The 56,727-nt window shown below is 73.2% G+C and carries 53 protein-coding genes, 1 tRNA gene and 2 pseudogenes (1 of these 56 only partly in view); 40 read left to right on the top strand and 16 right to left on the bottom strand.

Annotated features, from left to right (window positions below):
• The 5 genes in view from ABD976_RS11900 to ABD976_RS11880 are tightly spaced (each overlapping or abutting the next) and all read left to right on the top strand, a layout consistent with a single transcriptional unit that may run on beyond the window.
• A protein-coding gene (locus tag ABD976_RS11900) for an NAD(P)/FAD-dependent oxidoreductase (protein ID WP_345361887.1) crosses the window boundary here: on the top strand, positions 1-867 show its 3' portion. The gene continues 516 nt to the left of window position 1, outside the view; 867 of the gene's 1,383 nt are visible here — the last part of the coding sequence; its start codon lies beyond the left edge, outside the window; it ends in the stop codon at positions 865-867.
• Positions 864-1,667, top strand: a complete 804-nt coding sequence (locus tag ABD976_RS11895) for an SAM-dependent methyltransferase (protein WP_345361884.1) — start codon at positions 864-866, stop codon at positions 1,665-1,667. Before ABD976_RS11900 ends, ABD976_RS11895 begins: the two co-directional genes overlap by 4 nt.
• Positions 1,660-2,481, top strand: a complete 822-nt coding sequence (locus ABD976_RS11890; protein ID WP_345361881.1) for an SAM-dependent methyltransferase — start codon at positions 1,660-1,662, stop codon at positions 2,479-2,481. The genes ABD976_RS11895 and ABD976_RS11890 overlap by 8 nt, the downstream gene beginning before the upstream one ends.
• Positions 2,478-3,650, top strand: coding sequence for a cytochrome P450 (locus tag ABD976_RS11885; RefSeq protein WP_345361878.1), 1,173 nt, complete (start codon positions 2,478-2,480; stop codon positions 3,648-3,650). Before ABD976_RS11890 ends, ABD976_RS11885 begins: the two co-directional genes overlap by 4 nt.
• Positions 3,650-4,846: a cytochrome P450 gene (locus ABD976_RS11880; protein WP_345361875.1), complete on the top strand. Its 1,197-nt coding sequence runs from the start codon at positions 3,650-3,652 to the stop codon at positions 4,844-4,846. Before ABD976_RS11885 ends, ABD976_RS11880 begins: the two co-directional genes overlap by 1 nt.
• On the opposite strand, the gene ABD976_RS11875 is transcribed toward ABD976_RS11880, so the two are convergent.
• Positions 4,833-5,816 (bottom strand): ArsR/SmtB family transcription factor, encoded by a 984-nt coding sequence (locus ABD976_RS11875; protein ID WP_345361872.1) that lies wholly within the window; start codon positions 5,814-5,816, stop codon positions 4,833-4,835. The two genes, ABD976_RS11880 and ABD976_RS11875, sit on opposite strands and share 14 nt — an antisense overlap.
• Before the next feature lie 489 nt (positions 5,817-6,305).
• Between ABD976_RS11875 and ABD976_RS11870 the strand changes: the two genes are divergently transcribed.
• From ABD976_RS11870 to ABD976_RS11850, 5 genes are all read left to right on the top strand, one after another.
• Positions 6,306-6,989: an HAD family hydrolase gene (locus ABD976_RS11870; RefSeq protein WP_345361870.1), complete on the top strand. Its 684-nt coding sequence runs from the start codon at positions 6,306-6,308 to the stop codon at positions 6,987-6,989.
• The gene (locus ABD976_RS11865) at positions 6,986-7,948 is read left to right on the top strand and encodes a homoserine dehydrogenase (protein WP_345361868.1); all 963 of its coding nucleotides are present in this window, start codon (positions 6,986-6,988) and stop codon (positions 7,946-7,948) included. Before ABD976_RS11870 ends, ABD976_RS11865 begins: the two co-directional genes overlap by 4 nt.
• Before the next feature lie 67 nt (positions 7,949-8,015).
• Positions 8,016-8,279 carry a phosphoribosyl-ATP diphosphatase gene (locus ABD976_RS11860; RefSeq protein WP_345361866.1) on the top strand — a complete coding sequence of 88 codons (264 nt, stop codon included), beginning with the start codon at positions 8,016-8,018 and terminating at the stop codon, positions 8,277-8,279.
• 31 nt (positions 8,280-8,310) lie between these two features.
• Entirely contained in the window at positions 8,311-9,159 is an 849-nt protein-coding gene (hisG, locus tag ABD976_RS11855; protein WP_345361863.1) for an ATP phosphoribosyltransferase, read from the top strand.
• 273 nt (positions 9,160-9,432) lie between these two features.
• Complete coding sequence (locus ABD976_RS11850; protein WP_345362530.1) at positions 9,433-10,278, top strand: VOC family protein; 846 nt, start codon at positions 9,433-9,435, stop codon at positions 10,276-10,278.
• 23 nt (positions 10,279-10,301) lie between these two features.
• On the opposite strand, the gene ABD976_RS11845 is transcribed toward ABD976_RS11850, so the two are convergent.
• Positions 10,302-11,192 carry a RecB family exonuclease gene (locus ABD976_RS11845; RefSeq protein ID WP_345361860.1) on the bottom strand — a complete coding sequence of 297 codons (891 nt, stop codon included), beginning with the start codon at positions 11,190-11,192 and terminating at the stop codon, positions 10,302-10,304.
• A gap of 89 nt (positions 11,193-11,281) precedes the next feature.
• Here ABD976_RS11845 and ABD976_RS11840 point away from each other — a divergent pair, with 89 nt between their 5' ends.
• Positions 11,282-12,424, top strand: a complete 1,143-nt coding sequence (locus tag ABD976_RS11840) for a site-2 protease family protein (protein ID WP_345361857.1) — start codon at positions 11,282-11,284, stop codon at positions 12,422-12,424.
• Between the two features lie 106 nt (positions 12,425-12,530).
• Entirely contained in the window at positions 12,531-13,361 is an 831-nt protein-coding gene (locus ABD976_RS11835) for a tRNA (adenine-N1)-methyltransferase (RefSeq protein WP_345361854.1), read from the top strand.
• Between the two features lie 70 nt (positions 13,362-13,431).
• Here ABD976_RS11835 and ABD976_RS11830 read toward each other — a convergent pair whose 3' ends face one another.
• Positions 13,432-14,151: an Rv0361 family membrane protein gene (locus tag ABD976_RS11830; RefSeq protein WP_345361851.1), complete on the bottom strand. Its 720-nt coding sequence runs from the start codon at positions 14,149-14,151 to the stop codon at positions 13,432-13,434.
• A gap of 42 nt (positions 14,152-14,193) precedes the next feature.
• Positions 14,194-14,829 (bottom strand): Rv0361 family membrane protein, encoded by a 636-nt coding sequence (locus ABD976_RS11825; protein WP_345361848.1) that lies wholly within the window; start codon positions 14,827-14,829, stop codon positions 14,194-14,196.
• A gap of 486 nt (positions 14,830-15,315) precedes the next feature.
• Here ABD976_RS11825 and arc point away from each other — a divergent pair, with 486 nt between their 5' ends.
• Both arc and ABD976_RS11815 read left to right on the top strand, forming a co-directional pair.
• The gene (gene arc / locus ABD976_RS11820) at positions 15,316-17,097 is read left to right on the top strand and encodes a proteasome ATPase (protein ID WP_345361845.1); all 1,782 of its coding nucleotides are present in this window, start codon (positions 15,316-15,318) and stop codon (positions 17,095-17,097) included.
• Between the two features lie 98 nt (positions 17,098-17,195).
• Complete coding sequence (locus ABD976_RS11815) at positions 17,196-18,143, top strand: aldo/keto reductase (protein ID WP_345361842.1); 948 nt, start codon at positions 17,196-17,198, stop codon at positions 18,141-18,143.
• A gap of 1 nt (position 18,144) precedes the next feature.
• Here the strand turns inward: ABD976_RS11815 and ABD976_RS11810 are convergent, their stop codons facing one another.
• On the bottom strand, positions 18,145-18,582 hold the full coding sequence (locus ABD976_RS11810) for an NUDIX domain-containing protein (protein ID WP_345362528.1): 438 nt from the start codon (positions 18,580-18,582) through the stop codon (positions 18,145-18,147).
• Between the two features lie 180 nt (positions 18,583-18,762).
• On the opposite strand from ABD976_RS11810, the gene dop reads away from it, so the two are divergent.
• From dop to prcA, 4 genes are all read left to right on the top strand, one after another.
• Complete coding sequence (dop, locus tag ABD976_RS11805) at positions 18,763-20,262, top strand: depupylase/deamidase Dop (protein WP_345361839.1); 1,500 nt, start codon at positions 18,763-18,765, stop codon at positions 20,260-20,262.
• A 148-nt stretch (positions 20,263-20,410) separates the two neighbouring features.
• Entirely contained in the window at positions 20,411-20,602 is a 192-nt protein-coding gene (locus ABD976_RS11800) for a ubiquitin-like protein Pup (protein ID WP_345361836.1), read from the top strand.
• Between the two features lie 146 nt (positions 20,603-20,748).
• Entirely contained in the window at positions 20,749-21,609 is an 861-nt protein-coding gene (prcB, locus tag ABD976_RS11795) for a proteasome subunit beta (RefSeq protein WP_345361833.1), read from the top strand.
• A 71-nt stretch (positions 21,610-21,680) separates the two neighbouring features.
• Positions 21,681-22,418 (top strand): proteasome subunit alpha, encoded by a 738-nt coding sequence (gene prcA / locus ABD976_RS11790; protein ID WP_345361830.1) that lies wholly within the window; start codon positions 21,681-21,683, stop codon positions 22,416-22,418.
• 326 nt (positions 22,419-22,744) lie between these two features.
• Here prcA and ABD976_RS11785 read toward each other — a convergent pair whose 3' ends face one another.
• Positions 22,745-24,244 (bottom strand): bifunctional phosphatase PAP2/diacylglycerol kinase family protein, encoded by a 1,500-nt coding sequence (locus tag ABD976_RS11785; RefSeq protein ID WP_345361827.1) that lies wholly within the window; start codon positions 24,242-24,244, stop codon positions 22,745-22,747.
• Positions 24,245-24,311: 67 nt separating this feature from the next.
• On the opposite strand from ABD976_RS11785, the gene pafA reads away from it, so the two are divergent.
• Positions 24,312-25,670: a Pup--protein ligase gene (pafA, locus tag ABD976_RS11780; RefSeq protein WP_345361824.1), complete on the top strand. Its 1,359-nt coding sequence runs from the start codon at positions 24,312-24,314 to the stop codon at positions 25,668-25,670.
• Position 25,671: 1 nt separating this feature from the next.
• On the opposite strand, the gene ABD976_RS11775 is transcribed toward pafA, so the two are convergent.
• Positions 25,672-26,370: an SDR family oxidoreductase gene (locus ABD976_RS11775; protein WP_345361821.1), complete on the bottom strand. Its 699-nt coding sequence runs from the start codon at positions 26,368-26,370 to the stop codon at positions 25,672-25,674.
• 262 nt (positions 26,371-26,632) lie between these two features.
• Here ABD976_RS11775 and ABD976_RS11770 point away from each other — a divergent pair, with 262 nt between their 5' ends.
• The 9 genes from ABD976_RS11770 (at position 26,633) to ABD976_RS11730 (ending at position 35,869) form a co-directional block, all read left to right on the top strand.
• Positions 26,633-27,613 carry a helix-turn-helix transcriptional regulator gene (locus ABD976_RS11770; RefSeq protein ID WP_345361818.1) on the top strand — a complete coding sequence of 327 codons (981 nt, stop codon included), beginning with the start codon at positions 26,633-26,635 and terminating at the stop codon, positions 27,611-27,613.
• The gene (locus tag ABD976_RS11765) at positions 27,610-28,581 is read left to right on the top strand and encodes a helix-turn-helix transcriptional regulator (RefSeq protein WP_345361815.1); all 972 of its coding nucleotides are present in this window, start codon (positions 27,610-27,612) and stop codon (positions 28,579-28,581) included. Before ABD976_RS11770 ends, ABD976_RS11765 begins: the two co-directional genes overlap by 4 nt.
• A gap of 18 nt (positions 28,582-28,599) precedes the next feature.
• Positions 28,600-28,800 (top strand): bacteriophage holin, encoded by a 201-nt coding sequence (locus ABD976_RS11760; RefSeq protein WP_345361812.1) that lies wholly within the window; start codon positions 28,600-28,602, stop codon positions 28,798-28,800.
• 80 nt (positions 28,801-28,880) lie between these two features.
• Positions 28,881-29,159, top strand: a complete 279-nt coding sequence (gene tatA / locus ABD976_RS11755) for a Sec-independent protein translocase subunit TatA (RefSeq protein WP_345361809.1) — start codon at positions 28,881-28,883, stop codon at positions 29,157-29,159.
• 18 nt (positions 29,160-29,177) lie between these two features.
• On the top strand, positions 29,178-30,164 hold the full coding sequence (gene tatC, locus ABD976_RS11750; protein WP_369774593.1) for a twin-arginine translocase subunit TatC: 987 nt from the start codon (positions 29,178-29,180) through the stop codon (positions 30,162-30,164).
• A 45-nt stretch (positions 30,165-30,209) separates the two neighbouring features.
• Positions 30,210-31,088 (top strand): diacylglycerol/lipid kinase family protein, encoded by an 879-nt coding sequence (locus ABD976_RS11745; protein WP_345361806.1) that lies wholly within the window; start codon positions 30,210-30,212, stop codon positions 31,086-31,088.
• Between the two features lie 91 nt (positions 31,089-31,179).
• On the top strand, positions 31,180-33,954 hold the full coding sequence (locus tag ABD976_RS11740; protein WP_345361803.1) for a DEAD/DEAH box helicase: 2,775 nt from the start codon (positions 31,180-31,182) through the stop codon (positions 33,952-33,954).
• Between the two features lie 127 nt (positions 33,955-34,081).
• Complete coding sequence (locus ABD976_RS11735) at positions 34,082-34,597, top strand: DUF4333 domain-containing protein (RefSeq protein ID WP_345361800.1); 516 nt, start codon at positions 34,082-34,084, stop codon at positions 34,595-34,597.
• Between the two features lie 63 nt (positions 34,598-34,660).
• Positions 34,661-35,869, top strand: a complete 1,209-nt coding sequence (locus tag ABD976_RS11730; protein ID WP_345361797.1) for a GNAT family N-acetyltransferase — start codon at positions 34,661-34,663, stop codon at positions 35,867-35,869.
• Positions 35,870-36,846: 977 nt separating this feature from the next.
• Here ABD976_RS11730 and ABD976_RS11725 read toward each other — a convergent pair.
• Positions 36,847-37,767 (bottom strand): 5'-3' exonuclease, encoded by a 921-nt coding sequence (locus ABD976_RS11725; RefSeq protein WP_345362524.1) that lies wholly within the window; start codon positions 37,765-37,767, stop codon positions 36,847-36,849.
• Positions 37,768-38,071: 304 nt separating this feature from the next.
• Between ABD976_RS11725 and ABD976_RS11720 the strand changes: the two genes are divergently transcribed.
• The 4 genes from ABD976_RS11720 to ABD976_RS11705 all read left to right on the top strand — a co-directional run bounded on the left by ABD976_RS11720 (position 38,072) and on the right by ABD976_RS11705 (position 41,043).
• Positions 38,072-39,223, top strand: a complete 1,152-nt coding sequence (locus ABD976_RS11720; protein ID WP_345361794.1) for a M24 family metallopeptidase — start codon at positions 38,072-38,074, stop codon at positions 39,221-39,223.
• Between the two features lie 26 nt (positions 39,224-39,249).
• Positions 39,250-39,690 carry an Lrp/AsnC family transcriptional regulator gene (locus tag ABD976_RS11715; protein ID WP_345362522.1) on the top strand — a complete coding sequence of 147 codons (441 nt, stop codon included), beginning with the start codon at positions 39,250-39,252 and terminating at the stop codon, positions 39,688-39,690.
• A gap of 49 nt (positions 39,691-39,739) precedes the next feature.
• On the top strand, positions 39,740-40,069 hold the full coding sequence (locus ABD976_RS11710; protein ID WP_345361791.1) for a putative quinol monooxygenase: 330 nt from the start codon (positions 39,740-39,742) through the stop codon (positions 40,067-40,069).
• A 269-nt stretch (positions 40,070-40,338) separates the two neighbouring features.
• Positions 40,339-41,043, top strand: coding sequence for a class I SAM-dependent DNA methyltransferase (locus tag ABD976_RS11705; protein WP_345361788.1), 705 nt, complete (start codon positions 40,339-40,341; stop codon positions 41,041-41,043).
• Between the two features lie 182 nt (positions 41,044-41,225).
• On the opposite strand, the gene ABD976_RS11700 is transcribed toward ABD976_RS11705, so the two are convergent.
• Positions 41,226-42,305, bottom strand: a complete 1,080-nt coding sequence (locus ABD976_RS11700) for a GDSL-type esterase/lipase family protein (RefSeq protein WP_345361785.1) — start codon at positions 42,303-42,305, stop codon at positions 41,226-41,228.
• Between the two features lie 121 nt (positions 42,306-42,426).
• Here ABD976_RS11700 and ABD976_RS11695 point away from each other — a divergent pair, with 121 nt between their 5' ends.
• From ABD976_RS11695 to ABD976_RS11680, 4 genes are all read left to right on the top strand, one after another.
• On the top strand, positions 42,427-43,113 hold the full coding sequence (locus ABD976_RS11695) for an FxsA family protein (RefSeq protein WP_345361782.1): 687 nt from the start codon (positions 42,427-42,429) through the stop codon (positions 43,111-43,113).
• 132 nt (positions 43,114-43,245) lie between these two features.
• Positions 43,246-44,865, top strand: a complete 1,620-nt coding sequence (locus tag ABD976_RS11690; protein ID WP_345361779.1) for an amidohydrolase — start codon at positions 43,246-43,248, stop codon at positions 44,863-44,865.
• A 451-nt stretch (positions 44,866-45,316) separates the two neighbouring features.
• Positions 45,317-46,807 (top strand): apolipoprotein N-acyltransferase, encoded by a 1,491-nt coding sequence (lnt, locus tag ABD976_RS11685; protein ID WP_345361776.1) that lies wholly within the window; start codon positions 45,317-45,319, stop codon positions 46,805-46,807.
• A gap of 55 nt (positions 46,808-46,862) precedes the next feature.
• A complete protein-coding gene (locus tag ABD976_RS11680) occupies positions 46,863-47,657 on the top strand; it encodes a polyprenol monophosphomannose synthase (protein ID WP_345361773.1) in 795 nt (264 codons plus the stop codon).
• 60 nt (positions 47,658-47,717) lie between these two features.
• Here ABD976_RS11680 and ABD976_RS11675 read toward each other — a convergent pair whose 3' ends face one another.
• The 3 genes from ABD976_RS11675 to ABD976_RS11665 all read right to left on the bottom strand — a co-directional run bounded on the left by ABD976_RS11675 (position 47,718) and on the right by ABD976_RS11665 (position 50,865).
• Entirely contained in the window at positions 47,718-48,056 is a 339-nt protein-coding gene (locus ABD976_RS11675; protein ID WP_345361770.1) for an RNA polymerase-binding protein RbpA, read from the bottom strand.
• A gap of 484 nt (positions 48,057-48,540) precedes the next feature.
• Positions 48,541-49,947, bottom strand: a complete 1,407-nt coding sequence (locus ABD976_RS11670; protein ID WP_345361767.1) for an MFS transporter — start codon at positions 49,945-49,947, stop codon at positions 48,541-48,543.
• Between the two features lie 123 nt (positions 49,948-50,070).
• A complete protein-coding gene (locus tag ABD976_RS11665) occupies positions 50,071-50,865 on the bottom strand; it encodes a glycerophosphodiester phosphodiesterase family protein (protein WP_345361764.1) in 795 nt (264 codons plus the stop codon).
• Between the two features lie 62 nt (positions 50,866-50,927).
• Between ABD976_RS11665 and ABD976_RS11660 the strand changes: the two genes are divergently transcribed.
• Together ABD976_RS11660 and ABD976_RS11655 are read left to right on the top strand one after the other, a co-directional pair.
• Positions 50,928-51,284 (top strand): hypothetical protein, encoded by a 357-nt coding sequence (locus ABD976_RS11660; protein ID WP_345361761.1) that lies wholly within the window; start codon positions 50,928-50,930, stop codon positions 51,282-51,284.
• An 80-nt stretch (positions 51,285-51,364) separates the two neighbouring features.
• Positions 51,365-52,069, top strand: coding sequence for a VOC family protein (locus tag ABD976_RS11655; protein ID WP_345361758.1), 705 nt, complete (start codon positions 51,365-51,367; stop codon positions 52,067-52,069).
• On the opposite strand, the gene ABD976_RS11650 is transcribed toward ABD976_RS11655, so the two are convergent.
• Together ABD976_RS11650 and ABD976_RS11645 are read right to left on the bottom strand one after the other, a co-directional pair.
• Entirely contained in the window at positions 52,055-53,023 is a 969-nt protein-coding gene (locus ABD976_RS11650; protein WP_345361755.1) for a tyrosine-type recombinase/integrase, read from the bottom strand. The genes ABD976_RS11655 and ABD976_RS11650 overlap by 15 nt on opposite strands.
• A 30-nt stretch (positions 53,024-53,053) precedes the next feature.
• Positions 53,054-54,409, bottom strand: a complete 1,356-nt coding sequence (locus tag ABD976_RS11645; RefSeq protein WP_345361752.1) for a M20/M25/M40 family metallo-hydrolase — start codon at positions 54,407-54,409, stop codon at positions 53,054-53,056.
• A 120-nt stretch (positions 54,410-54,529) separates the two neighbouring features.
• Here ABD976_RS11645 and ABD976_RS11640 point away from each other — a divergent pair.
• Positions 54,530-54,615: transfer RNA gene (locus ABD976_RS11640), tRNA-Leu, on the top strand.
• 124 nt (positions 54,616-54,739) lie between these two features.
• Positions 54,740-54,928 carry a hypothetical protein gene (locus tag ABD976_RS11635; RefSeq protein WP_345361749.1) on the top strand — a complete coding sequence of 63 codons (189 nt, stop codon included), beginning with the start codon at positions 54,740-54,742 and terminating at the stop codon, positions 54,926-54,928.
• Between the two features lie 177 nt (positions 54,929-55,105).
• Here ABD976_RS11635 and ABD976_RS29615 read toward each other — a convergent pair.
• Both ABD976_RS29615 and ABD976_RS11625 read right to left on the bottom strand, forming a co-directional pair.
• Positions 55,106-56,257 (bottom strand): annotated as a pseudogene (locus tag ABD976_RS29615) (recombinase family protein); the annotation flags it as partial.
• A 247-nt stretch (positions 56,258-56,504) separates the two neighbouring features.
• Positions 56,505-56,727, bottom strand: a pseudogene (locus tag ABD976_RS11625) (TRM11 family SAM-dependent methyltransferase); the annotation flags it as partial.

Here is a 56,727-nt window from a genome sequence, read left to right as displayed (position 1 = left end):
GGTTCGCGCACCCCGCGCTGGCTGACCGCGCTCGGGGTGCCGCCGGTGCCGGAGGAGCGGGTCGATCCCGGGCTCGCCTACGCCACCCGGCTGTTCCGGGCACCCGAGGACGCGCCCGAGCACTTCCCGAACGTCTCGGTGCAGGCGAGCCCGGGAACCGGGCGACCGGGTCGCGCCGGGGTGCTGTTCCCGATCGAGGACCGCCGCTGGCTGATCACCCTCTCCGGCACCCGGGGCGGCGAGCCGCCCGCCGACGCCGACGGGTTCGCCGCGTTCGCCCGGGCGCTGCCGCACCCGGTGCTCGGCGAGCTGATCGCCCGCGCCGACCCGCTCGGCCCGGTGCGCGGCTACCGCAACACCGCCAACCACCGCCGCCGCTACGAGCGGACCCGGCTGCCGTCCGGCTTCCTCGTCGTCGGGGACGCGGTGGGCAGCACCAACCCGACCTACGGGCAGGGCATGTCGGTCACCGCCGCGCAGGTGGTGGCGCTGCGGGACGCGCTGCGCGAGCACGGCGGCGACACCCGCCGGGTGCAGCGGGCCATCACTGCGCAGGGCCGCACGTCGTGGTCGGCCGCCGCCGGGCAGGACGTGCTCTACCCGGAGGTGCTGGGCAGGCGGCCCGGCCGCGCCGACGTGCTGCGGCACCGGTTCGGCAGGCGGCTGGAGCGGGCCGGGGCGCGGGACCCCGAGGTGTTCGCCCGGTTGCTGCGCGGGCACACGCTCACCGGATCGCCCGCCGCGGTGCTGCACCCGAGGGTGCTGCGCGCGCTGCTGCGCGACGCCCCCGCCCGCAGCAGCGCCGAACCACCGTTCACCGAGGCGGAACGCGCCGTCCTCGGCAACCTGGAGGAGGACCGCACGTGACCGGACAGGCGTTCACCGCCGACGAGGTCGCCGAGTTCTACGACGAGCTGGAGAAGGTGCTCTCGGCCTGGCTGGGCGAGAGCATCCACTACGGCTACTGGCCCGACGGGCCGGACGAGGACTTCACCGCCGCGCAGGACCGGTTGACCCACCTGGTCGCCGCCGAGCTCGCCCCGGCACCGGGCAGCGCGGTGCTCGACGTCGGTTGCGGCACCGGGCGGCCCGCCGAGCTCATCGCCCGCGCCCGCGGCTGCGCGATCACCGGCATCTCGCTGAGCGCCCAGCAGATCGAGGTCGCCGCCGCGCGGGACCTGCCGCTGCTGCGGTTCGAGCGGGCCGACGCGGTCGACCTGCCCTTCGCCGACGAGTCCTTCGACGGCGCGGTCGCGGTGGAATCGCTGCTGCACATGCCCGACCTGCCCGCGGCGCTGGCCGAGGTCCACCGGGTGCTGCGCCCCGGCGCCCGCTTCGCGGTGGCCGACTTCGTCGAGCGGCTGCCCGCCGACCGGGCGCCCGACGGCCTCCCGCTGACCCCGCCGCCCCCGCTGGACGACCTGGTGGGGCTGCTGCGCGCGGCCGGGTTCGGCGTCGAGCGCGTCCAGGACATCAGCGACGCGACCCGCCCGACCTACGACGTGATGCTGGCCGCGATCGACGCTCGGCGCGCCACCCTCGACGCCATCCCGAACCGGCGCATCGCCGACCAGGTCCAGCACGCCATCCCGGCGCTGGCCGCGCACGCCCGCGAGCACACCGGCTACGCCGTGCTCACCACCACGCGAGGAGATCGAGTTGCCTGAGACCGCGTTCACCGCCGACGAGGTCGCGCTGTTCTACGACCGGTTGGAGGAGTTCTTCTCCGCCGTGCTGGGCGAGAGCATCCACTACGGCTACTGGCCCGCCGACGACCCGGGCGCCGACCTCAGCCGCGCCCAGGACCACCTGACCCGGCTGCTCGCCGGCAAGCTCGGCACCGGCGCGGGCGAGCACCTGCTCGACGTCGGCTGCGGCACCGGGCGCCCCGCCGCGCTGATCGCCGGGGACACCGGCTGCACCATCACCGGCATCACGATCAGCGGCAACCAGCTCGCCCCCGCCGCCCGGCGGGCCCGCGACCTCGGCGTCGACGACCAGGTGTCGTTCCAGTGGGCCGACGCGATGGCGATGCCCTTCGCCGACGGCTCCTTCGACGCCGCGCTGGCGCTGGAATCGCTGCTGCACATGCCGGACAAGGAGCAGGCCCTCGCCGAGATCCGCCGGGTGCTGCGGCCCGGCGCTCGGCTGGTCGTCGCCGACTTCTTCGAGACCTCCCCGATCCCGCCGGGCACGGTGCCCGAGACCGCGATCGGCGTGCTGCCCAACCACGTGCCGCCGCCGCTGGACGAGCTGACCGGGGTGGTGGCCGCGGCCGGGTTCACCGTCACCGAGGTGCACGACCTCACCGCCGACGCGCACCGCTCCGGCGAGGCGATCCTGGCCGCGATCCACGACTACCGGCCGCGCGGCGGTGACGGCCGCATCGCCGAGCAGGTGCAGCAGGCGATCCCGGCGATCGTCGAGCACGCCCACGAGCACACCGGCTACGTCGCGATCACCGCGGAGGTGGCCCGGTGACCACCGCGCAGGGCTTCTGCCCGTTCGACGTGGGCGAGGAGTTCCGGGCGCTGCGCGAGCACGACCCGGTGTCCCGGCTCGAACTGCCCAGCGGCACCCCGGTCCGGTTCCTGACCCGGCACGCCGACGCCCGCCGGGTGCTCGCCGACGAGCGGTTCGGCAGCGTCGACGCCGCGCCGCTGCTGCGCCCCGGCGGCTCCGCGCAGGACATCGCCCCGCCCGCGCCCGGCGTGCTGCTGTTCCTCGACCCGCCGGAGCACACCCGCTACCGCCGGATGCTGGCCGGCGAGTTCACCGGCCGCCGGATGGCCGCGCTGCGGCCCCGGATCACCGCCCTGGTCGACGAGCGGCTGGACGCGATGGCCGCCGGGACCTCCGCCGAGCTCATGCGCGACTTCGCGCTGCCGGTGCCGTCGCTGGTGATCTGCGAACTGCTCGGCGTGCCCTACGCCGACCGCGCCGACTTCCAGCGCCGCACGGCCGCGCAGGTGGACATGGCGCTGCCCGAGGACGAGGCCGCGCGGCTGTGGGCCGAATCCACCGAGTACATGTCCGGGCTCGCCGCCGCCAAGCGCGCCCACCCCACCGACGACCTGCTGGGCAGGCTCGTCGCGGCGCACGGCAGCGAGCTCACCGACGCCGAGGTCGCCGGGCTCGGCACCTTCCTGCTCGGCGCCGGCTACGAGACCACCGCCAACATGCTCGGGCTGGGCACGCTGCAACTGCTGCGCCACCCCGAGCAGCTCGCCGCGCTGCGCGACGGCGACGAGCAGGCGGTGGACCGGGCCGTGGAGGAGCTGCTGCGCACCCTGGCGGTGGTGAACAACGCCGCGGTCCGGCAGGCCCGCGCCGACGTCGAGCTGTCCGGCACCACCATCCGGGAAGGCGAGTTCGTGCTGGTGTCGCTGGGCTCGGCCAGCCGGGACGACGCCGTGTTCGACGACCCCGACGCGGTGGACCTCACCCGCGTCCCCGGGGCGCACCTGGCCTTCGGGCACGGCGTCCACCACTGCCTCGGCGCGCCGCTGGCCCGGCTGGAGCTGCGGATCGCGCTGCCCGCGCTGCTGCGCCGCTTCCCGGGGCTGCGGACGGCGCTGCCGCCCGAGGAGATCGAGTACCTGCCGCGCACCCTGGTGCACGGCGTGCGCCGGCTGCCGGTGGAGTGGTGATGGCCGACCTCGCCTTCCCGATGCCCCGCCCGGCGGGCTGCCCGTTCGACCCGCCCGCCGAGTTCGCCCGGCTCCGCGAGCAGGAACCGGTCGCCCGCGCGGTGCTGCCCGACGGCAGCCCGGTGTGGTTGCTCACCCGCTACCACGACGTGCGCGCGGCGCTGCGCGACCCGGCCGCCAGCGCCGACCTGCGGGCACCCGGTTTCCCCATCGTCACCGCCGCCGAGCGCGCCCTGGTGGACCACGGGGTCCACCCCGGGTTCATCCGGACGGACCCGCCCGAGCACAGCCGGATGCGCGCCCTGGTCGCCGCCGACTTCGGCGTCCGGCGGGCCGAGGCGCTGCGCCCGGCGATCGAGCGGCTGGTGGACTCCTGCCTGGACCGGGTGCTGGCCGGGCCCAGGCCCGCGGATCTGGTCGCCGAACTCGCGATGCCGGTGCCCAGCACGGTGATCTGCTGGGTGCTAGGCGTGCCGGTCGACGACATCGGCAGCTTCAACGCCTGGACCCGCGCGCTGGTCGACGCCGGTTCCACGCCGGAGCAGACCCAGGAGGCCAACGGCGCGATCACCGCCTACCTGGACCGGCTGATCACCACGAAGCTCGACGAGCCCGGCGACGACCTGCTGTCCCGGCTGGCCGAGGAGCACCGCCGCGGCGGGATCGGTCGCGAGGACGTGCTGGCGACCGCGGTGCTGCTGCTGGTCGCCGGGCACGAGACCACCGCGAACATGATCTCGATGGGCGCGCTGGCGCTGCTGCACCACCCCGAGCGGGCCGCGGAGCTGCGCGCCGACCCGGGGCTGGCCCCCCGCGCGGTGGAGGAGCTGCTGCGCTACCTGTCGGTCTCGGAGTTCGCCACCACCCGCGCGGCGGTGCGCGACGTCGAGGTCGGCGGCCGGACCATCCGGGCGGGGGAGGGGCTGCTGCCGCTGACCCAGGCCGCCAACCGGGACCCGGCGGTGTTCGCCGACCCGGACGCGCTCGACTTCCACCGGCGCTCGAAGCGGCACGTGGCGTTCGGGTTCGGCGTGCACCAGTGCGTCGGGCAGTCGCTGGCCCGGGTCGAGCTCCAGGTCGTCTACCCGGCGCTGCTGCGCCGCATCCCGACGCTGCGGGTCGCCGACGGGGAACTCGGCCTCAAGCAGGGCGAGGGCATCGTGGGGGTGCGGCGGCTGCCGGTCACCTGGGACTGACCTCGCCGTCGGCCACCAGCCGGTCGCCCAGCGAGGTCCGGCAGTGCAGCACCGCGCGGCCCAGCCGGGTGGAGGAGACCAGCCCCGCCTCGCGCAGCACCGCGGTGTGCTGGCTGGCCGAGGCCAGCGACGCCTCGATCCGCTGGGACAGCTCCGAGGTGGTGCGCGGGGTGCCCAGGGCCAGCAGCACCCGGGCCCGGGTGTGGCCGAGCAGCGCGGCCAGCCGCTTCGCGGCCCCGGCGTCCGGCCGCTCCGGGGTCGCGCCGACCGGGTACACCAGCACCGGGGGCAGACCAGGGTCGATGAACGTCAGCGGGTTGCCGAACCCGAAGTAGGTCGGGATCAGCGTCAGCCCCCGGCCGCCGAGGTGCAGGGTGCGGTCCTCCGGGTAGTTGGTCTCCAGCACCGGCCAGCGCCAGCGGATCGGTTCGGGCAGCGAGGCGAACAACTGCTCGACGCCGCCGCCGGTGAGGTGGTGCGACCGCCTGCCCCGGTCGGCGGCGACCCGGTGGTGCACCTGCCGCCAGTGCGGCCGGACCGCGACGTCGAAGTAGTCCCGCAGCGTCCCGGACAGCGCCACCAGCGAGTCGCGGTCCCCGTGCGCCAGCGAGCGCGCCCACGGCGGTGCGGTGCGCCCGGCGAAGGTCCGGGTCAGGTCCTCGCGCAGCCGACCGCGGCCGGTACCGCGGACCAGCTCCAGCCCCTCGTCCAGCTCCACGCCGACCCCGGGGGTGAGGAAGTCGGGGAAGTCGCCCTTGGCCGGGACCAGGTCCGCGAGCAGGCGCAGCCGCCGCGCCATGCCCGCCTCGTGCAGCCGGGCGCGGACCTGGCGGCGCCAGGCCCGCTGCTCCGGCCGGTTCGGCCCGCCGCGCAGCACGTGCAGGCTCAGCGCCAGCTCCCACAGCGGGTGCGGCTCCGCCGCGATCCTGGTGCGCAGGATGTCCGTGGCGGTGAACTGGATGCGAAGCATGCGCGTACTCCAACCGGATGGTGCGGGGTCTCCCACCGCCCGCGGCGTCGCGGGACGGCGCCGGGGCGGCGGTGGCCGCCCGCGGCGCGCTCGGGCGGTGGGAACCTAACCCAGCCCACCGGGGCGCGGAAGGGGTTTTCCGCGGTTCGCGGAATGCGCCGGGCAATTCCGCGACGCGATTCGCGGGAACTCCCGGAAAACGTTGAACCCACAACTTCCGCGGCAATTCCGGCGGGCTCTGTTCGGAGTTCCCGGTGCCTGCTGAACGGCCGTGCTGCGCTGCGCCGATCGCCGTCGGAGGTTGCCCCGGTGCCGACGATTCCGGCGCCGCGCCTTTCCCGGTTCGCGGAATTGCGGTGCGCCGTCGCACCGGTGATTCCGCCGCGGGCGGCGGGGAGGCATCGGACACGTTCGCTGGGAGCGGCGGGCGCTCCGGTGCTGTACTGGAGGGGCTGCCCGCGCCCCGACCGGAACGGAGACCCTCCCGCGATGACCCCCGACGCTCGTCCGGCGGCCGTGCTGTTCGACATGGACGGCACGCTGGTCGACTCCGAGAAGTTGTGGACCATCGCGATGGACGACTTCGCCGCGGCCAACGGCGGGGCGCTCGCCGACGCCACCCGGGAGCGGATGGTCGGCTCGAACATGCCGCGCAGCATGCGGATGCTGCTCGGCGACCTGGGGCTGCCCGCCGAGGAGACCGACGTCGTGGTGGCGGGCAAGTGGGTCGCCACCCGCGTCACCGAGCTGTTCGGCGAGGGCCTGGAGTGGCGCCCCGGTGCCCGCGAGGCGTTGCGCGCGGTGCGCGCCGCCGGGCTGCCGGTGGCCCTGGTGACCTCCACCATCCGGTCGATCACCGAGCTCGCGCTGGACACCCTGGGCCACGACACCTTCGACGTCACCGTCTGCGGCGACGAGGTGGCGGGCCGCAACAAGCCGCTGCCCGATCCCTACCTCAAGGCCGCCGCGCTGCTCGGCGTCGCGCCGGCCGACTGCCTCGCCGTCGAGGACTCGCCCACCGGGGTCGCCGCGGCCGAGGCGGCCGGGTGCGCGGTGCTCGCCGTGCCGTGCGAGGTGCCGCTGGAGCCCGGCCCGCACCGCGCGCTGCGCGACTCGCTGACCGAGGTCGACTTCACCGACCTCGGCCGGTTCTTCCCGCTGGAAGCGGTGTGACCACGACCGAGGTCCCGGTGGTGCTGTCCGGGTACGGCCCGGTCGGCCGCGAGTACGCCGGGCTCCTCACCGAGCGCGCCGGGGACTGGGCCGAGCGCTACGGCGTGCACCTGCGGCTGGTGGCGGTGCGCGGCCGCCGGGACCAGACCGACGTGGCCGGGGAGATCCCGCCGCGGGCGCGGTGGGTCGGCACCGAGGACCTCGCCGCGCTGCTGGCCCGGACCGGCGCCGCCGCCTTCGCCCAGGCCGTGCCCTCCGACGGCGCGGGCACCGCCGCCGACGAGGCCGTCACCGCGCTGCGCTGCGGCGCGCACCTGATCACCGCCACCAAGTCGCACCTGCTCACGCACTGGGCGGCGCTGGAGCGCACCGCCCGGGGCGCGGGTCGCGCGGTGCGCCTGTCGGCGGCCACCGGGGCGGCGCTGCCCGCGGGCGACCTGGCCCGCGCCGGGCTGCGCGGCTTCGACGTGCGCGGCGTGCGCGGCTGCCTCAACGGCACCGCCACCTTCGTGCTGGACCGGCTCGCCGAGGGCACCCCGCTGGCCGACGCCGTCGCCGAAGCGCAGCGGCTCGGCATCGCCGAGGCCGACCCCGGCGCCGACCTCTCCGGCGCCGACGCCGCGACCAAGCTGCGGCTGCTCGCCGCCCTGCTGTGGGGCTGGGACCCGGCGGCGGTGGAGGTCGTCACCGAGCCGATCACCGACGCGCTGCGCGGCGGCGCGTTCCGCCAGGTCGCCGCCGCCACGCGCGAGCAGCCGGGCGTGGTCCGGGTCGAACTGCGCGCGGAGACCGGGGTGCTGGCCGCGCTGACCGGTCCGGAGAAGGCGGTGCGCTACGACTGCGGGGACGCGGGCGAGGTCACCGTCAGCGGCGGCCGGTCCAGCCCGCGCGCGGCGGCGCTGGCGATGGCCAAGGACACCCTGGCCGCGGCGCTGGAGGGCGGGGCCGGACCCCGGTGAGTGATCGAGCCGATAACCGGCGGGTCCGCCGTCCGCGGCGACCGGGCGGGATGCAAGGATCGGGCGCGTGAAGACCTTCGACGAGTTGTTCGCCGAACTGCAGGAGCGAGCCCGCGCCCGGCCCGCGGGTTCGTCGACGGTGGCCGCGCTCGACGCCGGGGTGCACGCCCAGGGCAAGAAGGTCCTGGAGGAGGCGGGCGAGGTCTGGATCGCCGCCGAGCACGAGTCCGACGAGCAGTTGGCGGAGGAGATCTCCCAGCTGCTGTTCCGCGTTCAGGTGATCATGCTCGAACGCGGCCTGTCGCCCCAGGACGTCTACCGCTACCTGTAACTGGAACCGAGGAACGAGGGGAACGAGTCCCATGCTGCGTGTGGCAGTGCCCAACAAGGGCACGCTCGCCGGTCCCGCATCCGAGATGCTCGCGGAAGCCGGGTACCGGCAGCGCCATGAGCAGCGGGACCTGACCGTCCTCGACGCGGCCAACGAGGTCGAGTTCTTCTTCCTGCGGCCCAAGGACATCGCCATCTACGTCGGTTCCGGCGAGCTCGACCTCGGGCTGACCGGCCGCGACCTGGCGGGTGATTCCGGCGCGCCGGTGGCGGAGGTCCTCGCCCTCGGCTTCGGCGGCTCGACGTTCCGCTACGCCGCGCCGGTGGGCGAGCGGGACTGGACGGTGGCCGACCTGGCGGGCAAGCGGATCGCCACCTCCTACGCCAACCTGGTCTCCGCCGACCTCGCCGCGCACGGCGTGTCGGCCGAGGTGATCCGGCTCGACGGCGCGGTGGAGATCTCGATCCAGCTCGGCGTGGCCGACGCCATCGCCGACGTGGTGGGTTCCGGCCGGACGCTGCGCCAGCACGGCCTGGTCGCCTTCGGCGACCCGATCTGCCGGTCCGAGGCCGTGGTCGTCGAGCGCGCCGGTTCCGACCACGACCGCACCAAGGAGCAGCTGCTCGCCCGGTTGCAGGGCGTGGTGTTCGGGCAGCAGTACGTGATGCTGGACTACAACTGCCCGCGCGAGCTGCTGGCCGAGGCGACCCGGGTGACGCCCGGGCTGGGATCCCCCACGATGGCGCCGCTGGCCGACGAGAACTGGGTCGCGGTGCGCGCGATGGTCCCCCGCAAGGAGGCCCCGGCCATCATGGACCGGCTGGCCGCCGTGGGCGCCAAGGCGATCCTGTCCTCGGACATCCGCGCCTGCCGGCTCTGAGACCCCGCCCGCCGGTGTCGTTCTGAGTGAGGGGCACCTTCAACCGGCATGGTCGGACGAAGGTGCCCTCACCCGCCTTCGTCCCCGGTGTCGGGAACATCCGGTCCTGCCGCGTCGGGGGCGTCCGCGCCGACGTCAGCGGATGATCGGTTCAGTCGCCTGCCTTGTCCGGAAGGTCCGGGCACGTCACCGGTTCGTGTTCCGAACAACCCCACGGCGGGCGGTCGGCGTGCTGATAATGGTGGTGGACGAACGATCTTGGGGGTGGAGCCGATGCCTGTCGTGGTGCCCGGGGAAAGCCCGCCGAGGTGGGAGCTCATCGCGGGGATGCCCTGCTGGATCGAGCTGATCACCACCGACCTCGACGCGGCCCAGGAGTTCTACGCGGGGCTGTTCGACTGGACCTACGAAACCCACTCCGACCCGGAGTCGGGCGAGCACGTGATCGCGCTGCGCGAGGGGTTCCCGGTGGCCAGCCTGCGCGCCGCCTCCGGCGACCAGTCCACCTGGCGGCTCTACCTCGCCACGCACGACTGCACCGAGGTCTCGGGGGAGGCCGTCGGGCTCGGCGCCACCATCACGGTGCCGCGCAACCACGTGCCGAAGGTCGGCGCGAAGACCGTCCTGGTCGGACCGTCCGGCGCCGAGTTCGGGTTGCTGCAACCCGAGGAGTCCTGGCAGTTCGACGTCGGGCTGCCCGGCACCCTGATGTGGGCCGAGCTGGTCACCATCCGGGCGCAGGCCGCCGACAGCTTCTTCCAGGAGCTGTTCGGCTACGAGGCGGAGCAGTTCGGCACCGAGCACCGCTCGGACTACTCGGTCTGGTACCTCGACGGCGAATCCGTGCTGGCCCGGGTGAGCATGATCCGGGAGTTCATCACCGCCCAGACGCTGCCGCACTGGCTGCTCTACCTCGGCGCCGACGACGCCGTCGGCACCGACGAGCTGGTCCGCCGCGCGATGGAGCTCGGCGGGCGGATCCGGGTGGTGCCCTACGACTCCAGCATCGGCCGGGTGGCCGTGCTGCGCGACCCCACCGGCGCCCGCTTCGCCGTGGTGGACCCGACGCAGGCCGGCGACTTCGGCACGGCGGCCAACTTCGACCCCTACGAGGACTGAGGACCGCTCGCGCGCGGCGGCGCTCAGTCGGTGCGGTCGAGGACCGACTCCGGACCGGGGTCCGGTTCCGGCCAGCCCGGGTACGGCGGCGGCGTGCCGCCGAACTCGGGGCACCGGGCCTGGTGGTCGCACCAGCCGCAGAGCTTGCTCGGGTTGGGCCGGAAGTCGCCGGTCTCACCGGCCTTGCGGATCGCCTGCCAGATCGCTTCCAGCGTCTTCTCGAAGCGCCGCAGCTCGGCCTCGTCCGGCGCGTAGGCCAGCGACTGCTTGTCCGCCAGGTACATCAGCAGCAACTGCCGGGGGAGCTCGCCGCGGGTGCGCCACAGCACCAGGGCGTAGAACTTCATCTGGAACATCGCCTTGGCCTCGCCGATCTGGCGGGGCGCCGCGCCGGTCTTGTAGTCGACCAGCCGGATCTCGCCCGTCGGTGCGACGTCCACCCGGTCGATGAAGCCGCGCAGCAGCACGCCGGAGTCCAGCTCGGTCTCCACCCGCAGCTCGCACGCCTCCGGTTCCAGCCGGCGCGGGTCCTCCAGCTCGAAGTAGGCGTCCAGCAGCGAATCCGCCGAGGACAGCCAGCGGGTGAGCTCCGGGTCGTCGGGGCCGTCGAACAGCTCGGCCAGCTCCGGTTCCCGCTCGCGCAGCTCGGCCCACGCGCCGGGCAGCAGCTCGTGCGCCCGCTCCGGCCGCCGTTCGGCGGTCGGCAGCGCGAACAGCTTCTCCAAGACCGAGTGGACCACCGTGCCGCGCGCCTGCGCGCGGGTCGGCGTCTCGGGCAGCCGGTCGACCGCCCGGAACCGGTAGAGCAGCGGGCACTGCTTGAAGTCGCTCGCGCGGGAGGGGGACAGCGCGGGGCGCCGGACGGTGCCGCTCGTTGCGCCGTCCGCCGCGGCGGTGCGTACCGGTTCGACCATGACCCGTGACCCTAGACGAACGGGCCGACAGCGCTTCACCCCGTTGGCGGATCACGGCCCGCTCACGCCGCGGGGTCTACTCTGCGCCCATGTCGACCACCTCCGCGCTGCGCGGGCCGAAGCTCACCGACGGCGGCCTGATGCTGTTCCGGGTCGCCGGAGTTCCGGTGCTGCTGTCCCCGTCGTGGTGGGTCGGCGCGGTGATCATCGTGCTGCTCTACACGCCGCTGGTCGGGCGCATCCTGCCCGGCGCCGGGGTGTGGGGCAGCGCCCTGATCGCCGCGGCGTTCACCGTGCTGCTGGCCGGGTCGGTGCTGCTGCACGAGCTGGGGCACTGCCTGGTCGCGCTGCGCTACGGGCTGCCGGTGCGCCGGATCCGGCTGTTCCTGCTCGGCGGCCTCTCGGAGGTCTCGCGCACCCCGGCCAGACCCGGTCAGGAGGGGCTGGTCGCCGCGGCGGGGCCCGCGGTGTCGGTCGTGCTCGCCGCCGCCACCGGGCTCGGGTGGCTCACCCTGGCGCCCGGCGGGGCGGTGTGGCTGCTGGTCGCCCAGACCTGCGTGGCCAACCTGGCGGTCGCGGTGTTCAACGTGCTGCCCGGGCTGCCGCTGGACGGCGGGCGGATGCTGCGTGCGCTGACCTGGTCGCTCACCGGGCGCCGGTCAACCGGCACCACCGCGGGCGTGGTCGGTGCCGGGGTGGTCGCCGTCGGGCTGATCGCCTGGGCGCTGGCCGGGCTGCTCAACGACACCCGCGACCAGTGGTTGCGCCTGGCCGTGTGCGTGCTGATGGCCTGGTTCGTGATCGCCGGGGCCGGGGCCGAGCACGCCGCCGAGCAGCGCAGGCGGTGGCCCGACGGGGTGGACCTGCCCGACCTGATCCGCCCGGTGCTCCAGCTCCCGGCGGAAAGCCCGGTCGCCGACGCGCTGGTCGCCGCCGCCGGGCGCGGCGTGGTGCTGGTCCGCGCCGACGGGATCGCGGTCGGGCTGCTGGACCAGAGCGCCGCCGAGCGGCTGGCCACCTTCACCCCGCACGAGCCCGCCGAGCGGGCGGCCGAACCGGTCGACCCGGACACCATCCTGCTCGACTCCGACCCGCCGGACGCCGTGCTCGAACGGGTGCAGAACGTGCTGGCGTGGCAGTTCCTCGTCATCGACCAGGAGGGCAGGCCCAGCGGCGTGCTGCGGCGCGAGGACCTGCGGGCCGCGCTGCGCGGCCGGGCGCGCCGCGGCTGAGCCACCGCCGCCCCGCACGGTGCGCCCGCGGGCGCGCTTGCGACCATGGGACGCCGCGCCTGCGCTGGTCGGCAGCGAGGCCCCGCACGAGGAGGAATGGCGTCACGTGAGCACCGTCAGCGGTGAGTTCCAGCCCGGCGACCGGGTCCAGCTGACCGACCCGAAGGGCCGGAAGTACACCGTGGTCCTGGAGGCGGGGGGCGAGTACCACACCCACCGCGGCGCGCTGGCGCACGACGACCTCATCGGGCAGCCCGAGGGCTCGGTGGTGACCTCGGCGGGCGGCACCTCGTTCCTGGCGCTGCGCCCGCTGCTGGCCGACTACGTGCTGTCGATGCCGCGCGGCGCCCAGGTGATCTACCCCAAGGACGCGGCCCAGATCGTGATGTACGGCGACGTCCGGCCCGGTGCCCGGGTGCTGGAGGCCGGGGCCGGATCGGGGGCGCTGACCTGCTCGCTGCTGCGCGCGGTCGGCGCCGAGGGCAGCGTCACCTCCTACGAGGTGCGCGCGGACCACGCCGAGCACGCCGAGCGCAACGTGCAGAAGTTCTTCGGCGGCAAGCCGGAGAACTGGGACCTGCACGTCGGCGACCTCAAGGACTACGACGGCGGCCCGGTCGACCGGATCGTGCTCGACATGCTCGCGCCGTGGGAGGTCCTCGACGTGGTGCACGAGAACCTGGCGCCCGGCGGCGTGCTCGTGGTCTACGTCGCGACCACCACGCAGCTCTCCCGGATCACCGAGGCGGTGCGGGAGCAGCAGAACTGGACCGAGCCCTACGCCTGGGAGACCATGCTGCGCCCGTGGCACGTGGTGGGCATGGCGGTCCGCCCGGAGCACCGGATGCAGGGGCACACCGCGTTCCTCATGGTCACCCGCCGCCTCGCCGACGGGGTCACCCCGCCGCGCCCGCAGCGCCGCCCGAGCAAGGGCTGACACGACGGCGGCCCGCCCCCGGGCAGGGGACGGGCCGCCGCGCGCGTCGGTGGGTCGGAACATCGCCGGATCAGAACATCGAGGTGCCGCCGCAGAACTTCCACTCGCCGCCGGAGACGGTCATGGTGTGCTCGCCGTCCATGGGGAAGGTCTGGCTGCGAGGGCCGACGCTCATGGTCAGCTCGCCGTTGATCCGGGCGATCGCCTTCTCCTCGCCTTCCATCCGGACGTCCGCCAGAGTGGCGTTGATCTTGATGCTGTCGGCGGCCTCCTTGGCCTGCTCGGGGGTCGCCCCCTGTGATTCGAAGGCCGCGATCACGTCGTCGTAGGTCGACTCGCTCTGCTCCTGCGGGCAGTACAGGCTGTTCGCCGCGTCCCAGTTCTTGGCGTTCATCGCATCGACGAGTTCCTGCGCGGTGTCCCGGGGGTCGCCGGGGCCGCTGGTCAGCGCCACGATCAGGGCGATGACGCCGCCGATGACCACCAGGCCGCCGACGCTGCCGCCGATGATCCACGGCGTCTTCGACTTCTTCGGGGCCGGTCCGCCCGGGTACTGCGGGTGGCCGCCGTAGCCCGGCTGCTGGCCCTGGGCACCCCACGGCTGCTGGGCGTAGGCCTGCCCCGGCTGCGGCCCGGTCTGCGGGTACTGGCCCGGGTACTGGCCGCCGGGGTACTGGCCGGGCTGCGGCCCGCTCGGCGGGTACTGGCCGCCGGGCTGCCCGCCCGGGTGCTGACCGGGGTACTGGCCGCCGGGCTGCTGGCCGCTCCCCGGTTGCTGCGGATACGTCACCGCTGTCCTCTTTCCCTCATCGTGTCGCCCGGACCCCCAGGCTCACTGCTCCAACTGGCAGATCTTCCACGCGCCGTCCTCCACGACCAGCCCCATCGTCTGGTCGACCGGATGGGTGGCGCCCCCCATGTCGAACGTGCCGAGCAGCTCGGCCGTGGCCTGCTCCCCGGACTCGGTCACCGCGCCGAGGCGGACGTCGAACGTGCCCGGCTCCAGGATCGCGAGCTGCTCCTCCAGCCCGGCGCGGTTGGACTGGCACAGGTGCTCGTCGAGCCCGGCGAAGTCGTGCGCGTTGACCTTGTCCACGACCGCCTGGGCGACCGGGCGGGCCTCGCCGGGGCCGCCGCCCAACCACAGGAACAGCCCGACGCCGACACCGGCCAGCACCACCAGCGCGCCGATGCCGCCGAGGATCCAGGGCAGCTTCGACTTCTTCGGCGCGGGCGGCTGGACGTCGCCGAAGCCGCCCGGCTCCTGGACCCAGTTCCCGGGGCCGAGATCGCCGCCCCACGGCGCCATCGGCGCCGGCTGGCCTTGCTGCTGGTCCCAGCCGGTGTGCTGATTGCCATACCAGTTGGGCTGCTGCTGCGGCGTTTGCTGCGGTGCGGGCGGGGGAAATCCGTTGCCCGGTTGCTGGCCCCACCCGCCAGGACCCGGTTGCTGCGGCGGATAGGTCATGAGCTCCTCCCCGGAGTGGCTGAAGTGTTGCACCGTCGTCGAGCGGCGGCCGTAAGTAGATCAGAGCGCGGGTATCGGAGTGCGGGGAGTGGACCATTTCGCGAACCCAATCGTCACCGGGTCGATGCGGTCGTTCCAGAACCTGGGAGCACCGCGGGAGGCGCGCGGGCGCCCGACGCCACCCGGTTGTCGCAGCGGGTAACCCGGACGCCGGGTCGCCGGGGGGTGCGGGGTGGCGCACCGGAGGGGCCGCGCCCGCGCCGCGCCGTCGCGGCCGGTGGTACGCACCGAACGGCCCTGCGGGGTCAACGCACCGTGTCCGGCTCCCCGTCCGGGTGCCGGGACGCGGGGTGACGAGATGGCGCAATTCGTGGGTATCGGTGGGATTGTGTGGCACGCTGAGCGACCCGGCGGGCATTCACGACGCCGCCGTCGTCGGTGATCGCCGGTACCGTGGTGGTACGAGCACGGGAGGAGGATGCCGACATGGAGCAAGACCGTCCCGGCAACCGACCTGTGGAGGGCGGGGAGCAGCCGAACGCGGAGCTGCGCAGCCAGATCCGCCTCCTCGAGGACGAGGTGGCCCTGCTGCGCAGGCGGCTCAACGACTCGCCCCAACAGGCGCGCCTGCTGGAAAAGCGGCTGGCCGAGGCATCCGAGAGAGTGAGCCAGCTCACCGAACGGAACGCCAAACTCACCGAGACCCTGAAGGAAGCGCGGGGCCAGCTCACGGCGCTGCGCGAAGAGGTCGACCGACTCGCCCAGCCCCCGAGCGGCTACGGGGTCTTCCTGCGCCGCTACGAGGACGAGACGATCGACGTGTTCACGTCCGGGCGCCGGATGCGGGTCGCCGTGTCCCCGAACGTCGAGACCGAGGAGCTCAAGCTGGGCCAGTCGGTGCGCCTCAACGAGGCGCTCACCGTGGTCGAGGCCGGTGCGTTCGAGCAGACCGGTGAGGTCTGCACCTTCCGGGAGCTGCTGATCAGCGGGGTGGGGGAGAGCCCCCGCGCGCTGGTGGTCGGGCACACCGACGAGGAGCGGGTGGTGTGGCTCACCGACCACCTGACCGACACCGGTCTGAAGTCCGGTGACTCGCTGCTGGTGGACAGCAAGGCGGGCTACGCCTACGACGTGGTGCCCAAGGCCGAGGTCGAGGACCTCGTGCTGGAAGAGGTCCCGGACGTGCGCTACCACGACATCGGTGGGCTGGGCGGCCAGATCGAGCAGATCCGCGATGCCGTGGAACTGCCGTTCCTGCACTCGGACCTGTACGTGCAGTACCAGTTGCGCCCGCCCAAGGGCGTGCTGCTCTACGGCCCGCCGGGGTGCGGGAAGACGCTCATCGCCAAGGCGGTCGCCAACTCGCTGGCCAAGAAGGTGGTGGCGGCCCGGGGTGACGACGACGGGCAGGCGAAGTCCTACTTCCTGAACATCAAGGGACCGGAACTGCTCAACAAGTTCGTCGGCGAGACCGAGCGGCACATCCGGATGATCTTCCAGCGGGCCCGGGAGAAGGCCTCCGAGGGCACGCCGGTGATCGTGTTCTTCGACGAGATGGACTCGATCTTCCGGACCCGGGGCAGCGGGGTGTCCTCCGACGTGGAGACCACCATCGTGCCGCAGCTGCTCAGCGAGATCGACGGTGTCGAGGGGCTGGAGAACGTCATCGTGATCGGCGCCTCCAACCGCGAGGACATGATCGACCCCGCGATCCTGCGGCCCGGCCGGCTCGACGTGAAGATCAAGATAGAGCGCCCGGACGCCGAATCGGCCAAGGACATCTTCTCCAAGTACCTGACCCCCGAGCTGCCGATCCACGAGGAGGACCTCAAGGAGTTCGGCGGCGACAAGGCGTCCTGCCTGGAGGCGATGATCCAGACCACGGTCGAGCGGATGTACGCCGAGAGCGACGAGAACCGGTTCCTGGAGGTCACCTACGCCAACGGGGACAAGGAGGTCCTGTACTTCAAGGACTTCAACTCCGGCGCGATGATCCAGAACATCGTCGACCGGTCGAAGAAGGCGGCGATCAAGTCGGTGCTGGAGACCCGGCAGCCGGGCCTGCGGGTGCAGCACCTGCAGGACGCCATCATCGACGAGTTCGCCGAGAACGAGGACCTGCCCAACACCACCAACCCCGACGACTGGGCCCGCATCTCCGGCAAGAAGGGCGAGCGGATCGTCTACATCCGCACCCTGGTGAGCGGGAAGAACCAGGAGTCCGGCCGGGCGATCGACACCGCCACCAACACCGGCCAGTACCTCTGAGCGCACCGGCACGACGGGCCGGGGACGTCACCGCCTGCGGTGGGGTCCCCGGCCCGCGTCGAGTGTCGCGGCGGCGCGGCAGCGGTTAGGTTGCGGGCATGATCCCCGCTCCACCGCCGCACCGCCTCGGGATCGGACTGGCCGCGCTGGGCCGTCCGGCCTACATCAACCTCGGCCGCACCGACGTGCTGCCGGTCCACCGCAGCACCGAGGTGATGCGCGAGCGCACCCGGGCGGTGCTCGACGCCGCCCACGCCGCGGGCCTGCGCTGGATCGACGCGGCCCGCTCCTACGGCAGCGCCGAGCACTTCCTCGCCGACTGGCTGCGGACCTCCGGGCACGAGGACGTGGTGGTCTCCAGCAAGTGGGGCTACGCCTACGTCGCCGACTGGCAGGTCGAGACCGAGGTGCACGAGGTCAAGGAGCACTCGCTGGAGCGGCTGCGGTCCCAGTGGGCGCAGACCCGGGAACTGCTCGACGACCGGATCGACCTGTACCAGGTGCACTCGCTGACCACCGACAGCCCGCTGTTCGAGGACGTCGCGCTGCAACGGGAACTGGCCCGGGTGCGGGACGCGGGCGTCGCGCTGGGCCTGTCCACCAGCGGCGCCGCCCAGGGCGAGGCCATCGAACGCGCCTGGGAGCTGGAGGTGGGCGGCCGGCAGCTCTTCAGCTCGGTGCAGGCCACCTGGAACTCCCTGGAGCCCTCGGCCGGCCGGGTGCTCGCGGAGGTGCGCACCGGGGGCTGGCGGGTGCTGGTGAAGGAGAGCCTGGCCAACGGCAGGCTCGCCGTCCAGCCGCCCGAGCCGGTGGCCGGGATCGCCCGCCGCCGCGGCACCGCGCCCGATGCGGTGGCGCTGGCGCACGCGCTGCACCAGCCGTGGGCCGACGTGGTGCTCATCGGTCCGGCGAGCGTCGACCAGCTCCGCTCCAACCTCGCGGGCCTGGACCTCGAACTGACCGCCGACGAGCTGGACGAGCTCGCCACCGCGGCCCGCGACCCGGCGACCTACTGGGGCGAGCGCGCCGCGCTGGCCTGGCAGTAGGTCAGCCCCCGCGGGCGAACCACTCCTCGACGAGCCGGCGCCCGTCCGGCACGAACGGCCACGCCGGGTCGGCCAGCCGCTCCCGGAGCTCGGCCAGGCCCATCCAGCCGCCCTCGGCGATCTCCTCCGGCTGGTGCCGGACCGGGCCGTCCCAGCTGGTGCGGTAGCAGAACGCGTGGTAGCGGACGCTGCCCTCCTCGAACGCGAGGCGGAACAGCGGCTGCGGCGCGACGCCCCGGACGCCCAGCTCCTCGGCCAGCTCCCGGACGGCGGCGGTGCCGGGGTCCTCGCCCGCCGCGACCACCCCACCGGTCCAGCAGTCGTACCGGCCCGGGTAGACGTCCTTGGTGGCGGTGCGGCGGTGCACGTAGACCGACGCGCCGTCGGGGGACAGCACCAGCACCGAGGCCGCGGCGTGCCACAGCCCCTCCCGGCGCATCCGGTCGCGCCGCACGGCGCCCACGACGTTCCCCCGCGCGTCGTACCGCGCCACCAGCTCCGCCTCCGCTCCCACGTCCCGATGCTCGCACGCGCGGGGAACACCGGAACGGGCACTGAGTAGGTCACAACGGCCGCCACGTCCTCGGTTCCGGCGTCCGCACCCCGTACGCTGCGGGGTATGCGGCGGATCATGGGAACCGAGGTCGAGTACGGCATCGTCGTGCCGGGCGACTCCAGCGCCAACCCGGTGCTGACCTCCACGCACATCGTGCTCGCCTACGCGGCGGCGGCCGACATCCCGAGGGCCCGGCGGGCGCGCTGGGACTACGAGGTCGAATCGCCGCTGCGGGACGCGCGGGGCTTCGACCTCAGCGCGTCGCACCAGCACAACGGCGGGCCCGACGGCGACGACCTCGGGGCGGCCAACGTCATCCTCACCAACGGCGCGCGGCTCTACGTCGACCACGCGCACCCCGAGTACTCGGCGCCCGAGGTGACCAACCCGCGCGACGCGGTGGTCTGGGACAAGGCCGGGGAGCGGGTCATGGAGGAGGCGGCGATCCGGGCCGCCAGCGTGCCGGGCACCGCGCCGATCCAGCTCTACAAGAACAACGTGGACGGCAAGGGCGCCAGCTACGGCACCCACGAGAACTACCTGATGGACCGGAGCACCCCGTTCACCGCGGTCATCAGCGGTCTCACGCCGTTCTTCGCCTCCCGGCAGGTGATCTGCGGCTCCGGTCGGGTGGGGCTCGGGCAGGCGGGGGAGAAGCCGGGGTTCCAGCTCTCCCAGCGCTCGGACTACATCGAGGTCGAGGTCGGGCTGGAGACCACGCTCAAGCGCGGCATCATCAACACCCGCGACGAGCCGCACGCCGACGCCGACAAGTACCGCAGGCTGCACGTCATCATCGGCGACGCGAACCTGGCGGAGACCTCGACCTACCTCAAGCTGGGCACCACCGCGCTGGTGCTGGACATGATCGAGTCCGGGCAGCGCTTCGACGACCTGCGGTTGGCCGACCCGGTCCGGGCGGTGCACCTGCTCAGCCACGACCCGACCCTCAAGCAGGCGGTGGAGCTCACCGACGGCCGCCGCTTCACCGGGCTGGACCTGCAGCGCGCCTACCACGAGCGGGCCGCCCGGCACGTCGAGGAGCGGGGCGGCGGGCCCGAGGCCCAGGACGTGCTGCGGACCTGGGGCGAGGTCCTCGACCTGCTCGGCGACGACCCGATGAGCTGCGCCGACCGGCTGGACTGGCCCGCGAAGCTGCGGTTGATGGAGCAGTACCGCTCCCGCGACGGCCTCGGCTGGGCCTCGTCCCGGCTCGGCATGGTCGACCTGCAGTACTCGGACGTGCGGCTGGACAAGGGCCTCTACAACCGGCTGGTGGCGCGCGGTTCGATGCAGCGGCTGGTCACCGAGGACGAGGTGCGCGCCGCGGTGACCACCCCACCGGAGGACACCCGGGCCTACTTCCGGGGGCGCTGCATGGAGCGCTACCCCGCCGAGGTGGCCGCCGCGTCCTGGGACTCGGTCATCTTCGACCTGGGGCGGGAGTCGCTGGTGCGCATCCCGACCCTGGAGCCGCTGCGCGGCACGCGCGCCCACGTGGGTGAGATCCTGGAAGCCTCGGCGAGCGCCGAGGAGCTGGTGGACTCCCTCACGAAGGGCTGAGCAGGCCGGCTCTGCCGGGGGAGCGGGTCGCCGAAGATCGGGAATGCCCCGTGTGGCTGTGGGCCAACAGGGCGTCGGATGGGTAGTGTTCACGGCAGGGAGTCCCCGTGGGCGGGGCCTCCCCCGAGGGCAACCACCGGGAGGCGAGATGTCCCAGGAGAAGGTGCACCGGCACGGCGACGGGGACGGTGACGAGGAGCAGGGCTCCGAGGCCGCCGGTCAGGAACGTCGCGAGAAGCTCGGCGAAGACGTCGACGCCATCCTGGACGAGATCGACGACGTCCTGGAGGAGAACGCCGAGGACTTCGTCCGCGCCTACGTGCAGAAGGGCGGGCAGTAACCCGCAGCGCGACCCGTGCGCCGGGACCGGGCCGAGGCCCGTCAGCCCGGCGCACGGGCACCCGCGCGCCCGGCTGGCGGGCCTGGGGCCCGCGGTGCCGGTGAGCATGACGTGGTAGTCACTTCGAGCAGGAGACGATGTCGCCGATGGATTCCAGCTCGGCCCGGGTCTCGACCCCGGCCTTGCCGTCCGCCTACCTCACGCCCGGGTCGTCGTTCACGGACTTCCTCCGTTCCGCGGCGCCCGAGCTGCTGCCGGGCAACCGGCCGCTGTCGGAGGGAGGCCAGAGCTCGGACGGCGCGGTGCGCGCCCCGCACGGCACGACGATCGTGGCGGTGGCCTTCCGGGGCGGGGTGGTGCTCGCCGGTGACCGCCGGGCCACCTCCGGGAACCTGATCGCCCAGCGGGACATGGAGAAGCTCTACGTCACCGACTCCTACTCGGCGGTCGGCATCGCGGGCACCGCGGGCATCGCGCTGGAGATGGTGCGGCTCTACGCGGTGGAGCTGGAGCACTACGAGAAGCTCGAAGGCGTGCCGCTGTCGCTGGACGGCAAGTCGAACAAGCTGGCCACCATGCTGCGCGGCAACCTCCCGATCGCGATGCAGGGCCTGGCCGTGGTGCCGCTGTTCGTCGGGTTCGACGTGGACGCCGAGGACCCGGACCGGGCGGGCCGGATCGTGTCCTACGACGTCACCGGTGGTCGGTACAACGAGGCGGGCGGCTACCACGCGGTCGGCTCCGGTTCGCTGTTCGCGAAGGCGGCGCTGAAGAAGCGCTTCGACCCGGACGCCGACGTCGAGACGGCGATGCGCTCGGCGGTCGAGGCCCTCTACGACGCCGCGGACGACGACTCGGCCACCGGCGGCCCGGACCTCGCGCGCCGGATCTACCCCTCGCTGGTCACCATCACCGCCGCCGAGGGCGCGGTGCGCACCGGTGAGGAGCGCGTCGCCGAACTCACCTCCGAGGTGGTCAACCACCGGATGGAGAACCCCGGCGGCTGACCGCCCGCCACCCGAGTGCCACCGCCACTTCGCCGGCAGGGCGAGCAGATTCGATCCAGGAGTGCACAGCCGTGACGATGCCCTTCTACACCTCTCCCGAGCAGCTCATGCGGGAGCGCTCCGAGCTCGCCCGCAAGGGCATCGCCCGGGGCCGCAGCGTGGTCGTGCTGAAGTACGCCGGGGGCGTGCTGTTCGTCGCCGAGAACCCCTCGCCGACGCTGCACAAGGTCGCCGAGATCTACGACCGGATCGGGTTCGCGGCAGTGGGCCGCTACAGCGAGTTCGAGGCGCTGCGGGTGGCCGGGGTGCGGATCGCCGACGTCCGCGGCTACTCCTACGACCGGCGGGACGTGACCGCCCGGTCGCTGGCCAACACCTACGCCCAGCACCTCGGCGCCATCTTCACCGAGCAGATCAAGCCCTTCGAGGTGGAGATCTGCGTCGCGGAGGTCGGCCACACCGCCGAGCACGACCAGCTCTACCGGCTCACCTTCGACGGCTCCATCGTGGACGAGCCGCAGTACGTGGTGATGGGCGGGCAGACCGACGCGATCACCTCGGTGCTCAAGGACTCGTTCACCGACGGCATGGAGCTCGCCGAGGCGGCGCGGCTGACCATCGAGGCGCTGTCCTCCAGCGGGGATTCCTCCCGCAAGCTCGGCGTGGGCCAGTTGGAGGTCGCGGTGCTCGACCGGGGCCGTCCGCACCGGACGTTCCGCCGGATCTCCGGTGCGGCGCTGACCGCGCTGCTGCCCGAGGAGTCGAAGTCCGGTTCGGACTCCGCCGAGAAATCCGAAGAGGACTCCTGACCCGCACCCGTCCACCCGAGTGAGGGGCACCTTCATCCGGCTATGCCGGATGAAGGTGCCCCTCACCCAGCACAGCACGCGCGGAGGAATCGAGGTGAGGGCCCCCTTGTCCCGGTGAGGGGTCCTTTCAGGATGCGGCGGAGCCGCATGCGGTGGGGCTGTCAGCTTGCACCGCAGCGGGTTCTCCGCGGTCTTCTCGCGAGGACAGCGCCGACGCCGTGTACGTCGTTGGTACATCAGGAGGCGATCCCGGAGCGAGAAGACCGCTGAGGTTCCGCTACCGGCACCGCCACGCAGGCCATTGGCGAAAGCAATCCTCACTCGGTTCACGAACGGGTGGGGTGGTCGGCTCCGGGGCCCGGGGCCGGGCGGTAGACGCGCAGCGCGCCCTCGTGCGCGTCGAAGGTGAAGCGGGTTCCCTTCCGGCCCAGTTCGCCGTCCATCGCGATCGTGACGGGTTCCCCCAGCACGGCCACGTCGAGCTCCCGGCTGCGCCGCTCCACGTAGGTCCTGCTGCGCTGCAGCGTCCCGGCCAGCGCGGCGGCCACGAAGCGCAACCGGGACCAGCGCAGGTCGGCCCGGACGTAGCGGACGTCGAGGGTGCCGGTGCCCAGGCTCGGCCGCCACGCGGGGGCGAACCCGCGCGGGGCGTAGGCGCCGTTGCCGACGAACAGCACCCACACCAGCAGCGGTTCGCCGTTGACCACCGCGTGCATCGGTGCGGATTCGTGCAGCACCCGGATCAGCGCCGCCGCGGCGGCGGGCCACTTCCCCCAGCGCGGCGCCCACCGCTCGCGGAACCGCACCATGTCGGGGTAGCCGCCGATGCTCGCGGTGTTGAGGAACCACCGCTCGACCGCGTCGTCGACCCGCAGCGTGCCCAGGTCCACCGCGCACCCGGTGCCGCGCGCCACGGCGTCGGCCACGGCGTCGGCGGTCGGCACCCCGGCGTCGCGGGCGAAGTGGTTCAGGGTTCCGGCGGGCAGCACCGCCAGCGGCAGTCCGCGCCGGGCCGCGACGGTGGCCGCCGCGGCGACGGTGCCGTCCCCGCCCGCGACCCCGAGGGCCCGGACCTGCTCGCGTCCCACCACCGCGTCGAGGTCGGCGACGAGGTCGCCGCCGGGCTCGGGGTAGGTGACCTTCGCGGCGGGCCAGTTCTCGGTGACCCACTGGGCGGGCGGGACGCCGTCCCCGGAGTCGGGGTTGAGCAGCACCAGCATCCCGGCGCCGTCCGGCAGCGCGGGCAGCTCGGCGACCTCGACCTCCGTGGAGTCCTCCGGCAGCACCGGCCACCAGCGGCGGGTGGACAGCGCCATCCCGGTGCCCAGGGCCGCGCCGCAGACCACGTCGGTCGGCCAGTGCACGCCGGTGTGCACCCGGGAGTACGCCACCGCCGCGGCGACCGGGGCCAGCGCCGCGCCGAGCACCGGTGATTCCATCGCGACGGCCGTGGCGAACGCGGCGGCCGAGGCGGCGTGCCCGGACGGGAACGACGAGGACACCGGCGGGTCGGTGAGCCTGCGGTGCGGGGCGACCAGCTCGGCGGCCGGGCGGCGGCGCGGCAGCAGCGGTTTGCCGACCAGGTTCGTCGTCGCGCTCGCCCCGGCGATGGCCGCCGCGCCGCGCACCGCGGCCCGGCGGGTGCGTCCGCCGCGCAGCCCGAGCACGGCGGCGATGGCCAGCCAGAGCAGGCTGTGGTTGGCGGCGGTGCTCAGCGTCTTCAGCGCCGGATCGGCCGCCGAACGGGGCAGCAGGGCACTGCGGCGGGCCAGTTCGCGGTCGGTGCCGTCGACCCGCGCCATCGCCGCGCGCAACCGGTCGAGCATTCCCGATACGCTACCGTGCCCGAACGGCGGACCGCCGTTTGCCGCGCGAGCGCCTAGTGTGGAGGACATGCAGCGGCGGATCTTTGGCATCGAAACCGAGTTCGGGGTCACCTGCACCTTCCACGGTCAGCGTCGGCTCTCCCCGGACGAGGTGGCGCGCTACCTGTTCCGGCGGGTCGTGTCGTGGGGACGCTCGTCCAACGTGTTCCTGCGCAACGGCGCGCGGCTCTACCTGGACGTGGGGTCCCACCCGGAGTACGCCACCGCCGAGTGCGACGACCTCACCCAGCTGGTCACGCACGACAAGGCGGGCGAGCGCATCCTGGAAGACCTGCTCATCGATGCCGAGCGGCGGCTGGCCGACGAGGGCATCGGCGGCGACATCTTCCTGTTCAAGAACAACACCGACTCCGCGGGCAATTCCTACGGGTGCCACGAGAACTACCTGGTCGGCCGGTCGGGGGAGTTCTCCCGGATCGCCGACGTGCTGCTGCCGTTCCTGGTGACCCGCCAGCTCGTCTGCGGCGCGGGCAAGGTGCTGCAGACGCCGCGCGGCGCCGTCTACTGCCTGTCGCAGCGAGCCGAGCACATCTGGGAGGGCGTGTCCAGCGCGACCACCCGCTCCCGGCCCATCATCAACACCCGCGACGAACCGCACGCCGACGCCGAGCGCTACCGCAGGCTGCACGTGATCGTCGGCGACTCGAACATGTCCGAGGTGACCACGCTGCTCAAGGTCGGCGCGGCGCACCTGGTGCTGGAGATGGTCGAGGAGGGCGTGCAGTTCCGGGACTTCACCCTGGACAACCCGATCCGCGCCATCCGCGAGATCAGCCACGACATGACCGGTCGCCGCACGGTCCGGCTGGCGGGCGGGCGCGAGGCCTCGGCGCTGGACATCCAGCGCGAGTACTACGGCCGGGCGCTCGACTACGTCGAGCGGCGCGGGTCGGACCCGATGACCGACCGCATCCTGGACCTGTGGGGCCGGGCGCTGGACGCCGTCGAGCACCAGGACTACTCGCTGATCGACCGCGAGGTGGACTGGGCGATCAAGTACCGGCTGCTGGAGCGCTACCGCGACAAGCACGGCCTGGAGCTGTCCAGCCCCCGGATCGCCCAGCTCGACCTCGCCTACCACGACATCCGCCGCGGTCGGGGCCTGTTCGACATGCTCCAGCGCAAGGACCTGGTGGACCGGGCGACCGAGGACGGCGAGATCGAAGCGGCCAAGGACACCCCGCCGCAGAGCACCCGGGCCAAGCTGCGCGGCGACTTCATCGCCGCCGCGCAGAACGCGGGCCGGGACTTCACCGTCGACTGGGTCCACCTCAAGCTCAACGACCAGGCGCAGCGCACCGTGCTGTGCAAGGACCCGTTCCGGGCGGTCGACGAGCGGGTGGAGCGGCTGATCAGCTCGCTGTGAGCTACGACGCCGGCTGCTGGCCGGTGGGCCGGACGATGATCTCGTTGACGTCCACGGTCGGCGGCTGCCCCACCGCGTAGAGCACGGCCGCCGCGATGTCCTCGGGGCGCAGCTTGGGCACCTCGGTGCGGTCGGCGGTCATCCCGGTCTCGACCATGCCCGGCTGCACCAGGGTCACCCGCACGCCGGTGCCCACGCACTCGGCCCGGATGTTCTGCGCCATCCCGGTGACGGCCCACTTGGTCGCGGAGTAGAGGTTGCCGGGCCGGATGCCGCGTCCGGCGTTGGACCCGGTGAGCACCAGGTGCCCGGCGCCGCGGGTCAGGGCGGGCAGCGCGGCGCGGGCGGTCAGCGCCGGTCCGGCGACGTTGGCCAGCACCATCGAGCCCCATTCCGAGGGATCGGCGCCGCCGTCGCCGAGGAACGACGTGCGCAGGCTCTGCCCGGCGTTGGCGAACACCACGTCGAGCCGCCCGAAGTGCTCCTCGACGCGGCGCACCGCCTCGCTGATCGCGGGCCAGTCGGCGACGTCGCAGGCCAGCGGGAGCGAGTCCGGCCCCAGCTCGTCGGCCAGCGGGCGCACCGCGTCGGCGGAGCGGGCCAGCAGCGCGGTCCGGTAGCCGGCCTGCGCGGCGGCGCGTGCGGTGGCCGCGCCGATCCCGCGGGAGGCGCCGGTGATCATCATGACGGGAGCGCTCATGCCGCTCACCTTACGGAGATCACCGGGTCCAGGGACGCTCGAACGCGCGCATCCGGCACCCATTCCCGAGTGAGGGGCACCCTGTACCGCGTCACGTGGTACAGGGTGCCCCTCACTCACTTCACGGACGGGTGAGCGAGCTGTCGCGGTGGTTCGGCGTTCGCGATCACTTCAGCGGTGAGTGAAATTAATTCACGTTCGGCGCGGGTGCCGGAAGCCGACCCGAACGCATGATCGAATTCGTGCGAGCTAGAGTTCCGAAGTGGCCACTGTGCGTGCTGAACGCTTGGTGAACCTGGTGCTGTGCCTGCTGTCCACGCGCCAGTACCTCACCGCGGAGCGGATCCGGGCGATCGTGCCCGGTTACGCCGACGCGCCCACCGACGAGGCGTTCTTCCGGACCTTCGAACGGGACAAGGCGGAGCTCCGCGACCTGGGCATCCCGCTGGAGACCGGGCGCAACTCCGCCTTCGACGGGGCCGACGGCTACCGGATCGCCCGCCGCGACTACGAGCTCGGCGACGTCGACCTGGAACCGGACGAGGCCGCCGCGCTGGCCCTGGCCGTGCGGCTGTGGGACTCCCCGGAGCTCACCACCGCCGCGCGCGGTGCGCTGCTCAAGCTGCGGGCGGCCGGCGTGGAGGTCGACGAGCGCTCCTCGGCCGTGGTCGAGCCCCGGGTGCGCACCGGCGAGCCCGCCTTCGCCCCGCTGCTCGCGGCGGTGCAGGCCGGCCGGGCGGTGCGGTTCGACTACCGGCGGCCAGGCAGCCCCGAGGCGCAGCGGCGCGCGGTCGAACCCTGGGGCGTGGTGTCCTGGCGCGGTCGCTGGTACGTCGTCGGGCACGACCAGGACCGCCGCGCCACCCGGTGCTTCCGGCTGTCCCGGGTCGTCGGCGAGGTGACCGCCACCGGACCGGCCGGGCAGGTGCGCCGCCCGCCGGACACCGACCTGCTGCGCATCGTCGCGGGCGAGTCGCACGGACCGGTGCCGCCGACCCGCGCCCGGGTGTGGGCGGTCGACGGCCGCGCCCAGGGCCTGCGCAGGCGGGCCACCCCGGTCGAGCGGCTGCAGCTCGGCGACGAGGCCGGGGACGTGCTGGAGCTCGACCTCGTCTACCCGGAGTCGGCCGCGAGCTGGCTCGCCGGGTACGGGCCCGACGTCGCGGTGCTCGAACCCGAGACGCTGCGCAAGACCGTCCACGAGATCCACCTCGGGGTCGCCGAGCCGGGGGAGGAGCGATGACCAGCGCGTCCCAGCGGTTGCCCAGGCTGCTCGCCCTGGTGCCGTACCTGCTGAGCAGGCCGGGGGTCCTCGTCGCGGAGGCCGCCGCGGACTTCGGCGTCACCGAGGCGCAGCTCCGCCGCGATCTGGAGCTGCTCTGGATGTGCGGCCTGCCCGGCTACGGCCCCGGCGACCTCATCGACCTGTCCTTCGAGAGCGACTCGATCACGGTGACCTACGACGCGGGGATGCGCCGCCCGCTGCGGCTCACCGCCTCCGAGGCCACCGCGCTGCTGGTGGCGCTGCGGGCGCTGGCCGAGACGCCGGGGATCACCGACACCGGAGCGGTGCGGCGGGCCCTGGCCAAGGTGGAGGACGCCGTCGGCCAGGCGCGTCCGGCGGGCGTGGTGGTCGGGCTGGAGGGCCGCGAGTCGTTCGTGCGCTCGGAGGTCCGCGCCGCGGTCCAGGACGCGACCACCCGGCGGCGGGCCGCCCGGATCCGCTACTACACGATCTCCCGCGACGAGATCAGCGACCGGGTGGTGGACCCGATGCGGCTGCTGCTGCTCGACGGGCGCAGCTACCTGGAGGCGTGGTGCCGCGCGGCGGGCGGTGTCCGGCTGTTCCGGCTGGACCGCATCGACGACGCGGAGGTCCTCGACGAGGTGGCCCGACCGCCCGCCGACGCGGAACCGACCGACGTCTCCGGCGGGCTGTTCCGGCCCGATCCGGAGCAGCCCAGCGCGGAGCTGGAGCTGTCCCCGGACGCCCGCTGGGTCGCCGAGTACTACCCGGTGGAGGATGTCGAGGAGCTGCCCGGCGGGTCCAGCCGGGTGCGGATGCGCTACTCCGACCGGTCCTGGATGGTGCGGCTGGTGCTCGGGCAGGGTGGGCTGATCAGGGTCCTCGCTCCGGACGACCTGGCGGTGGACGTGCGTCGTCGCGCGGAAGCGGCCTTGGCACGAGCTGGTCACCTCGCGTCCACCTAGCCGGGTTACCGTGGGCGGGTGCCGTATGTGCTGAGTCTCGTCCTGCTGGTCGTGGGCCTGGTCGGCCTGGCCTGGCCGGTGCTCCGGGTGTTCCGGGGCCTGCGCTCGTTCCGGTCCGCCCAGCGGGAGGTCGTGGGCGGTGTCACCGACCGCGCCGGGTTGCTCCGGGCGCGGTTCGCCGGTCTGCGGGTCGCCTTCGGCGATCGGTGGCGTGGCTGACGCCCATCAGGCCGGTACTGCCCGGGCCGCGCTCCGCGTAGCATGGCCCCCGCAGCTCTATCACGAAAGGTTGTGCACCAATGGGTCTGCCAGGTGGCTGGGAGCTCATCCTCATCGTCTTGGTCGTGGTGCTGCTCTTCGGCGCCACGAAGCTCCCGAAGATGGCGCGTTCGCTCGGCCAGTCCGCCCGCGTGTTCAAGGCGGAGGCGCGCGGCATGAAGGAGGACGAGGAGCGCGAAGAGGCGAAGAAGCGCGAGAAGGCCGAGCGCGAGTCGCGCGAGCTCACCTCGGGCGAGTCCGTGACGCCGTCGGTGACCCCGCCGGTCGAGGACAAGCAGCGCGACGAGTCCAAGAACTGACCAGAACGGGGACACACGGTGGGTGCCACTGCCAGTCCACTGCGCCGCCTGAACCCGTTCCGCAAGGACCGCAAGCGCTGGGGCCGTCGGCACAACCCCGACGGCACCATGTCGCTGGCCGATCACCTCTACGAGCTGCGCTACCGCCTGGGCATCGCGCTGGTGGCGGTGCTGGTCGGCGCGATCTTCGGGTTCTGGTGGTTCTCCGGTTCGCTGTTCGGGCTGCCCACGCTCGGTGACCTCCTGCTCGGGCCGTACTGCGCGCTGCCCGTCGAGCAGCGGGTCTCCCCGAACGGCTCCTGCCAGCTCCTGCAGACCAAGCCGTTCGAGGTCTTCATGCTGCGGCTGAAGGTCGGCATCGCGGTGGGCGCGGTGCTGTTCAGCCCGGTGTGGCTGTACCAGCTCTGGGCGTTCATCACGCCCGGCCTCTACACCAAGGAGCGTTCGTTCGCGCGGACGTTCGTGCTGCTGGCGAGCCTGCTGTTCGCGGCGGGCGCGGTGCTGGCGTACTACGTCGTGCCGGAGGGCCTGAGCTTCATGGTGGGCTTCGGCGGCGAGTCGTTCATGACCGCGCTCACCGGTGGCGAGTACATCAACTTCGTGCTCCTGATGCTGATCATCTTCGGGATCAGCTTCGAGCTGCCGCTGATCCTGGTGATGCTCAACCGGGCCGGCGTGGTCTCCTACGCCAAGCTCAAGAGCTGGTGGCGCGGGTTGGTCTTCGCGCTGTTCGTGTTCGCCGCCATCGCCACCCCCGGGCAGGACCCGTTCTCGATGGTGGTGCTGGCCGCGGCGCTGTGCCTGCTGTTCGGCATCGCGATGCTGATCTGCCGCGCGCACGACCGCAGGCAGGCCAAGAAGCGGGCGGCGGACGGGCTGGAGGGCCTGGGCCTCGACGAGGCGTCGAAGGTCGACAGCTCGGCCTCCGACCTCAGCTCGGTCGGCTCGGACCCGGCCGACCTCGGGGCGGGCCGGACGTCGGTGCGGCACGACGACGCGACCTGACCCGCCCTGGCCGGACCGGCGTCCCGTGCACGAAGATCGTTCCTCGTGCGTGGAGTGCTGCTGATCAACCCGGTCGCCGGTGGCGGACTGACGGTGGAGGTGGCCGGGCTGATCGCCCGCCACCTCCGCGCCGTCTGCGAGCTGCGGGTGGTGATCGCCCGCGATGCCCCGGCGACCGCGGCGGCGGCCGACCGGGCCGTCGCCGAAGGCGCGGACCTGCTGGTGGTCGCCGGGGGTGACGGGGCGGCGCACCTGGCCGTGCAGAGCTGCGCCGGGACCGCCACGGCGCTGGCGCCGCTGCCGTGCGGCACCGGCAACGACCTGGCCCGCGGCCTCGGCCTGCCACCGGACCCGCTGGACGCCGTGCGGCAGGTGGTGCGCGCGGTGCGGGCGGGACGGCGACGGCGGGTGGACCTCGGCAAGATCGCGGGCGGCGGCTACTTCGGGACGGTGCTGTGCGCGGGCTTCGACGCCGCGGTCAACGCCCGGGCCAACCGGATGCGCTGGCCGCGCGGCCAGCGCCGCTACGACGCGGCGGTGCTCGCCGAGCTGGCCCGGCTGCGCCCGATGCCGCTGCGGGTGGAGCTCGACGGCATCGCGGTGGAGCTGACCGCCACCCTGGTCGCGGTGGGCAACTCGACGAGCTACGGGGGCGGCATCCCGATCTGCCCGGACGCCGACCTGGGCGACGGGCTGTTCGACGTGACCGTGGTCGGCGCGGTCCGGCGCCGCGACCTGCTGGGCATCCTGCCGCGGCTGCGCACCGGACGGCACGTCGACCACCCCGCGGTGCGGGCGGTGCGGGCCCGGCGGGTGCGGCTGGGCGGTGCCAACGGGTGGCTCGCGCACGCCGACGGGGAGCCGCAGGCCCGGTTGCCGGTGAGCGTGCGGTGCGCCCCGGGAGCCCTCGAAGTGGCGGCCTGACCTGCGGCGGAGCGGTCGCGGGTGGGCGAGGTCACGACGCGGCGGGGCCGTGCCCGCGACGTGCGTCGGCTCGATGTGAAAGCCTTGGGGGGTGGCTGCAAGCCGTTCCGACACCGCCAAGCTGACCCCAGCCGAGGCCTACGCGGCGCACAACCGCCGCAGCGCACATCCCGGACTGGCCGACTTCGCCGGGGGGATGGACTTCGAGCTGGACCCGTTCCAGCGCACCGCCTGCCAGGCCCTCGAGGCGGGGCGCGGGGTGCTGGTGTGCGCCCCGACCGGCGCGGGCAAGACCGTCGTCGGGGAGTTCGCGGTGCACCTCGCGCTCGCCGAGGGCCGCAAGTGCTTCTACACCACGCCGATCAAGGCGCTGTCCAACCAGAAGTACGCGGACCTGTGCGAGCGGCACGGCACCGACGCCGTCGGGCTGCTCACCGGTGACACCTCGATCAACGGCGACGCGCAGGTGGTGGTGATGACCACCGAGGTGCTGCGCAACATGCTCTACGCCGGGTCGCGCAGCCTGGACCAGCTCGGGTACGTCGTGATGGACGAGGTGCACTACCTCGCCGACCGGTTCCGCGGCGCGGTCTGGGAAGAGGTCATCCTGCACCTGCCCGACCACGTGCAGCTCGCCAGCCTGTCGGCGACGGTGAGCAACGCCGAGGAGTTCGGCGAGTGGCTGCAGGAGGTGCGCGGCGAGACGACGGTGGTCGTCGACGAGCACCGCCCGGTGCCGCTGTGGCAGCACATGCTGGTCGGCTCCCGGATGTTCGACCTGTTCGGCGGCGAGTCCGAGGGTCGCGAGCTGACGATCAACCCGCACCTGCTGCGCCGGACCCAGCAGATCACCCGCACCCACGCGCCGCAGCGGCGGCGCGGCGCGCCACCGCCCAAGCGCGGCGGTCAGCGCCCGCCCCGGTTCTTCCCGCCGTCGCGGGTCGAGGTGCTCAGCGGACTCGACGCGGCGGGGCTGCTGCCCGCCATCGTGTTCATCTTCAGCCGGGCGGGCTGCGACGCGGCGGTCGCCCAGTGCCTGCGCGCCGGCCTGCGGCTGACCACCGAGGACGAGCTCGCGGAGATCCGCGAGGTGATCGACGAGCACACCGCGTCGCTGCCCGAGTCGGACCTGACCGTGCTCGGGTACTGGGAGTGGCGGGACGCGCTGGAGCACGGGGTCGCCGCCCACCACGCCGGGCTGCTGCCCGCGTTCAAGGAGACCGTCGAGGAGCTGTTCGTCCGCGGCCTGGTCAAGGCGGTGTTCGCGACCGAGACGCTGGCGCTGGGCATCAACATGCCCGCCCGCACGGTCGTGCTGGAGCGGCTGGTCAAGTTCAACGGCGAGTCCCACGTCGACCTCAGCCCCGGCGAGTACACCCAGCTCACCGGCCGCGCGGGGCGGCGCGGCATCGACGTGGAGGGCCACGCCGTCGTGGTGTGGCAGCCCGGTGTGGACCCGAAGCAGGTCGCCGGGCTGGCCTCCACCCGCACCTACCCGCTGCGGTCGTCCTTCCGCCCCGGCTACAACATGGCGGTCAACCTGGTGCAGCGGGTCGGCCGGGACGCCGCTCGGGACCTGCTGGAGCAGTCCTTCGCCCAGTTCCAGGCCGACCGGTCGGTGGTGGGCCAGTCCCGGCGGATCGAGCGCAACGCCGAGGCGCTCGGCGGCTACGCCGAGGCGATGGAATGCCACCTCGGGGACTTCCAGGAGTACTTCCAGCTCCGCAGGCGGATCTCGGAGCGGGAGAAGTACCTGTCCCGGCAGAACCGCGCCTCCCAGCGCGCGGAGGCGGCCAAGTCGCTGGAGAAGCTGCGCAAGGGCGACGTGATCGCGGTGCCCTCCGGTCGCCGGTCCGGGTTGGCCGTGGTCATCGACCCGGGCGTGGAACACCTGGACGAACCGCGTCCGCTGGTGGTGACCGAGGACCGCTGGTCGGGGCGGCTGTCGGTGGCCGATTTCACCTCGCCGGTGGAGCCGCTGGGCAAGCTGAAGCTGCCCAAGCACGTCGACACCCGGTCGCCGAAGTCCCGGCGCGACCTGGCCTCGACGCTGCGCAACACCGGGCTGAGCCCCTCGGAGGGGCGTCGTTCGCGCCGCCGTTCCGACGCCGCCGACGACGAGGAGCTGGCCACCCTGCGCCGGGCGCTGCGCGCCCACCCCTGCCACGGTTGCGACGACCGGGAGAACCACGCGCGCTGGGCCGAGCGCCACGAGCGGCTGCGGGCCGAGACCGAGCAGCTCCGCCGCAAGGTCTCGGCGACCACGCACTCGCTGGCCCGCTCGTTCGACAAGATCGTCGCGCTGCTGTCCGAGCGGGAGTACCTCGTGCCCGAGGAACCCGAGAAGCCGGTCACCGTTGACGGGCGGCGGCTGTCCCAGCTCTACAGCGAGTCCGACCTGTTGGCCGCCGAGTGCCTGCGGGCCGGGGTGTGGCGCGGGCTGGGCCCCGCCGAGCTCGCCGCGGTGGTCTCCGCGCTGGTCTACGAATCGCGCCGGGAGGGGATCGCGCCGCAGGTGCCGTCCGGCCCGATCAGCGATGCGCTGGACGAGACCTGGCGGCTGTGGAGCGAGCTGGAGGACGACGAGCGGCGGCACCGGCTCGACCGGACCCGCGAGCCCGACCCGGGTTTCGCCTGGCCGGTGTTCCGCTGGGCGCGCGGTGAATCGCTGGAACGGGTGCTGACCACGGCGGAGAGCGCCGGGCACGAGCTCTCGGCGGGCGACTTCGTGCGGTGGTGCCGCCAGGTCGTCGACCTGCTCGACCAGGTCCGGGAGGTCACCGGCAAGGCCGATCCGGTCGGTTCGGCGGCGGCCAAGGCCGTCACGGCGATCCGGCGCGGGGTCGTGGCCGCCGGCGCGGTCTGACGCGCATCCCGTCCGGTGCCCGGCCGCGCCGTCGTCGGCGGCGCTGAGCCCGGCCGGGCGACGCGAGCGCGGGAGCGGTTGTGGTTGGATCTACCGCGAACGTGTGATGACCGGTGCGGAGGTGTCGATGTCCAGCCCCTACGGTCCGCCCGGCGGTGCGCCCCAGTGGGGCCCGCCCGGACCGGCGTACCCGCAGGGGTACGGCCCGCCCGGCGGCCATCCGCAGCAACCGCCGGGATACGGCTACGGGGGTTACGCGGCGCCGCAGCAGCCCGAGATGTTCGGGGGACGGGGGTTCGGGGGGCCGCAGCCGCCGCGCCGGAAGCGCTCGGCGCTGCCCTGGGTGCTGACCGCCGCGGGGCTCGTGGTGGTGGCGGCCGTCGTCGGCGTGCTGGGGTTCGTCGCGCCCGGCTGGTTCAACCGCACCGTGCTGGACGCGGCGAGCGTGGAGAAGGGCGTGGAGCGCACGCTCGCGGAGTCCTACCAGCTCGCCGGGATCGAGCAGGTCCGGTGCCCGGAGGGTGAGCCGGTCGAGCCCGGGCGCCGCTTCGAGTGCCAGGTCCGCGTCGACGGGCAGACCCGGACGGTCGTGATCACGGTGAAGAACGAGCGCGGCGTGTACGAGGTCGGCCACCCGCGCTGAGCGCTCCGGTCACCGCGGGAATTCCGGTCGACGGGCGCGGTCCGGCCGGGCAGGATCGGGGACGTGCACGCACACGAGTTCCGGCCCCTCGCCGACACCGAGTTCCGCCCTGCCCGCGACCTGTTCATGCGCGCGTTGAACCTGCCCCCGGTCACCGACGAGATGTGGCAGTCGGTGTCGCGGACGTCCGAGCCCGGCCGGGTGTTCGGCGGTTTCCTCGACGGCGAGCTGGCGGGGACCGCGTTGACGGGCACCTCGGCGCTGGCGGTGCCCGGCGGGGCGGAAGTGCCGGCCGGGGCGGTCACCGGTGTCGGGGTGCGGGCCGACCGGACCCGCCGCGGGGTGCTCACCGGCCTCATGCGGGCGCAGTTCGACGACGCCCGGGAACGCGGCGAGCCGGTGACGATGCTGCACGCCTCCGAAGCGGTGATCTACGAGCGCTTCGGCTACGGCGTGGCGACCCGGTCCCGGACGGTCTCGCTGGACCGGTTCCGCGCGGCGCTGCGCCCGGACGCCCCGCGCGGCGGGCGGATTGACCTGCTGGAACCGGAAGCCGCCCGCACGGTGCTGCCCGACGTGTACCGGGGGCTCGGGCTGGTCCGGCCGGGGTCCATCGTCCGCGGTGACGCGTGGTGGGACATGAACCTGGCGGTGGCGCCGCGGGACGCGGTGGCGGTCGTGCACTACGACCCGGCCGGTGTCCCGGACGGTTTCCTGCGCTACGAGCCCAAGAGCCGCGACCACCGGTTCGACGACGGCACGGTCACCCTCCAGGTGCGCGATCTGGTGGCGGGCGACGCCATCGCGGCCGCGGAGCTGTGGCGGTTCCTGTTCGAACGCGATCTCACCGACCGGATCGTGGCGGTGGACCGCCCGCTGGACGAGCCGGTGGAGTGGTTGATGGTGGATCGCCGCGCCTGCCGCACCACCGCGGTCGGCGACGACCTGTGGGTGCGGCTGGTGGACGTGGCGGCGGCGCTGCGCGCCCGGACGTTCAACGCCGCCGAACCGGTCCTCGTCGAAGTCCACGACCGGTTCCTGCCCGACAACGAGGGCACCTACCGGATCGGGCCGGAGGAGGTCGAGCGGACCGAGCAGCGCCCCCAGCTCAGCATGGACGTCTCCGCGCTGGCCGCCCTGTACCTCGGTGACGTGTCGGTGTCGGCGCTGGCCGCGGCCGGGCGGGTCCAGGTGCACGAGCCGGCGGCGCTGCCCGGCGCCGACCACCTGTTCACCACCGACGTCGTGCCGTGGTGCGGCACCCCGTTCTGAGCGCACCCGGTGGCGCCCTTCGGGCCGTGGACGCGCGCGCGAGTGCGGGGCGCGGTGGCCGGTTCCTCGGGTGGCCACCGCTCCTGGAACGGACCGCCGCACGGGGGTGCTGCGGCGCGTCGCGCACCGGAACTCCTCCGGGGCCGCATCGGGCCCGGTCCACACAGGACGTCTTGGTGGCCCGGTTCCGCACGCGGGAACGCGTGGCCGGTGGGCGCCGCTCGGTGCGGCCACGGCCGCGGAGAACGTTCGCCCGGGCTCGCGGGCCGCACGACCCGCGGACTCGCGCAGCCGTCCCCGGGGCTCCGCACCCACCGCGCGCCCGGGTAGCGGTCCCGTACGGTACCTAGACGTCGGGTCGTGCGGCCCGCTCCCGGAGAGGACGTCGCGGAGCGGACGTCACCGCGTGCCGAGCACCCGGCGGAGTTGGTGCCGCGCCGGGCGTCGGCGATGTCCTCGAGCGGGGCGGCTCCTCCGCACCGCTAAACTCGTTCGAGTGAAGTGAGGGCCTGCGCGTGGAACGCGGCGGCCGGTGTCCCGCGTCCCGGCGCTCACGCCCGGACAGCTGCGGGGATGTTCCCCTGCCGTCATCGCCGGGCAACGTTCCCGTCGCGGGAGAACCTCACCCTGAGTGATGTTCGAGTTCCTGGTGGCGCCGAGCGCCCCCATCGGGAAGGACGAGGAATGCTCCACGTGGTCGGCGTGCTGGCGGTGGTCAGCGCGGGAGTGGTCGGTTTCTGGGTCGGATATCGGACGAAGGCGGCACGGCGGACGGTCCCGGCTTAGGGATCCCGTCGCGAAGCGGCGGAGCCGCTGTGCGCCGGGCACCGCCGTGGCGCAGCGGTTCCCGCACGAGGACGGCCGCGACGCCCGACATCGGCGCCCCCTCGGCGCAGCGGCCGTTAAGGTCCCGCGACGCACACCATCGGCGAAAGCGATCCTGGGACCGTCCGGGTGGGCGCCCACCCGGACCAGGCTCAGCCGAGAAGTGCGTCGCGGAGCCGGTCGACGCTCGTGCCGAGCCCCCACCGCCGCTGGAGGTCGGCGAGCCGCTCCACGTCCACCGCGTCGCGGGGCAGCGCGTCGTCCTCGCGGTCGAGCTCGACCGGCGCGTCGCGCACCACCCGGACCACCGCCGGGGCCGCCGCCAGGTACTCGGCGGCGTCGGCCAGCTTGCCGCGCTGGCGCGGGGTCAGCCCGGGGTGGCGGTCGCGCGCGGCGGTCAGCAACCCGTGGAGCGAGCCGAACTGGGTGATCAGCTTCGCGGCCGTCTTCTCACCGATCCCGGCGACCCCGGGCAGGCCGTCCGACGGATCGCCGCGCAGCACCGCCATGTCCGCGTAGTCGTCCCCGGCTCGGCCGGCCGAGAGCGCGTACCGCTCGGCGAGCTCGTCGGGACCGTAGTCCTGCGCCTTGGCCAGCCCGGCGCCGATGTAGATCACCCGGACCGGCGTGGGGCCGGTCCGCACGAGCTGGAACAGGTCGCGGTCACCGGTGACGACCTCCACCGCATCGCGCTGCTCGCGCTCGGCCAGCGCCCCGATGACGTCGTCGGCTTCGTAGCCGGTCGCCTCGGCGGTGGTGATCCCGGCGGCGTCGAGCACCTCCATGATCACCGGGATCTGCGGGGAGAGCGCGTCGGGCACCTCCTCTTCCGCCGGATCCGCCTCGGCGACCCGGTGCGCCTTGTACGACGGCAGCGCGTCCACCCGGAACTGCGGGCGCCAGTCGGCGTCGAGGCAGGCGACCAACCGCCCGGGCCGCCGGTCGGCGATCAGCTTGGCGAGCATGTCGCAGAAGCCGCGCACCGAGTTCACCGGGATCCCGTCGGGCGAGGTCAGCGAGTCCGGCAGCGCGTAGTACGAGCGGAACCACAGCCCCGCCGAATCCACCAGCATCAGAGGACCAGTCACGGTCGACAAGCTTGTCACGCCGCCCTGACATGCGCTCCGCTCCCCGCCGGACGTCCCGCGGGCGCAGCACCGGCGGGGCGCCGCTGACCGGCGGGACCACCGCCGGGAAACCGGTACGGCGCCGGGAATGCCTCCCGAACGGCTTTCGGATTCGCTGCGGGAGGCGGAATCCCGCACGCCGCCTCGCTCCGGGCTTTCGCGGCCCGCCGCGCCGGAGCCGCACCGTCACTCGATCGGGCGCACCACGAGCGGCCCGCCGCTTCCGGAAAGGACCCCTTAGGCTGGGGTCATGGCCACCGTCTCGATGAAGCAGGACCCGTCCGTGCTCGCGGCTCGCCTCGACAAGGCCGCCGACACCGCCGCCGCGGCGAACCTGGATGCGTTGCTGATCTCGCCCGGTTCCGACCTGCGCTACCTCATCGGCGCCGGTGGTGAGTCGTTCGAGCGGCTGAGCTGCCTGGTGCTGCCTGCCGCCGGGCGGTCGGCGGCGCCCGCGCTCGTGGTCCCGAAGCTGGAGGAGCTCGGCTACGCCGACGTCCCCGCCGAGGAGCTGGGCATCGAGGTCGTCACCTGGGTGGACGGGCAGGACCCGCACGCCATCGTCGCGGACCTGCTGCGCCGTTCCGGCGCGCCGCGCCGCCTCGCCGTCGCCGACGCGATGCCGGCGCTGCACACGATGCCGCTGCGCGACGTGATGCCGGACGCCGTGCAGCTGCTGGCGGGACCGGTGCTGCGCCAGCTCCGGATGCGCAAGGACGCCGCGGAGATCGAGGCGCTGCGCACGGCGGGAGCCGCGATCGACCGCGTGCACGCCCGGATGGCGGAGTTCCTCACCGCGGGTCGCACCGAAGCCGAGGTCGGTGCCGACATCGCCGCGGCGATCGTCGCCGAAGGTCACACGCACGCCGACTTCGTCATCGTCGGCTCCGGGCCCAACGGGGCGAGCCCGCACCACGCCCTGTCGGACCGGGTGATCGAACGCGGGGACGTGGTCGTCGTCGACATCGGCGGGCCGATCCCCGCCGGTTACAACTCCGACTGCACCCGCACCTACTCGATCGGCGCGCCCGCGCAGTCCGACGTCCGCGACACCTACGCGGTGCTGCAGGCCGCCCAGCGCGCCGCGGTGGAGGCCGTGCGCCCCGGGGCGACCGCGGAGTCGATCGACGCCGCCGCCCGCGAACCCATCGCCGCCGCCGGATTCGGCGAGTTCTTCGTCCACCGCACCGGACACGGCATCGGCCTCGACGTCCACGAGGAGCCGTACGTGGTGGGCGGGAACCGGTTGCCGCTCGAACCCGGCATGGCGTTCAGCATCGAGCCCGGCATCTACCAGCCGGGGCGGTGGGGCGCCCGGATCGAGGACATCGTGGTGGTGACCGACGAGGGCGTCGAGAGCGTGAACAACCAGCCGCACGAGCTGGTGGAGCTACCGGCGTGAGCGACAAGTCCGGCAACGCGCCCGAGCTGGAGGCCACCGACCGCGCCATCCTGCGCGAGCTCGCCCGCGACGGCCGGTGCAGCTTCACCGACCTCGCCGAGCGGGTCGGGCTGAGCGTCTCGGCCGTGCACCAGCGAGTGCGGCGCTTGGAGCAGCGCGGCGCGCTGCAGGGGTACGCGGCCAGAGTGGACGGTGACCAGATCGGGCTGCCGATGACGGCGTTCATCTCGCTCACCCCGATCGACCCGGCCGCACCGGACGACTACCCGCAGCGCCTCGAACACCTCCCGCAGATCGAGTCGTGCTATTCGGTGGCCGGGGACGAGTCGTACATCCTCCAGGTGCGGGTCGCGTCCCCGCTGGGCCTGGAGGAGCTGCTGCGGCAGATCCGGGAGGCGGCCAAGGTCTCCACCCGGACCACCGTCGTGCTGTCCACCCCGTTCGAGAACCGCCCGCCCGCGATCTGACACGACCAGGCATCGCGGACGTGCACCACGCATCAGAGGAGGGATCCCGATGATCTTCATCACCGCCAAGTTCCGGGTCAAGCCCGAGGACGCCGACCGGTGGCCCGAGATCACCGCGGAATTCACCCGGGACACCCGGGCCGAAGCCGGCTGCCTGTGGTTCGACTGGTCCCGCAGTCTCGAGGACCCGAACGAGTACGTGCTCGTCGAGGCGTTCCGGGACGGCGAGGCCGGTGCCGCGCACGTGCAGTCCGACCACTTCCGCAAGGCGCAGCGGACCTTGCCGCCGCACCTCGTCGAAACGCCCCGGGTGGTCAACGTCAACGTGGACCAGGAGGACTGGTCGCTGCTCGGCGAGATGGCCGTCCCCGAGAGCTGACCGTCCCGAGGGGTTGACCGACCCCGAGGAGCTGACCGTCTCCGAGGCGCTGACCGTCCCCGGGGGCTGATCCGTCCTCGGGAGGCTGTCGGGGCCCGCCCCGCTGCCGGATGTGGTGGTACCGATCCGGTCGCGGGGCGGCGCACCGCATCGGCCGACGGTGCATCGGCCGACGGCGCGGGACGGCGCAGGTGACCGCCCCTGGCCGGTGCGGTGCGGCGGTCGTCCGGGGCTGTCCGGGCGGACCGGGACTGACTAGTGTCCCGCTGGTGCTGACCAACGCGGTGTACGACGACTTCGCCGAGTCCTACGCGAAGCACTCCGAGGACGGATCCGTCAACGCCTACCTCGACCGCCCGGCGATCCTGGGCCTGGCCGGCGATCTCGCGGATGTCCCGGTGCTGGAACTGGGCTGCGCCGCCGGGGTGCTCTCCGAGCAGCTCGTCGCGCGCGGTGCGGACCTGATCGCGCTCGACCGCGAACCCAGGATGGTCGAACTGGCCCGGCGCCGGGTGGGTGCGGCGGCCCGGTTCGCCGTGGCCGACCTGGGACGGCCGCCGGTCCCGGTGCCCACCGGCTCCGTCGAGCTGGTGATCGCCTCGCTGGTGCTGCACTACGTCGAGGACTGGGGACCGCTGCTCGCCGAGCTGCGCCGGTGCCTGGCACCGGGCGGGGCGCTGGTCTTCTCGATCCACCACCCGTCCTTCGACTGGCGGCGCCACGGGGGCGCCGACTACTGGTCGACGGCACTCGTCGGCGAGACCTGGACCATCGGCGGCGAGCGGATCGAGGTCTCCTTCTACCGTCGGCCCCTGGCGTCCGTGTTCGGCGCGCTGCGCGAGGCCGGGTTCGCGGTGGAGGCCGTCGAGGAGCCCCAGCCGCTGCCGGAACTGCGCGAGCTCGATCCCGAGACGTTCTCGGTGCTCACCGCCGAACCGCTGCTGCTGCACGTCCGCGCGGTCGCGCCCGGCTGAGGCGGTGGATCGCGCGACCGCGCCACCTGCGACCGCGCCGCCTGCGACCGCGCCGCCTGCGGGCGCACCCGCGCGGCGGGCGTCCGGGGCGGATGTGCCACCCGCGCAACCCGTGGGGCCCGTGGTGCGCAGGGATGCCCGCGTCGTGGTTCCACAGTCCCGGGCGGAAGGGTCGGTGGTGCCTAGGGGTGCGTCCGTTCGGCGGCGACGTGACCGGGCACCGCCTCCAGCCCGCCCTGGCCGTCGTCGAGGCACACCGCATGCTGCTCCTCGTTGCGGAGGAACTCGCTCAGGCAGTCGCCGAGGGCGGCGTGCCCCGCGGCGTTGGCGTGGTAGGACTCCTGCATCGCGTGCCCGGCGCGGCGCTCGTCCTGGAGGCTCTCCCAATCCACGGTCAGGCGCGTGAACCACTCGCCCTCGGCGGTCTGCGGATCGCCGCTGCACGCGTGGTGCCCGGCCGCCGAGCGGGAGAGGTCGAGGAACCGGGCCCCGGCGCCTCGGGCGACCTCGTGCAGCGCCTCGGAGAGCTGCGGAACGCCGGTCTGCTGGATCCAGCGCAGGTCCTTGGTCAGGAACGGGCAGCCGGACAGGTTCTGCAGCTCCGGGTGGATGTCGGGGCCGACCGGGGAGGCGTAGGACTGGACGACGAGGGAATAGCTCTGCGGCAGGTACCCGGCGTCGTCCATGGCGGCGCGGATGTCGGCCAGCGCGGCGGCGACCTTCGGCTGCATCCGCTCCAGCCGCTCCGGCCACTGCCCGCGCATCTGCTCGGAGCAACCACCGGGCGCCTGCCTGGCCCACGCCTCGACGCACTTGTTGACCACGTTGATGAAGCCCGGGTCGTCGTTCGCACCGATCTGCACGATGACGTCGGTGACCCGGTACTGGCGCGCGACCTCGGCGAGCTGCTTGATCTGGGAGCCCTCCGCGTGGCCCGGCACCGGTTCCGCGCGCAGCAGATCGGTCTTCGCGCCGGAGCAGGCCAGGTTGATCCTGGTCACCGTGCTGGGCAGGTCGAGCTGGTGGACCGGCGCCGCGGGGGAGCGGTGGCACCAGTTGCCGTTCTCGCCATTGGTGCCGGGCTCGTAGTTGCCGCCCCCTTCGCCCGCGAGGGTGCTGTCCCCGATCGTCACCACGGCTTCGGGGAGCTGTTTGGGTTGCAAGGGAACGCCGGGGAGGTACCGGTCGCTGACCAGCAAGGCGAGCGCAAGCACGCTCCCGACCAGGAAGAAGCTGAGGGTTCTCGTCGTCTGCGCCCGCATCGGCCAGGAGTCTATTGTGCTGGCCGGGGGGCGTGTTCAGCGCCTCGTCCAGAACGGGAGCATTTGTCGGGTCTCCGACGTTGTACCGGGTGCAAGCCATCGACAGGAGGGTGCCGACACCGTGCCGATCCTCGTAATGCTCCTCGTCGCCGGTGTGATCGAGATCGGCGTGCTCGTGGGCGTCGGCCAGGCGATCGGCCTGTTGCCGACCCTGGGCCTGCTGGTGCTCGCCGCTGTGCTGGGCACCTGGCTGCTGCGCCGGGAAGGCCGCCGCACGCTCGCCGAGATGCGCGACGCGGCTCGCGCGCGCCGCCCCGTGGACCGCGAGATGTCCGATGGCGTGCTGATCGCCGCGGGCGGGCTGCTCATCATCCTCCCGGGCCTGGTCAGCGACGTCGCCGGGCTGCTGTTCCTCTTCCCGCCCACCCGCGCGCTGGTGCGCAAGCGGATGCTGCGGGCCGCCGAGCGGCGCAGCAAGCAGATGCAGGACCAGCTCTGGCTGCACGCCCAGCGGGCGCAACGTGAAGGCTTCGGGGGTGAAGGCTTCGGGCGTGACGGGTTCGGGCAGGCCGGCTTCGGGGTGCCCCGCCAGGGCGGGCCCACCGGGAGTTCCGGGGCCACCGGGAGTTCCCGTTCCGCCGCCGGTGGAAGCGACGTCATCGACGGCGAGGTGGTCTCGGTCACCGAGGACGACGAGTCCGGCTCCGGCAGCGGGAAGTCCGGTCCGGAGCGGTCCGAGGCACCTCGGGTGCTGCCGCCCGACTCGTCTGCGCAGGCAGGGCGCTCGGAGGGCGAGCGGCGCCGGTAGAGGGGTCGGCGTCGCGTCGGCGTCCGAGGGCAGCCGGGTAAGCTCGTCAGAACGATCGCGGCCGGACCTCGCACGCCCCGGCCGCCCACGACTTGCGCTGACGAACACCCGGAACAGGGAAACACCAAGGACATGTCGGACACCACGTTGTTGCTCGGTGGTCGGATCCACTCGCCCGCCGACACCGACGCCACCGCGATGGCGGTGACCAACGGCGTCATCGCCTGGGTCGGTTCCGATGGGGTCGGCCGAGCACTGCACCCCGACGCGGAGGTGGTCGATCTCGCCGGGGCGTTCGTGGCACCGGCCTTCGTCGACGCCCACGTGCACGCCACCTCCACGGGGTTGCTCCTCAACGGCCTCGACCTGACCGGTTGCGCCTCGCTCACCGAGTTCCTGCACGCGTTGCGCGATCACGTGGCCGAGTACCCCGGCACGCTGGTGTGGGGGCACGGCTGGGACGAGACGTGGTGGCCCGAGCGCCGTCCGCCGACGCGGGCCGAGATCGACACCGCCTCGGGCGGCGCCCAGGTGTACCTCTCCCGCATCGACGTCCACTCCGCGCTGGTGTCCACCGCGCTGGTCGAGCAGACGCCGCTGGCCCGCGAGGCCGAGGGCTGGAGCCCGGACGGCCCGCTGACCCGGGTGGCCCACCACCACGTCCGCCGTGCCGCCCGCGACGCGTTGGAGCCCGGGCAGCGCCGGGAGGCGCAGTCGGCGTTCCTGCGGCACGCGGCCTCGCAGGGCGTGGCCTGCGTGCACGAGTGCGCGGGCCCGGACATCTCCGGCGCCGACGACCTCGCGGACCTGCTCGCGCTGTCCCGGCGCGGCGGTGTGCCGGAGGTCGTCGGGTACTGGGGTGAACTCGGGGCGGTGCACCGGGCTTCCCAGCTCGGCGCGCACGGCCTCGCCGGTGATCTGTTCGTCGACGGCGCGATGGGCTCCCGCACGGCGGCCCTGCGCGATCCCTACGCCGACGAACCGGCGACCTGCGGGGTGCTCTACCTCGACGCGGCCGCCGTGTGCGAGCACCTGGTGGCGTGCACCCGCGCCGGGATGCAGGCCGGTTTCCACGTCATCGGGGACGCGGGCGTGGCCGAGGTCTGCGAGGGGTTCCGCCGGGCGGCCGACATCCTCGGGGTGCCCGCGCTGGCCGCCGCGCGGCACCGGTTGGAACACCTCGAGATGATCGACGCGGACCAGGCCGCGCTGCTGGGGAAGTTCGGCGTGGTCGCGTCGGTGCAGCCGCTGTTCGACGCGACCTGGGGCGGACCCGGCGACATGTACGCCCGGCGGCTCGGCAGCGAGCGCGGCGTCCGCCTCAACCCGTTCTCCCGGCTGGCCGCCGACGGCGTGCTGCTGGCGTTCGGCTCCGACGCCCCGGTGACGCCGCTCGAACCGTGGGCCGCGGTGCGGGCCGCCGTGCACCACCGCACCGAGGGGCACGGCATCTCGCCGCGCGCGGCGTTCAACGCCCACACCCGCGGCGGCTGGCGCGCGGCCGGGGTGGACGACGGTCTGACCGGCACGCTGGTCCCCGGGGCACCGGCCACCTACGCGGTGTGGGAGGCCGGTGAACTGGTGGTGGCGACCTCGGACTCGCGGGTCCAGCGGTGGTCCACCGACCCCCGTTCCGGGGTGCCCGCGCTGCCCGACGTGTCGCCCGAGGCCCGGCTGCCCCGGTGCCTGCGGACGGTGCTGCGCGGCGAGACGATCTTCGTGCGGGAGCCCGAGGACGACGACATCGTCTGATCCGCCCGGTGGTGCGGGCCCGGTGCGCGCACCCGGCGGTCGGTCCCGCCTCGTCGGCGCGGAGACGTCGGGGCGGGGCGCGCGGTGCGGAGGCGCGATCGGGAGTCGGGAGCGCTGCGGGAGGCCGGTACCGGCGGTTCTGGTCATGGCTCCAGAGTGACCTCTTCGAACACCTTTTCGCATCACTCGAACCGGTGGAGATCGGCAGGAGCGCGCGCCCGGGCTCCTGCCGCCGGTAGCGGAGGTCACCGCCCGCGGCCCCCGCGCACCGCACCGGCGTACATTTGGCGGGTGCGCACCGCGCACGTCGAGTTGCACGTCCCGGCCGGGCGTCCGCCCCCGGCCCGCAGGTACCGAGTAGGTTGATCGGGTGGTTGTCCCCACGGCGAGTGCCTCCCGCCGCGCGCAGTCAGCAAGCGGGTCCGGAGGACGATCCCCCTTCGCGTTCGCGGTGCGCCTGCTGGCGGTCGCGGTGGCCGGCTTCGCGCTCTACGCCGGTTCGCCGCCGCGGGAGCTGTGGTGGCTGGCCCCGCCGGCGTTCGCGGTGCTGGCGTTCGCGGTCGTCGGACGGCGGGCCCGGGCCGGCTTCGGCTTCGGCCTGCTGTTCGGCGCGGCGTTCCTGCTGCCGCTGCTGGGCTGGTTGCAGGACTTCCTCGGGGCCGACTTCGGACCGTGGCCCTGGCTCGGGGTGGTCCTCGTCGAAGCGCTGTTCTTCGGCCTCGCCGGAGCCGCGATGGCCCGGGTCAGCAGGCTGCCCGGAGCCGCGGTCTGGATGGCCGCCGTCTTCGTCGCCGCCGAGGCGCTGCGCTCCAGCGTGCCCTTCGGCGGTTTCCCCTGGGGGCGCTTGGCATTCACCCAGGCGGAGGGCTTGTTCCTGCCGCTGGCCTCGATCGGCGGAGCTCCGCTGGTGACCTTCGCGGTGGCGCTGTCCGGGAGCGGGATCGCCTTGGTGGCGCTGCGGATCCGGCAGTCGCCCCGCCGCTGGGCGGGTGGGCTCGCCGCCGTCCTGGTCCCGGTCGTCGGCGGGCTCGCCGTGCTGCCCTCGATCGGCACCGCCCCGCAGGAGGGCACCGCGCGCGTGGCGGTGGTGCAGGGCAACGCGCCGAACCTCGGGCTCGGGCTGCTCTACGCCGACGACGAGCTGCGGGCCAACCACCTCCGGGCGGCGCACCGGCTCGCGGACGACATCGAGGCGGGCCGGGTGGCCGAGCCGGACCTGGTCGTGCTGCCGGAGCAGATCGGGGACTGGGGACCGCAGCGCGTCGATCCGGAGCTCGACGCCCTGGCGTCCCGGCTGGGCGTCCCGCTCGTCGTCGGCGGTCTCAGCGAGGACGCCGACGGCGGCTTCCGCAACCGCGTGGTGGAGTGGGAGCCGGGGCGCGGCGCCGCCGAGGAGTACGTCAAGCAGCACTTGGTGCCCTTCGCCGAGACCATCCCGATGCGCCCGGTGGCGCGGCTGGTGAGCCCGTTCGTCGACCGGTTCCGGGAGGACATGGTCGCCGCTGACGAGCCGGGCGTGTTCGACGTCGGACCGGTCCGGCTGGGTGTCGGCATCTGCTACGACGTCGCCTACGACGACGTCTACCGGGGCGCCGCGCGGGAGGGCGCGACGCTGCTCGCGGTGCCGACGAACAACGCCTGGTACGGCCACTCCGAGATGAGCTACCAGCAGCTGGCCATGTCGCGGCTGCGCGCGGTGGAGCACGGCCGGGCGGTGGTCGTCGCGGCGACCAGCGGGGTCAGCGCGATCGTCCGCCCGGACGGCACCGTCGCGCAGCAGACCGAGCTGTTCACCGCGGAGAACCTGAGCGCCGAGGTGCCGCTGCGCTCCGAGCGGACCGTGGCCACGATGCTGGGCAGCGCACCGGGCTGGGGACTGGTGGCGCTGGGCGCGGGCGCCCTGCTGTTCACGTGGCGGCCCCGGCGCGGCGGTAAGGGCTGAGCGCAGCCGAAGCGAAGCGAGCGGGCCGACCGGGAGGTCGGCCGGGAGGACATGCATGGCGAACCGGCGAGCCCACGAAGGCGCTGCCGCGGCCGTTCCGGACTCGGTGCTGGTGGTGATCCCCACCTACAACGAGCGGGACAACATCGAACCGGTGGTGCGGCGGTTGCTCGACGCGACCCCCGCGGCGCACGTGCTGGTCGTCGACGACGGCAGCCCGGACGGCACCGGGGCGGTCGCCGACCGGCTCGCCGCGGCCGACGAGCGGATCACCGTGCTGCACCGCACCGCGAAGGCCGGGCTCGGCGCCGCGTACGTGGCGGGCTTCGAGTGGGCGCTGAGCCGCTCGTACGAGGCGGTGGTGGAGATGGACGCGGACGGCTCGCACGCGCCGGAGGACCTGCCGAGGCTCCTGGAGATGCTCGGGCCGGACGGGGCGTCGGCCGACGTGGTGCTGGGCTCCCGGTACGTGCCGGGCGGGCAGACCGTGAACTGGCCCTGGTACCGGGAGTTCCTGTCCCGGGGCGCGAACGTCTACGCCAAGCTGGCGCTGGGCGTGGGCATCCACGACATCACCGCGGGTTACCGGGTCTACCGGCGCGAGGTCCTGGAGGCGGTCGAGCTGCACGACGTCGCCTCGCAGGGCTACTGCTTCCAGGTGGACCTGGCGTGGCGCGCGGTGGCGGCCGGGTTCCGCGTGGTCGAGGTGCCCATCACGTTCGTGGAGCGCGAGAACGGCAGCTCGAAGATGAGCGGCGAGGTGGTCCGCGAGGCGCTGGTGCGCGTCACCCAGTGGGGTGTGCAGCGGCGCGGCGGCCAGGTGTGGGGCCTGCTGCGCGGCCGGCGGTAGGGCGGCCAGCACGAAGCGCCTGGGTCGTCGACCCAGGCGCTCCACGGTGGTGGGAGCCGGTCAGGCGCCGCGCCGTGCGCGCAGCAGCTCCAACCGCTCGTTGAGCAGTTCTTCCAGTTCCGGGATGGTGCGCCGCTCCAGCAGCATGTCCCAGTGGGTGCGCGGCGGCTTGGCCTTCTTCTGCTCCGGCTCGCTACCGTCGATGATCTTCGACTCGGTGCCGTGCAGGCGGCACTCCCAGGTCGGCGGGACCTCGGCGTCGTCGGAGAACGGCACCTCGAACTCGTGGCCCTTGGGGCAGGCGTAGCGCACCGTCCGGCGCGGTGCGAGGTCGTGGTTACGGTCGGTCTCGTAGCTGACCGCTCCGAGCCGGCTGCCACGCAGAACGCGATCGGCCATGACGGTTCCTTTCACTTCGGCCCGGGCGGCGTACCCGGGCGGTTGTGCTCACCGAGTGCAACGACGGTGGGCCCGGCGTCTGTTCCCGGTGTGATGCTTTTGGTAGCCGTCGGTGACGTTGTTCACCCGTCAACGACGTCCTTCTCCCTTGAGATGCTGTCGTCCGGCGTTCGTGACGCGTTATCCCACGGGCAATCTCAACGTGCGTTCGAACGGGTGATAGTGCCAGACGAAGTGTCACTTAAGCCAAACGTGGGTGGGTAGTTGTTGGGCTAGTGGGATGGAAATCACGATCACGCACGTGTGACAACGAAGTGAACTCACTACGCCGCGTAACGAACCTCGCTGTGTTGCCGCCACGACGCAGCGTACCGGCATATTCCGCCAGCGCAGATGACCTCTGTTGATCACGTCACCAGCATGGAGCAACGCCTCCCGGCGGGCACGGTGAGCACGCCCGATTACCCCCTGCGCATGACCCCCGTCAGAGGATCGTGGGTGGCCGGTTACCCACCGCTTCGATCGCCCGCCGCACCGGCACCAGCGCGACCAGCACCAACCCCACCGCGAAGAACACCACCAGGGAGATGATGGCCAGCCGGAATGAGCCCGTCGCCTGACCGATCCCGGCGAAGACCAGCGGACCCAGCCAGGACGTCGAGCGCTCGCCGACCTCGTACAGCGAGAAGTACTCGGCCTCCTTGCCCGGTGGCACCATCTGGCTGAACACCGAGCGCGACAGCGCGTTGGTGCCGCCCAGCACCAGGCCGATGCCCACGGCCAGCCCGTAGAACTGCAACTCCTGCCCGGCCTGGACGAAGTAGGCGGCCACCAGCACGACCAGCCACAGGCACAGGCTGATCATGATGGTCTTCTTGGCGCCGATCCGGCGGGCCGCCATCCCGTGCAGGATCCCGCCCACGAACGCGATGAACTGCACGATCAGCAACGTGATGATGAGCGAGTCCTGCGGCAGGTCCAGCTCCAGGTTGCCGTACTGGGCCGAGACCTGCGTGACGGTGGAGATGCCGTCGGTGTAGATCCAGTAGGCGCCGAGGAACGCCAGCGTCAGCGGGTACAGCCGCGCTTCCCGCAGCGTCGTGGCGAGCTGGCGGAACCCACCGGTGATCGCCGAGGCCGCCGGTGCCGCCCCGGGGGCGGGCCGGTGGCCCTTCAGCGCCGCCAGCGGCAGCAGCGTGAACAGCGCCCACCACACGCCCGAGGACAGGAACACCAGCCGCACCGCGGCGTCCTCGCCGAGCCCGACCGCGTCGTGCCCGAGGTAGATCATCAGGTGCAGGCCCAGGGCGAGCCCGCCGCCGAGGTAGCCGAAGGCCCAGCCGCGCGAGGAGACCCGGTCGCGCTCGTCGGCGTCGGCGATCTCGGGCAGGAACGAGTAGTAGACCACCACCGAGGCGCCGAAGCAGATGTTGGCGAGGACGAACAGGACCACGCCGAGCTGCCAGTTCTGCCCGGCGACCAGCGCGAGCAGCCCGGTGGTCAGCGCCCCGCCGAAGGCGAACGCGGCCAGCATGGTGCGCTTGCGCTGGGTGCGGTCGGCGATCGCCCCGGTGATCGGCAGCACCAGCACCTGGATCACGGTCGCCGCCGACAGCAGGTACCCCCACAGCGATCCGGCGGGGAAGGCCAGGCCGAACAGCGAGATGTCGCACCGGCTCAGCGCGTCGCCCGCGGGGCAAGCGTCGGGGCCGTTGCGGGCGACGTCGGCCTGGGCGGCGCGGGTGGCCACCGAGGTGAGGTAGAGCGAGAGGAAGACGGTGGTGACCGACGTGGGGAACACCGAGTTCGCCCAGTCGTACCAGCACCAGCCGCGTTGCTCCCGGCGGCGCCGCCCCGCATCCGGGGGGAGTCCGCTGTCCGTCACGCCCATACCGTCCGGTCCTCCGCGATCTTCACCTGAAAGGGGCAAGCGGACTGTACTGGCTCCAGGGTCGCACCGGGGCGGGCGGCGACGACAATGCGTAGTTCCACGCAATCGGTCCGCGCCCGACGCTCACGCGTGCAGATCGGGCTGGGTCCGGCCGTAGCGGCTGCGCAGCACGTCGCGCAGCACGTCCGGTCGATCGGTGACCAGCCCGTCCACCCCGAGGTCGAGCAGCGCGCGCATCCGCGGTTCGTGGTCGACGGTCCAGGCGTGCACCTCGATGCCCCAGCGGTGCGCCTGCCGCACGAAGCGCCGATCGACCACCCGGACCGGTCCGAACCCGGGCGGGACCTGCGCCGCGCCACCCGTCACCAGGCGCCGCAACGGCCAGCCGCCCCACCGGGAACCCGCCCACAGCAGCGCCACCGAACGCCTGCCCATCGACGTGAGCAGGCCGGGCCCGGCCGAACGCACCAGCGCGTCGAGCCGGCGCTGCTCGAACGACGCCAAGCACACCCGGTCCCAGGCGTCGTGCGCCGCCAGCACCCGCAGCACCGGCTCCACCGCCTCGTCGGCCTTCACATCGATGTTGAAGTAGGTCTCCGGCAGCTCCTCCAAGGCGTCCTCGAGGCGGCAGACCGGCTCGACCCCGCCGACCTTCGCGGTGCGCACCGCCGACCACGGCAGCCGCCGGATCGCGCCGCGCCCGTCGGTGGTGCGGTCCAGGGTCGGATCGTGGTGCAGCACGACCGCGCCGTCGGCGGTGGCGTGCGCATCGGTCTCGATGTAGCGGTAGCCCTCCGCCGCGGCCCGGCGGAAAGCGCTCAGCGAGTTCTCCATGCCGTGCAGCTCGTCCAGGTGCCACCCGCGGTGGGCGAAGGCGCGGGGCCACGGACCGAGCAGGAAAGGATGCGTCACGCCCACCACTGTGCCCGACCGGCGTGCCGGTTCCGCCGCCCAGCCGGGTCCCGCTAGCGTGCTCCACCGTGGAACCGCCGCCCGCCGCCTTCCCCGACCGCACCCCCACCGCCCGGCACTGCGCCTGGTGCGGACGCCGCATCCCGCAGGCGGCCAAGCAGGGACGACCGCGGACCTACTGCGCGCAGTCCTGCCGCCAGCGCGCCTACGAACGTCGCGGCGCGGTGCAGCGCACCGGGTTGCCGGAGGACGCGGTGGTGCTCTCGGCGGCCGAGCTCGCGGACCTGCAGGACCGGATGTTCCAGCTCCGCTGCGCCGCCGAGGACGTGGTCACCGCCGCCGACGACGGGGCCGACGGCGAGGAGCTGCGCAAGCTGGCCGCCCAGGTCGTCGACATGGTCGGGGAGCTCGAACGGCTGCGGTAGGGGTGCCGACGATCGGAGCCTTGTGGCCGATCGCCTCCGACGACAGGATGAGGACTTCCCCGAACCTGAGGAACGACGTCGTGCTGCCAAGCCCCGCCCGCGGTCTGCGCCGCGCCGAGCTGCTCACCGCCGACCCCCTGGCATCGGTCCTGCGCTACCAGGACCTGCTGGGCTGGGTGCCCGTGGCGTCCGATGACGGCGCCCTCGACTGCTGGGTCGGGGAGCGGCGCTGCGCGTCGGTGCGCACCCCCAGGACGGGGGAGCCGAACGGCTGGCGCCCGGTGTTCGCCGGAGCCGCCCACGACGGCTCGCTGACCGGTCCGGAGGACGCCATCGCGCTGGTGGTGCGGGGACGCGCCCAGCACGGCCCGCACGCCCCGCGCCCGCGCCCCGGCGAACCGTGCTGGGTCGAGCTGGCCACCGCCGATCCCGGGCGCGCGGACGCGTTCTGGGCGGAGACGTTGAACTGGGCGGTGCGCGCCGAATCCCCCGGTGCCGACTACCCCGGTGCCGAATCCGCCGGGGCCGGATCCGCCGGGGCCGACTACCTCGTCGACGACCGGCCGCTGGCGGGCCGGTCGGACGGTGCCGCCGGAGCGGGCTGGCTCTGCTACTTCGCGGTGGCCGACCTCGCCGGCGCCCAGGACCGGGCGGTGGAGCTCGGCGCGAGCGCGCGCCGCCGCGCGCACCCGGTGCTCGGCGAGGTCCTGCTGGTCACCGATTCGCTCGACGGCACCATCGGGCTCGCCGCCGTCGAGCGCTGGGGCGGATCAGCCGCGCGGTGACAGCTCGCCCAGCACCCGCAAGGTGCGGTTGGCGCGCACCGACAGGCGCTGCTCGCGGGCGGTGACGTCGATGTAGCTCTGGCTGGAGTTCATCGAGGCGTGCCCCAACAGCTTGGCGATCTCCGCGGCGTTGGCGCCGTCCTCGGCCAGCCGGGTGGCGAAGGTGTGCCGCAACGCGTGGACCATCGCGCCCCGCTGCACCCGGTCGGACACCCCCGCCGCGCGCAACGTCCGGTTGACCAGGTACTGCAAGCCGCCGCGCCGCATGGGCTCGCCGCGGTGGTCCACCCACAGCGCGGCATCACCGGGCAGCCTGCCGCCGAAGCGCGCGCGCCGCGTCGTCAAGTAGCGCTGGATCAGCTCGTCCAGGTCGTCCTCGATCGGGATCGACCGGTTCTTGCCGCCCTTGCCGCGCACCTGGATGCGGCGGTCGCCCACCCGGCCGGCCAGCGCCGAGACCGGCAGCGCGAGCAGCTCGGCGGAACGCACCCCGGTGCACAGCAGCGTGGCCAGCACCGCGACATCGCGCTCCGGCCAGGGGTTGCGGGCCTTGCGCCCGTCGGAGGCGGCGGTGCGCAGCAGCCGTTCCGGGGTGTCCTCGCCCTGCAGCGGTTTCGGCGCGGGCGGTGCGCTGCGGGGCCGGGGGACGACCTGCATCGGGTTGCCCGCCACCGCGCCTTCGACGACCAGGAAGCCGAACAGGCCGTTCCACGTCGACCAGGCGCGGGTGACGGTGGCCGCCGAGCGGCTCGCGGCGAAGCGGGCGAAGGCCGACCGCAGCACCGCCGGGTCCAGGTCGGCGACCGGGAGCCCGGAGTCGCCGGTGAGCTCGGCCAGCTCACCGGCAACCGACTCCAGGTCCCGCCGGTAGGCGCGCAACGAGTTCGCCGCCAGCTTCCTGGCCTGCACGTGCTCCAAGTAGGACTCGATCCAGTGCGCGACCGATCCGGTCACCACGCGCCTCCCTCGTCAGCTCGTCGCCGATCACGCCTCGCGGAGGAACCGGTCGAGCACCCGCACGCCGAACCGCAGGCCCTCCACCGGTACCCGTTCGTCGACGCCGTGGAACAGCGCGGAGAAGTCCAGCCCGGCGGGCAGCTTCAGCGGGGCGAAGCCGAAGCAGTGCATCCCCAGCCGGGAGAACGCCTTGCCGTCGGTGCCGCCGGACATCATGTACGGCAGCATGGTGGCGGCCGGGTCCTCGGCGAGCAGGGAGCTGGACATGCGGTCCACGATCGCGCCCTCGAACCGGGTCTCCACCGGCGGGAGCTCGACCCACTCGCGCTCCACGTCGGGACCGAGCAGCTCGGCGAGCTCCCGGTCGAAGGCCTCCTCCCGGCCGGGCAGGATGCGGCAGTCCACCGCGGCTTCGGCCACCGAGGGGATCACGTTGTGCTTGTAGCCGGCGGTGAGCATCGTCGGGTTCGCGGTGTCGCGCAGGGTGGCGCCGACGATGCGGGAGAGGTTGCCGAGCTTGGCCACCGCGCCGTCGATGTCGTCCTCCGGGAAGTCCCAGCCGGTGAGCTCGGTGACGCCGTCGAGGAACTCGCGGACCGAATCGGTCAGCACGATCGGGAAGCGGTGCCTGCCCAGCTTCGCCACCGCCTCGGACAGCTGGGTGACCGCGTTGTCGTGGTGCACCATCGAGCCGTGCCCGGCGCGGGCCCGCACCCGCAGCTTCAACCAGCGGATGCCCTTCTCAGCCGTCTGCACCAAGTAGGTCCGCACGCCGTCCTTGAGCGTCACGGAGAAGCCACCGACCTCGCTGATCGCCTCGGTGCAGCCCTCGAACAGCTCCGGCCGGTGGTCCACCAGCCACTGCGACCCGTGGAAGCTGCCCGCTTCCTCGTCGGCGAGGAACGCGAACACGATGTCGCGGTCCGGAGCGATGCCGTCCCGCTTGAACCGCCGCGCCACCGCGAGGCTCATCGCGACCATGTCCTTCATGTCGACCGCGCCGCGCCCCCACACGTACCCGTCCTGCACGGCGCCCGAGAAGGGATGTACCGACCACTCGGACGGGTCGGCGGGCACCACGTCGAGGTGGCCGTGCACCAGCAGCCCGCCGCGGGACGGATCGGTGCCGGGCAGCCGGGCGATCACGTTGGCGCGCCCGGGCTGCTCCCCGGACTCGACGTAGGTCACCTCGTAGCCCACCTCGGTGAGCTTCTCGGCCACGTACTCCGCCGCCGCGCGCTCCCCGACCACCGTGGCCGGGTCGCCGGTGTTGGTGGTGTCGATCCGGATCAGGTCGCTGGCCAGCTCCACGACCTCGTCCTCGGCCCGCCGCAGCCCGGCGTCCTGGTCAGTGCTGGCGCTGGGGTCGCTGTGCTCACTCACCAGGCTTTTCTACCACCCGGCACGCGATCAGGGGGGTGCCTGCGGGACCCGGGCGGCGGTAGGTTAATCTAGTGGCACAACACAGCGGGGCAGCCCGGGAACACGGGCCGCCCCGAGGGCGTCGGAGTGGCGGAATGGCAGACGCGCTAGCTTGAGGTGCTAGTGCCCTACTAATGGGCGTGGGGGTTCAAGTCCCCCCTCCGACACGCACCATAACCCCAACCGGTCCGGGTCGACGATCATGTCGACTCGGACTGTGTCGTTGTGTGGGTGGTAGGTCAGGCGTAGGCCCAGCTGGTGGTAGAGCGGGGCCTTGTCGGTGGGGTCGGCGTGGTGGATCAGGTCGCGGGTGTTGTCGATCTTGGTGATGAGCGCCCGGATCTCGTCGCGGTCGAGTTTTCGCGTCTCGGTGGCTGGTCGGAGGCGTGCGAGTGCTTCGGTGCGCCGGGCTTGGGTTTCGCGGATCCATTCGGTGACCAGCGCGGGGTCGGCTCCGGCTTCGAGGGCCCGGCGGTGTGAGACGAGCTTGGTGTCGCAGTCGTCGATGATGCGCTGGGTCTCGGCGTGGGCGCTGTGGTCCGGGCCGGTGTCTTCGGCCGCGGTGAGCGCGTCGAGCGTCCGTTCCAGCCGGGGCGGTTGCAGGCTGGTGGCGATCCAGTCGTCGAGTGCGCCGAGGATGCCGTGTTCGGGCAGGTAGACGTTGGCCGGGTGGTCGACGGTGTTGGCCAGGGCGTATTCCTGGGTGTAGCGGCAGCGGTAGTAGAGCTGGTGGCGGCTCTTCTGGCCCTGCATGCGCCGGTCGCACAGCCCGCAGTAGAGCAGTCCGCGTAGGACGTAGCGGTGGTGGACCCGGGTGCGGGTGCGGTGTGCGCTGCCACGGGCCCTGCTGGCTGCGATGTCGCGACTTCGGGTGAAGGTGTCGGGCGTGATGATGGCCTGGTGGGTCGGCTCGGCGGAGTAGACCCATTGATCCGGGGTGTTGTGCCGTTGCTGGGTGCGGTGTCCGAGGGCGACGTCGTCGACGTCGATGAGGGCTTCGTGCTTGCGCTGCTTGTTCCAGACCTGGAAACCGGTGTAGCGCGGGTTGTTGAGGATGACTCGGATGGCGCCCTTGGACCAGGCGACGCCGGAGCGGTGGCGGTTGCGCGCCGGATCGTGGGCGCTGGGGCAGGGGATGCCGTCGCGGGTGAGTCCTTCGGCGATCGCGTAGATCCCGATGCCGTCGAGATACTCGGAGAAGATCCGCTCGACGACGGGGGCCGTGACGGGGTCGGGCTCGAGCCGGTGCAGGCGCTTGCCGTCGGCTGCTTTGGTGGGGTTGGGATGCGGGCCGCCGTCGGCGATGAGATAGCCGTACGGCGGGCGCCCGCCGAGGTAGCGGCCCTCGATCTCGGTCTGGGAGTGCATGGCGCTGCGCACCCGGATCTTGATGCGGTTGCGTTCGCCCTTCGACATCCCGCCGAAGACGCCCATGATGAGGTCGTGGGCTTCGGAGGTGGGATCGATGGGGCCGCCGACTTCGGGTACCCACAGCTGGATGCCGTAGTGCTCGAAGACGGGATGGGTCAGGCTGTACTGGTTGCCGTAGAAGGCGCGCTGCGGTTCTCCCACGACCACGGCATCAAAGCCCCGTTCCGGGTTCCTCAGCGCGGCCAGGAGGCGGGACGCTTCGGGGCGGCGTTTCCAGGGCAGGGAGCGGGACTGGCCGATGTCGAAGAACTCCTCGACGACGCTGCCGTGTGCATCGACGAGTTGCCGGGCTCGTGAGATCTGCCAGTTCCGGGACGCTTCGGGGTCCTGCTGGTCTTCGGTGGACACCCGCCCGTAGAAGGCGAACTTTCTGCTCATCGTTCTTCTTCCTGCTTGTGCGCCACGTGCTTCCTGATGATCCTCAGGAGTGCGTGGGCTGCTTGCGGTGTGATCGCCGGGCTGCCGGGAAGTATTACTCGAATCTTCCTGGAGTGGTTTCTCTTGGTGTTTTCTCGCGCCATGGGTCCCCGTCTGCTTCTCGTCGGCACGGGGCACGCGAATGGTGCCCTATATTAGCTCGATATTTCCGGCGTTGGATGTTGCGGTGTGCCCAATAGGAAAAGTGCTACTGGTGTTGCGGTGTTTCTTCCGCTGAGGGTGTGCGGAAGATGATGACGTCTTCGTGTGCGATGAGGTGGAGGGGTAGTCCGGCGTCGCGTTGTTTGCGGATGAAGTCGCGTTGGAAGAAGGAGCCGCGTGCGATGAGTTCGGTGTCGGTGGCGCGGGCGAGTAGGGCGACGCAGCGTTCTGCGGGGATGAGTCCGGCGCGTTGTCCGCAGGCGATGATC

It is taken from the genome of Saccharopolyspora cebuensis, from assembly GCF_039542665.1.
Taxonomy (GTDB): Bacteria; Actinomycetota; Actinomycetes; order Mycobacteriales; family Pseudonocardiaceae; genus Saccharopolyspora; species Saccharopolyspora cebuensis.
Note: the sequence above shows the minus strand (reverse complement) of the source record. Positions and strands in the feature narration are given on the sequence as shown.

Bases quoted from the DNA above. Each gene is read 5' to 3' on its own strand.
- ABD976_RS11880 (WP_345361875.1), top strand. From the start codon at position 3,650: ATGGCCGACCTCGCCTTCCCGATGCCCCGCCCGGCGGGCTGCCCGTTC.
- ABD976_RS11875 (WP_345361872.1), bottom strand. From the start codon at position 5,816: ATGCTTCGCATCCAGTTCACCGCCACGGACATCCTGCGCACCAGGATC.
- ABD976_RS11870 (WP_345361870.1), top strand. From the start codon at position 6,306: ATGACCCCCGACGCTCGTCCGGCGGCCGTGCTGTTCGACATGGACGGC.
- hisG (WP_345361863.1), top strand. From the start codon at position 8,311: ATGCTGCGTGTGGCAGTGCCCAACAAGGGCACGCTCGCCGGTCCCGCA.
- ABD976_RS11850 (WP_345362530.1), top strand. From the start codon at position 9,433: ATGCCTGTCGTGGTGCCCGGGGAAAGCCCGCCGAGGTGGGAGCTCATC.
- ABD976_RS11845 (WP_345361860.1), bottom strand. From the start codon at position 11,192: ATGGTCGAACCGGTACGCACCGCCGCGGCGGACGGCGCAACGAGCGGC.
- ABD976_RS11840 (WP_345361857.1), top strand. From the start codon at position 11,282: ATGTCGACCACCTCCGCGCTGCGCGGGCCGAAGCTCACCGACGGCGGC.
- ABD976_RS11825 (WP_345361848.1), bottom strand. From the start codon at position 14,829: ATGACCTATCCGCCGCAGCAACCGGGTCCTGGCGGGTGGGGCCAGCAA.
- arc (WP_345361845.1), top strand. From the start codon at position 15,316: ATGGAGCAAGACCGTCCCGGCAACCGACCTGTGGAGGGCGGGGAGCAG.
- ABD976_RS11815 (WP_345361842.1), top strand. From the start codon at position 17,196: ATGATCCCCGCTCCACCGCCGCACCGCCTCGGGATCGGACTGGCCGCG.
- ABD976_RS11810 (WP_345362528.1), bottom strand. From the start codon at position 18,582: ATGCGCCGGGAGGGGCTGTGGCACGCCGCGGCCTCGGTGCTGGTGCTG.
- dop (WP_345361839.1), top strand. From the start codon at position 18,763: ATGCGGCGGATCATGGGAACCGAGGTCGAGTACGGCATCGTCGTGCCG.
- ABD976_RS11800 (WP_345361836.1), top strand. From the start codon at position 20,411: ATGTCCCAGGAGAAGGTGCACCGGCACGGCGACGGGGACGGTGACGAG.
- prcB (WP_345361833.1), top strand. From the start codon at position 20,749: ATGGATTCCAGCTCGGCCCGGGTCTCGACCCCGGCCTTGCCGTCCGCC.
- ABD976_RS11785 (WP_345361827.1), bottom strand. From the start codon at position 24,244: ATGCTCGACCGGTTGCGCGCGGCGATGGCGCGGGTCGACGGCACCGAC.
- pafA (WP_345361824.1), top strand. From the start codon at position 24,312: ATGCAGCGGCGGATCTTTGGCATCGAAACCGAGTTCGGGGTCACCTGC.
- ABD976_RS11775 (WP_345361821.1), bottom strand. From the start codon at position 26,370: ATGAGCGCTCCCGTCATGATGATCACCGGCGCCTCCCGCGGGATCGGC.
- ABD976_RS11765 (WP_345361815.1), top strand. From the start codon at position 27,610: ATGACCAGCGCGTCCCAGCGGTTGCCCAGGCTGCTCGCCCTGGTGCCG.
- tatA (WP_345361809.1), top strand. From the start codon at position 28,881: ATGGGTCTGCCAGGTGGCTGGGAGCTCATCCTCATCGTCTTGGTCGTG.
- ABD976_RS11735 (WP_345361800.1), top strand. From the start codon at position 34,082: ATGTCCAGCCCCTACGGTCCGCCCGGCGGTGCGCCCCAGTGGGGCCCG.
- ABD976_RS11725 (WP_345362524.1), bottom strand. From the start codon at position 37,767: ATGCTGGTGGATTCGGCGGGGCTGTGGTTCCGCTCGTACTACGCGCTG.
- ABD976_RS11720 (WP_345361794.1), top strand. From the start codon at position 38,072: ATGGCCACCGTCTCGATGAAGCAGGACCCGTCCGTGCTCGCGGCTCGC.
- ABD976_RS11710 (WP_345361791.1), top strand. From the start codon at position 39,740: ATGATCTTCATCACCGCCAAGTTCCGGGTCAAGCCCGAGGACGCCGAC.
- ABD976_RS11700 (WP_345361785.1), bottom strand. From the start codon at position 42,305: ATGCGGGCGCAGACGACGAGAACCCTCAGCTTCTTCCTGGTCGGGAGC.
- ABD976_RS11690 (WP_345361779.1), top strand. From the start codon at position 43,246: ATGTCGGACACCACGTTGTTGCTCGGTGGTCGGATCCACTCGCCCGCC.
- ABD976_RS11680 (WP_345361773.1), top strand. From the start codon at position 46,863: ATGGCGAACCGGCGAGCCCACGAAGGCGCTGCCGCGGCCGTTCCGGAC.
- ABD976_RS11675 (WP_345361770.1), bottom strand. From the start codon at position 48,056: ATGGCCGATCGCGTTCTGCGTGGCAGCCGGCTCGGAGCGGTCAGCTAC.
- ABD976_RS11670 (WP_345361767.1), bottom strand. From the start codon at position 49,947: ATGGGCGTGACGGACAGCGGACTCCCCCCGGATGCGGGGCGGCGCCGC.